The 55,452-nt window shown below is 59.2% G+C and carries 61 protein-coding genes, 4 tRNA genes and 2 rRNA genes (3 of these 67 only partly in view); 64 read left to right on the forward strand and 3 right to left on the reverse strand.

Annotated elements, in window-relative coordinates:
* The 53 genes from LJX93_RS02260 to bfr form a co-directional block, all read left to right on the forward strand.
* Positions 1-520: ribosomal RNA gene (locus tag LJX93_RS02260) — 23S ribosomal RNA — on the forward strand; it begins 2,373 nt to the left of the window's first position.
* 133 nt (positions 521-653) lie between these two features.
* Positions 654-769, forward strand: a 5S ribosomal RNA gene (rrf, locus tag LJX93_RS02265).
* Between the two features lie 155 nt (positions 770-924).
* Entirely contained in the window at positions 925-1,884 is a 960-nt protein-coding gene (gene birA, locus LJX93_RS02270; protein WP_047583918.1) for a bifunctional biotin--[acetyl-CoA-carboxylase] ligase/biotin operon repressor BirA, read from the forward strand.
* On the forward strand, positions 1,874-2,623 hold the full coding sequence (locus LJX93_RS02275) for a pantothenate kinase (protein WP_033703503.1): 750 nt from the start codon (positions 1,874-1,876) through the stop codon (positions 2,621-2,623). Before birA ends, LJX93_RS02275 begins: the two co-directional genes overlap by 11 nt.
* A 7-nt stretch (positions 2,624-2,630) precedes the next feature.
* Positions 2,631-3,056, forward strand: coding sequence for a hypothetical protein (locus tag LJX93_RS02280; RefSeq protein ID WP_047583917.1), 426 nt, complete (start codon positions 2,631-2,633; stop codon positions 3,054-3,056).
* Positions 3,057-3,208: 152 nt separating this feature from the next.
* Positions 3,209-3,292 (forward strand) — tRNA-Tyr (locus tag LJX93_RS02285).
* Positions 3,293-3,316: 24 nt separating this feature from the next.
* Positions 3,317-3,390: transfer RNA gene (locus LJX93_RS02290), tRNA-Gly, on the forward strand.
* A 29-nt stretch (positions 3,391-3,419) separates the two neighbouring features.
* A tRNA-Thr gene (locus LJX93_RS02295) sits at positions 3,420-3,495 on the forward strand.
* Positions 3,496-3,573: 78 nt separating this feature from the next.
* Entirely contained in the window at positions 3,574-4,767 is a 1,194-nt protein-coding gene (gene tuf / locus LJX93_RS02300) for an elongation factor Tu (RefSeq protein WP_028614144.1), read from the forward strand.
* 54 nt (positions 4,768-4,821) lie between these two features.
* Positions 4,822-4,897, forward strand: a tRNA-Trp gene (locus LJX93_RS02305).
* 44 nt (positions 4,898-4,941) lie between these two features.
* Positions 4,942-5,310: a preprotein translocase subunit SecE gene (gene secE, locus LJX93_RS02310; protein WP_027595465.1), complete on the forward strand. Its 369-nt coding sequence runs from the start codon at positions 4,942-4,944 to the stop codon at positions 5,308-5,310.
* Positions 5,311-5,319: 9 nt separating this feature from the next.
* Positions 5,320-5,853, forward strand: coding sequence for a transcription termination/antitermination protein NusG (gene nusG / locus LJX93_RS02315; RefSeq protein ID WP_003255501.1), 534 nt, complete (start codon positions 5,320-5,322; stop codon positions 5,851-5,853).
* 119 nt (positions 5,854-5,972) lie between these two features.
* Entirely contained in the window at positions 5,973-6,404 is a 432-nt protein-coding gene (gene rplK / locus LJX93_RS02320) for a 50S ribosomal protein L11 (protein ID WP_028633698.1), read from the forward strand.
* The gene (gene rplA, locus LJX93_RS02325; RefSeq protein WP_033703496.1) at positions 6,404-7,099 is read left to right on the forward strand and encodes a 50S ribosomal protein L1; all 696 of its coding nucleotides are present in this window, start codon (positions 6,404-6,406) and stop codon (positions 7,097-7,099) included. The genes rplK and rplA overlap by 1 nt, the downstream gene beginning before the upstream one ends.
* Before the next feature lie 197 nt (positions 7,100-7,296).
* Positions 7,297-7,797, forward strand: coding sequence for a 50S ribosomal protein L10 (gene rplJ, locus LJX93_RS02330; protein WP_027595468.1), 501 nt, complete (start codon positions 7,297-7,299; stop codon positions 7,795-7,797).
* A 78-nt stretch (positions 7,798-7,875) separates the two neighbouring features.
* The gene (rplL, locus tag LJX93_RS02335) at positions 7,876-8,241 is read left to right on the forward strand and encodes a 50S ribosomal protein L7/L12 (RefSeq protein WP_033703494.1); all 366 of its coding nucleotides are present in this window, start codon (positions 7,876-7,878) and stop codon (positions 8,239-8,241) included.
* 50 nt (positions 8,242-8,291) lie between these two features.
* On the forward strand, positions 8,292-8,462 hold the full coding sequence (locus LJX93_RS02340) for a hypothetical protein (protein ID WP_156311420.1): 171 nt from the start codon (positions 8,292-8,294) through the stop codon (positions 8,460-8,462).
* Complete coding sequence (gene rpoB / locus LJX93_RS02345) at positions 8,462-12,535, forward strand: DNA-directed RNA polymerase subunit beta (RefSeq protein WP_047583916.1); 4,074 nt, start codon at positions 8,462-8,464, stop codon at positions 12,533-12,535. The genes LJX93_RS02340 and rpoB overlap by 1 nt, the downstream gene beginning before the upstream one ends.
* Positions 12,536-12,599: 64 nt before the next feature.
* Positions 12,600-16,799 (forward strand): DNA-directed RNA polymerase subunit beta', encoded by a 4,200-nt coding sequence (gene rpoC, locus LJX93_RS02350; protein WP_033703491.1) that lies wholly within the window; start codon positions 12,600-12,602, stop codon positions 16,797-16,799.
* Positions 16,800-17,010: 211 nt separating this feature from the next.
* Entirely contained in the window at positions 17,011-17,382 is a 372-nt protein-coding gene (gene rpsL / locus LJX93_RS02355; protein WP_003255492.1) for a 30S ribosomal protein S12, read from the forward strand.
* 106 nt (positions 17,383-17,488) lie between these two features.
* Positions 17,489-17,959 (forward strand): 30S ribosomal protein S7, encoded by a 471-nt coding sequence (gene rpsG / locus LJX93_RS02360; RefSeq protein WP_008089143.1) that lies wholly within the window; start codon positions 17,489-17,491, stop codon positions 17,957-17,959.
* Between the two features lie 30 nt (positions 17,960-17,989).
* The gene (fusA, locus tag LJX93_RS02365) at positions 17,990-20,134 is read left to right on the forward strand and encodes an elongation factor G (protein WP_033703490.1); all 2,145 of its coding nucleotides are present in this window, start codon (positions 17,990-17,992) and stop codon (positions 20,132-20,134) included.
* Between the two features lie 27 nt (positions 20,135-20,161).
* Positions 20,162-21,355, forward strand: a complete 1,194-nt coding sequence (tuf, locus tag LJX93_RS02370) for an elongation factor Tu (protein WP_028614144.1) — start codon at positions 20,162-20,164, stop codon at positions 21,353-21,355.
* A gap of 141 nt (positions 21,356-21,496) precedes the next feature.
* On the forward strand, positions 21,497-21,808 hold the full coding sequence (gene rpsJ, locus LJX93_RS02375) for a 30S ribosomal protein S10 (protein WP_003186070.1): 312 nt from the start codon (positions 21,497-21,499) through the stop codon (positions 21,806-21,808).
* A gap of 80 nt (positions 21,809-21,888) precedes the next feature.
* Positions 21,889-22,524 carry a 50S ribosomal protein L3 gene (gene rplC / locus LJX93_RS02380; RefSeq protein ID WP_027594871.1) on the forward strand — a complete coding sequence of 212 codons (636 nt, stop codon included), beginning with the start codon at positions 21,889-21,891 and terminating at the stop codon, positions 22,522-22,524.
* 12 nt (positions 22,525-22,536) lie between these two features.
* Complete coding sequence (rplD, locus tag LJX93_RS02385; RefSeq protein WP_003255485.1) at positions 22,537-23,139, forward strand: 50S ribosomal protein L4; 603 nt, start codon at positions 22,537-22,539, stop codon at positions 23,137-23,139.
* Positions 23,136-23,435 (forward strand): 50S ribosomal protein L23, encoded by a 300-nt coding sequence (gene rplW / locus LJX93_RS02390; RefSeq protein ID WP_003255484.1) that lies wholly within the window; start codon positions 23,136-23,138, stop codon positions 23,433-23,435. The genes rplD and rplW overlap by 4 nt, the downstream gene beginning before the upstream one ends.
* A 14-nt stretch (positions 23,436-23,449) precedes the next feature.
* Positions 23,450-24,274 carry a 50S ribosomal protein L2 gene (rplB, locus tag LJX93_RS02395; protein ID WP_008089816.1) on the forward strand — a complete coding sequence of 275 codons (825 nt, stop codon included), beginning with the start codon at positions 23,450-23,452 and terminating at the stop codon, positions 24,272-24,274.
* A 16-nt stretch (positions 24,275-24,290) separates the two neighbouring features.
* Positions 24,291-24,566, forward strand: coding sequence for a 30S ribosomal protein S19 (gene rpsS / locus LJX93_RS02400; protein ID WP_003255482.1), 276 nt, complete (start codon positions 24,291-24,293; stop codon positions 24,564-24,566).
* Between the two features lie 11 nt (positions 24,567-24,577).
* A complete protein-coding gene (rplV, locus tag LJX93_RS02405; RefSeq protein ID WP_003103908.1) occupies positions 24,578-24,910 on the forward strand; it encodes a 50S ribosomal protein L22 in 333 nt (110 codons plus the stop codon).
* A 13-nt stretch (positions 24,911-24,923) separates the two neighbouring features.
* Positions 24,924-25,610 carry a 30S ribosomal protein S3 gene (rpsC, locus tag LJX93_RS02410; RefSeq protein WP_003255481.1) on the forward strand — a complete coding sequence of 229 codons (687 nt, stop codon included), beginning with the start codon at positions 24,924-24,926 and terminating at the stop codon, positions 25,608-25,610.
* Positions 25,611-25,622: 12 nt separating this feature from the next.
* The gene (gene rplP, locus LJX93_RS02415; RefSeq protein WP_003255479.1) at positions 25,623-26,036 is read left to right on the forward strand and encodes a 50S ribosomal protein L16; all 414 of its coding nucleotides are present in this window, start codon (positions 25,623-25,625) and stop codon (positions 26,034-26,036) included.
* Complete coding sequence (rpmC, locus tag LJX93_RS02420; protein WP_002555481.1) at positions 26,036-26,227, forward strand: 50S ribosomal protein L29; 192 nt, start codon at positions 26,036-26,038, stop codon at positions 26,225-26,227. Before rplP ends, rpmC begins: the two co-directional genes overlap by 1 nt.
* Before the next feature lie 2 nt (positions 26,228-26,229).
* Complete coding sequence (gene rpsQ, locus LJX93_RS02425; RefSeq protein ID WP_023534981.1) at positions 26,230-26,496, forward strand: 30S ribosomal protein S17; 267 nt, start codon at positions 26,230-26,232, stop codon at positions 26,494-26,496.
* A gap of 23 nt (positions 26,497-26,519) precedes the next feature.
* Positions 26,520-26,888, forward strand: a complete 369-nt coding sequence (gene rplN, locus LJX93_RS02430) for a 50S ribosomal protein L14 (protein ID WP_002555479.1) — start codon at positions 26,520-26,522, stop codon at positions 26,886-26,888.
* A gap of 11 nt (positions 26,889-26,899) precedes the next feature.
* A complete protein-coding gene (rplX, locus tag LJX93_RS02435; protein WP_003255476.1) occupies positions 26,900-27,214 on the forward strand; it encodes a 50S ribosomal protein L24 in 315 nt (104 codons plus the stop codon).
* Positions 27,215-27,234: 20 nt separating this feature from the next.
* Positions 27,235-27,774, forward strand: coding sequence for a 50S ribosomal protein L5 (gene rplE / locus LJX93_RS02440; protein WP_003255474.1), 540 nt, complete (start codon positions 27,235-27,237; stop codon positions 27,772-27,774).
* 13 nt (positions 27,775-27,787) lie between these two features.
* On the forward strand, positions 27,788-28,093 hold the full coding sequence (gene rpsN / locus LJX93_RS02445) for a 30S ribosomal protein S14 (protein ID WP_012316516.1): 306 nt from the start codon (positions 27,788-27,790) through the stop codon (positions 28,091-28,093).
* 209 nt (positions 28,094-28,302) lie between these two features.
* A complete protein-coding gene (gene rpsH, locus LJX93_RS02450; RefSeq protein WP_027594873.1) occupies positions 28,303-28,695 on the forward strand; it encodes a 30S ribosomal protein S8 in 393 nt (130 codons plus the stop codon).
* A gap of 12 nt (positions 28,696-28,707) precedes the next feature.
* The gene (rplF, locus tag LJX93_RS02455) at positions 28,708-29,241 is read left to right on the forward strand and encodes a 50S ribosomal protein L6 (protein WP_003255469.1); all 534 of its coding nucleotides are present in this window, start codon (positions 28,708-28,710) and stop codon (positions 29,239-29,241) included.
* 10 nt (positions 29,242-29,251) lie between these two features.
* The gene (gene rplR, locus LJX93_RS02460; RefSeq protein WP_008089801.1) at positions 29,252-29,602 is read left to right on the forward strand and encodes a 50S ribosomal protein L18; all 351 of its coding nucleotides are present in this window, start codon (positions 29,252-29,254) and stop codon (positions 29,600-29,602) included.
* A 3-nt stretch (positions 29,603-29,605) separates the two neighbouring features.
* Positions 29,606-30,106 carry a 30S ribosomal protein S5 gene (rpsE, locus tag LJX93_RS02465; protein ID WP_003255465.1) on the forward strand — a complete coding sequence of 167 codons (501 nt, stop codon included), beginning with the start codon at positions 29,606-29,608 and terminating at the stop codon, positions 30,104-30,106.
* 2 nt (positions 30,107-30,108) lie between these two features.
* Positions 30,109-30,285, forward strand: coding sequence for a 50S ribosomal protein L30 (gene rpmD, locus LJX93_RS02470; protein ID WP_008089798.1), 177 nt, complete (start codon positions 30,109-30,111; stop codon positions 30,283-30,285).
* 3 nt (positions 30,286-30,288) lie between these two features.
* Positions 30,289-30,723 (forward strand): 50S ribosomal protein L15, encoded by a 435-nt coding sequence (gene rplO, locus LJX93_RS02475; protein ID WP_003255461.1) that lies wholly within the window; start codon positions 30,289-30,291, stop codon positions 30,721-30,723.
* Positions 30,724-32,055 (forward strand): preprotein translocase subunit SecY, encoded by a 1,332-nt coding sequence (gene secY, locus LJX93_RS02480; protein WP_003255459.1) that lies wholly within the window; start codon positions 30,724-30,726, stop codon positions 32,053-32,055.
* Positions 32,056-32,083: 28 nt separating this feature from the next.
* Complete coding sequence (gene rpmJ / locus LJX93_RS02485) at positions 32,084-32,200, forward strand: 50S ribosomal protein L36 (protein ID WP_002555468.1); 117 nt, start codon at positions 32,084-32,086, stop codon at positions 32,198-32,200.
* A 131-nt stretch (positions 32,201-32,331) separates the two neighbouring features.
* The gene (rpsM, locus tag LJX93_RS02490) at positions 32,332-32,688 is read left to right on the forward strand and encodes a 30S ribosomal protein S13 (RefSeq protein ID WP_003255457.1); all 357 of its coding nucleotides are present in this window, start codon (positions 32,332-32,334) and stop codon (positions 32,686-32,688) included.
* 18 nt (positions 32,689-32,706) lie between these two features.
* Positions 32,707-33,096 (forward strand): 30S ribosomal protein S11, encoded by a 390-nt coding sequence (rpsK, locus tag LJX93_RS02495; protein ID WP_003255454.1) that lies wholly within the window; start codon positions 32,707-32,709, stop codon positions 33,094-33,096.
* 15 nt (positions 33,097-33,111) lie between these two features.
* Positions 33,112-33,732: a 30S ribosomal protein S4 gene (gene rpsD / locus LJX93_RS02500; protein ID WP_009681977.1), complete on the forward strand. Its 621-nt coding sequence runs from the start codon at positions 33,112-33,114 to the stop codon at positions 33,730-33,732.
* Between the two features lie 22 nt (positions 33,733-33,754).
* Entirely contained in the window at positions 33,755-34,756 is a 1,002-nt protein-coding gene (locus LJX93_RS02505; RefSeq protein ID WP_003255452.1) for a DNA-directed RNA polymerase subunit alpha, read from the forward strand.
* A gap of 42 nt (positions 34,757-34,798) precedes the next feature.
* Positions 34,799-35,185, forward strand: coding sequence for a 50S ribosomal protein L17 (rplQ, locus tag LJX93_RS02510; RefSeq protein WP_033703488.1), 387 nt, complete (start codon positions 34,799-34,801; stop codon positions 35,183-35,185).
* A 172-nt stretch (positions 35,186-35,357) separates the two neighbouring features.
* Positions 35,358-36,797 carry a catalase gene (locus tag LJX93_RS02515; RefSeq protein ID WP_227696717.1) on the forward strand — a complete coding sequence of 480 codons (1,440 nt, stop codon included), beginning with the start codon at positions 35,358-35,360 and terminating at the stop codon, positions 36,795-36,797.
* Positions 36,798-36,959: 162 nt separating this feature from the next.
* Entirely contained in the window at positions 36,960-37,424 is a 465-nt protein-coding gene (gene bfr / locus LJX93_RS02520) for a bacterioferritin (protein WP_008089766.1), read from the forward strand.
* Between the two features lie 68 nt (positions 37,425-37,492).
* Here bfr and uvrA read toward each other — a convergent pair whose 3' ends face one another.
* A complete protein-coding gene (gene uvrA, locus LJX93_RS02525) occupies positions 37,493-40,327 on the reverse strand; it encodes an excinuclease ABC subunit UvrA (protein WP_033703485.1) in 2,835 nt (944 codons plus the stop codon).
* A gap of 129 nt (positions 40,328-40,456) precedes the next feature.
* On the opposite strand from uvrA, the gene LJX93_RS02530 reads away from it, so the two are divergent.
* Together LJX93_RS02530 and LJX93_RS02535 are read left to right on the forward strand one after the other, a co-directional pair.
* A complete protein-coding gene (locus LJX93_RS02530) occupies positions 40,457-41,851 on the forward strand; it encodes an MFS transporter (protein ID WP_033703484.1) in 1,395 nt (464 codons plus the stop codon).
* Positions 41,852-41,860: 9 nt separating this feature from the next.
* Positions 41,861-42,412 (forward strand): single-stranded DNA-binding protein, encoded by a 552-nt coding sequence (locus LJX93_RS02535; protein ID WP_033703483.1) that lies wholly within the window; start codon positions 41,861-41,863, stop codon positions 42,410-42,412.
* Between the two features lie 108 nt (positions 42,413-42,520).
* Here the strand turns inward: LJX93_RS02535 and LJX93_RS02540 are convergent, their stop codons facing one another.
* Positions 42,521-43,015, reverse strand: coding sequence for a GlcG/HbpS family heme-binding protein (locus LJX93_RS02540; protein WP_077068794.1), 495 nt, complete (start codon positions 43,013-43,015; stop codon positions 42,521-42,523).
* Between the two features lie 128 nt (positions 43,016-43,143).
* Positions 43,144-44,532, reverse strand: a complete 1,389-nt coding sequence (locus LJX93_RS02545) for a PLP-dependent aminotransferase family protein (RefSeq protein WP_033703482.1) — start codon at positions 44,530-44,532, stop codon at positions 43,144-43,146.
* 443 nt (positions 44,533-44,975) lie between these two features.
* Between LJX93_RS02545 and LJX93_RS02550 the strand changes: the two genes are divergently transcribed.
* Positions 44,976-46,001 (forward strand): TauD/TfdA family dioxygenase, encoded by a 1,026-nt coding sequence (locus LJX93_RS02550; protein WP_033703480.1) that lies wholly within the window; start codon positions 44,976-44,978, stop codon positions 45,999-46,001.
* 31 nt (positions 46,002-46,032) lie between these two features.
* A complete protein-coding gene (locus LJX93_RS02555) occupies positions 46,033-46,818 on the forward strand; it encodes a sulfite exporter TauE/SafE family protein (RefSeq protein ID WP_033703479.1) in 786 nt (261 codons plus the stop codon).
* Positions 46,819-46,840: 22 nt separating this feature from the next.
* Positions 46,841-47,614, forward strand: a complete 774-nt coding sequence (locus tag LJX93_RS02560) for an SDR family NAD(P)-dependent oxidoreductase (RefSeq protein ID WP_033703478.1) — start codon at positions 46,841-46,843, stop codon at positions 47,612-47,614.
* Between the two features lie 664 nt (positions 47,615-48,278).
* The gene (gene fdnG / locus LJX93_RS02565) at positions 48,279-51,347 is read left to right on the forward strand and encodes a formate dehydrogenase-N subunit alpha (RefSeq protein ID WP_152604617.1); all 3,069 of its coding nucleotides are present in this window, start codon (positions 48,279-48,281) and stop codon (positions 51,345-51,347) included.
* The gene (fdxH, locus tag LJX93_RS02570) at positions 51,347-52,297 is read left to right on the forward strand and encodes a formate dehydrogenase subunit beta (RefSeq protein ID WP_033703475.1); all 951 of its coding nucleotides are present in this window, start codon (positions 51,347-51,349) and stop codon (positions 52,295-52,297) included. Before fdnG ends, fdxH begins: the two co-directional genes overlap by 1 nt.
* Complete coding sequence (locus LJX93_RS02575; protein ID WP_227696718.1) at positions 52,294-52,950, forward strand: formate dehydrogenase subunit gamma; 657 nt, start codon at positions 52,294-52,296, stop codon at positions 52,948-52,950. The genes fdxH and LJX93_RS02575 overlap by 4 nt, the downstream gene beginning before the upstream one ends.
* 4 nt (positions 52,951-52,954) lie before the next feature.
* Complete coding sequence (gene fdhE / locus LJX93_RS02580; RefSeq protein ID WP_227696719.1) at positions 52,955-53,881, forward strand: formate dehydrogenase accessory protein FdhE; 927 nt, start codon at positions 52,955-52,957, stop codon at positions 53,879-53,881.
* A 144-nt stretch (positions 53,882-54,025) separates the two neighbouring features.
* Positions 54,026-55,452: the 5' portion of an L-seryl-tRNA(Sec) selenium transferase gene (gene selA, locus LJX93_RS02585; protein WP_186661156.1), read on the forward strand. Its footprint extends 1 nt past the window's final position; 1,427 of the gene's 1,428 nt are visible here — the first part of the coding sequence; its start codon is at positions 54,026-54,028; the stop codon is cut by the window's right edge — 2 of its three bases fall inside, at positions 55,451-55,452.
* Positions 55,450-55,452, forward strand: partial view of a selenocysteine-specific translation elongation factor gene (gene selB / locus LJX93_RS02590; protein ID WP_227696720.1) — the 5' end (the start) only. 1,920 nt of this gene lie beyond the right edge of the window; only the first 3 of its 1,923 coding nucleotides appear in the window; the start codon lies at positions 55,450-55,452; its stop codon lies beyond the right edge, outside the window. The genes selA and selB overlap by 4 nt, the downstream gene beginning before the upstream one ends.

A 55,452-nucleotide genomic window follows, 5' to 3' on the forward strand; every position in this document is an offset into this window, starting at 1 on the left:
CTTAGTGATCCGGTGGTTCTGTATGGAAGGGCCATCGCTCAACGGATAAAAGGTACTCCGGGGATAACAGGCTGATACCGCCCAAGAGTTCATATCGACGGCGGTGTTTGGCACCTCGATGTCGGCTCATCACATCCTGGGGCTGAAGCCGGTCCCAAGGGTATGGCTGTTCGCCATTTAAAGTGGTACGCGAGCTGGGTTTAGAACGTCGTGAGACAGTTCGGTCCCTATCTGCCGTGGACGTTTGAGATTTGAGAGGGGCTGCTCCTAGTACGAGAGGACCGGAGTGGACGAACCTCTGGTGTTCCGGTTGTCACGCCAGTGGCATTGCCGGGTAGCTATGTTCGGAAGAGATAACCGCTGAAAGCATCTAAGCGGGAAACTTGCCTCAAGATGAGATCTCACTGGGATCTAGAATCCCCTAAAGGGCCGTCGAAGACTACGACGTGGATAGGTTGGGTGTGTAAGCGCTGTGAGGCGTTGAGCTAACCAATACTAATTGCCCGTGAGGCTTGACCATATAACACCCAAGCAATTTGCTCATGCAGATTGCGGTGGTGAAGACGCACGAACCGAAAGTTCGAATGTACATCACAACATCACATATCCGAATTCGCTAGGCTGTCCATCTGGACGTTCTGGCAACAGAATTTCTTGACGACCATAGAGCATTGGAACCACCTGATCCCATCCCGAACTCAGTAGTGAAACGATGCATCGCCGATGGTAGTGTGGGGTCTCCCCATGTGAGAGTAGGTCATCGTCAAGATTCATTTCGCAAAACCCCTATCTGCGCAAGCAGGTAGGGGTTTTGTCTTTGCGGCTGGAAAACTCCCTGTTGGTAGCGTCTGCGGGCGGCCCTTTTCCTATGCAAGGCCACTACCCATAGCTATCATGCCAGCCTTATTCCAAGTCGAGACTGGCATGCTGAAGTTGTTGAATCTCCTCAAGGATGGCCGGTTCCATTCCGGAGAAGCCTTGGGGGCAGCCCTCGGGGTGAGTCGCAGCGCCGTTTGGAAGCAGCTGCAGCACCTGGAGACTGAGTTGAACCTCACCATTCACAAGGTTCGTGGCCGCGGCTACCAGTTAGCGGCGCCTCTGGCCCTGCTCGAAGCGAAGGCGATCGCCGAGTTTGCCGAGGGCGAGCAGTGGCCAGTTTTCATCCACGAAACCATTGATTCGACCAACGCCGAAGGGCTGCGGCTTGCGGGTGAGGGGCAGGCTGCTCCTTTTCTGGTGCTGGCCGAGCGCCAGAATGCCGGGCGTGGCCGCCGCGGTCGTCAATGGGTAAGCCCCTTTGCAGAAAACCTCTATTACAGCCTCGTCTTGCGGGTCGAAGGCGGCATGCGCCAGCTCGAAGGGCTGAGCCTGGTGGTGGGGTTGGCGGTAATGCGTACGCTGCAAGGTTTCGGTGTAAAGGATGTGGGGCTCAAATGGCCCAATGATGTGCTTGTGCGTGGGCAGAAGATCACGGGCATCTTGCTTGAGCTGGTCGGCGACCCGGCAGACGTCTGTCACGTGGTGCTTGGTATTGGCATTAATGTGAACATGCAGACCAATGACCAGGTCGACCAGGCGTGGACCTCGATGCGACGTGAGGTTGGCGCCGCAATTGATCGCAATCACTTGGTGGCGATGCTCAGCCAGCAACTGCAACATGAATTGGCGCGTCACCGCCGCTATGGTTTTGCCGCATTCCAGGAGGAATGGGAGCAAGCGCATCTATGGCAGGGGCGTAACGTATCGCTGGTTGCCGGCAGCACCCGGATCGATGGGGTGGTGCTTGGTGTGGACGGGCAGGGCGGCTTGCGCCTTGAGGTCGACGGTGTGGAAAAGAGCTTCAGCGGTGGTGAGCTCAGTTTGAGGTTGCGTGATGATTCTTGAGCTCGATTGCGGTAACAGCTTTATCAAGTGGCGGGTCATTCATGCTGGCGACGCTACGATCGTGGGCGGCGGTATTGTCGATTCGGACCAGTCGCTGGTGGCCGAGGTCAGTACCTTGGCGTCGCTGCGTTTGTCGGGTTGCCGTATTGTCAGTGTGCGCAGCGAGGAAGAAACTGCTGCACTTTGTGCGCTGATCGGCCAGGCATTCCGTGTGGTGGCGCAAGTCGCAGAGCCTGCGCAGCAAGCAGCGGGGGTGCGTAACGGCTATGAAGACTATCAACGCCTGGGCATGGATCGCTGGCTCGCAGCGTTGGGTGCGTTTCACCTGGCCAAGGGTGCTTGCCTGGTGATCGACCTGGGGACCGCCGCCAAGGCTGACTTCATCGCCGCCGATGGCGAGCACCTGGGTGGTTATATCTGTCCGGGGATGCCGCTGATGCGTAGTCAGTTGCGTACACATACCCGGCGTATCCGCTATGACGATGCTTCGGCAGCGCGTGCATTGACCAGCCTTGCCCCGGGGCGCTCAACCGTCGAGGCTGTGGAGCGTGGTTGCGTATTAATGCTGCAAGGCTTTGCTCGGACTCAGCTCGAACAGGCGCGTGCGCTGTGGGGGGAGGATTTTACCGTGTTCCTTACCGGCGGGGATGCGCCGTTGGTGCGTGAAGCTGCGCCGCAGGCGCGGGTGGTCCCTGACCTGGTATTCGTTGGCCTGGCAATGGCCTGCCCATTGGACTGAGGTGCTTATGCGTTGGTTGTTTCTGCTGTTGCTGGTGCTCAACGTCTTCTATTACGTCTGGCATCAACAGGAAGCCCCGCTCAAGGTCAAGGATGTCGCCCCGCTATCGTTGTACAAAGGTAACCAACAAGAGATCCGCCTGCTGCGTGAAACAGGCGTGTCCACACCGGCCCGACGTCGCGATGAGTGCCTGGTTGTCGGTGGCCTGGCGGGTAAAGAGCAGCTTGATGCACTGCGTCAGCGCTTGCTGAGCCTGGATATCAATGCATTGCCGGTGTTGGGTCAGCTGCCGGGGGCCGATGGTCTCTGGCTTAAGGTTTCCCCGGAAAGCGAGCGGTTGCTGGACCAAACCGTACTCGCCGCACTTTCCAGTGATTTCAAAGACTTAAAACATAAAATTATTTTCTGCCAGGGTATTGCAACTGGCGAATAGCTTGATAGAATGGCGCCCGCTTCACAGGGAACACCACTCAGGTGGCGGAACTGGAAGCGGTGTCAACGCAGCTAAGTTTCAGATTTGATTGAAAAAATTTGAAAAATAGCTTGACACTAGGGCGGCAGCCAAATAGAATGCCGGCCACATCTGGAGGGATTCCCGAGCGGTCAAAGGGGACGGACTGTAAATCCGTTGCGAGAGCTTCGAAGGTTCGAATCCTTCTCCCTCCACCAGTTTTAGCGAGAGCCGCAAGCTCCGCGGGTATAGTTTAGTGGTAGAACCTCAGCCTTCCAAGCTGATGATGCGGGTTCGATTCCCGCTACCCGCTCCAAGTTTGCTGGGTTTTGCGCAAAGTGTTTCGCTCTTGTAGCTCAGTTGGTAGAGCACACCCTTGGTAAGGGTGAGGTCAGCGGTTCAAGTCCGCTCAAGAGCTCCATATAAACAAGGCAGATATGAAAATATCTGCCTTTGTTTTATCAGCGTAAGACTATTTCTTCTGCGGAGGATTGTATCGATGGCTAAGGAAAAGTTTGATCGTTCCCTACCACACGTGAACGTTGGCACTATCGGCCACGTTGACCATGGTAAAACCACTCTGACTGCAGCTCTGACTCGCGTCTGCTCCGAGGTTTTCGGTTCGGCAGTCGTTGAGTTCGATAAGATCGACTCGGCTCCAGAAGAAAAAGCGCGCGGTATCACCATCAACACCGCTCATGTCGAGTACAACTCGAACATTCGTCACTATGCTCACGTCGACTGCCCAGGTCACGCTGACTACGTGAAGAACATGATCACCGGTGCCGCCCAGATGGATGGCGCGATCCTGGTTTGCTCGGCCGCCGATGGCCCGATGCCGCAAACCCGTGAGCACATCCTGCTGTCCCGTCAGGTTGGCGTTCCCTACATCGTGGTCTTCCTGAACAAGGCTGACCTGGTAGACGACGCTGAGCTGCTGGAACTGGTCGAGATGGAAGTTCGCGACCTGCTGTCCACCTATGACTTCCCAGGCGACGACACCCCGATCATCATCGGTTCGGCTCGTATGGCGCTGGAAGGCAAAGACGACAACGAGATGGGCACCACTGCCGTCAAGAAGCTGGTTGAAACTCTGGACAGCTACATCCCAGAGCCAGAGCGTGCTATCGACAAGCCGTTCCTGATGCCAATCGAAGACGTATTCTCGATCTCGGGTCGTGGTACCGTTGTTACCGGTCGTATCGAGCGTGGTATCGTCCGCGTTCAGGATCCGCTGGAAATCGTTGGTCTGCGTGACACCACCACCACCACCTGCACTGGTGTTGAGATGTTCCGCAAGCTGCTGGACGAAGGTCGTGCTGGCGAGAACTGCGGCGTTCTGCTGCGTGGTACCAAGCGTGACGACGTTGAGCGTGGCCAGGTTCTGGTCAAGCCAGGTTCGGTCAAGCCGCACACCAAGTTCACCGCAGAAGTCTACGTCCTGTCGAAGGAAGAAGGCGGCCGTCACACTCCGTTCTTCAAAGGCTACCGTCCTCAGTTCTACTTCCGTACCACTGACGTGACCGGTAACTGCGAACTGCCGGAAGGCGTTGAAATGGTAATGCCAGGTGACAACATTCAGATGACTGTCACGCTGATCAAGACCATCGCAATGGAAGACGGTCTGCGCTTCGCTATCCGTGAAGGCGGTCGTACCGTCGGCGCAGGCGTCGTAGCAAAAATTATCGAATAAGTAGTTGATTTACTTGATCAGGCCGGTATAATGGCCGGCCTGATACAGCGTTACAGGTCAGTAGCTCAATTGGCAGAGCGACGGTCTCCAAAACCGTAGGTTGGGGGTTCGATTCCCTCCTGACCTGCCATTCACTTCGGTGTGATTGGCTTTCTTCTCACAGGATCCTCCCCGATGACTCCCAAAACTGAAGCCCAAGAATCGCGTTTTGATCTGTTCAAGTGGCTGGCTGTAGTTGCTTTGGTGGTTGTTGGCGTCGTGGGTAATCAATATTACTCCGCCTCCCCAATCCTGTATCGCGTCCTTGCATTGCTCGCCCTGGCTGCGGCTGCTGGCTTTGTTGCCCTGCAGACTGCGAAGGGTAAGTCGTTCTTTGCGTTGGCGAAGGAAGCTCGTACCGAGATCCGTAAAGTCGTGTGGCCGACCCGCCAAGAAACCACTCAGACCACGCTGATTGTCGTGGCTGTAGTTCTGGTTATGGCGCTGCTGTTGTGGGGTCTTGATTCCCTGCTCGGCTGGGCGGTCTCCTTGATTGTTGGCTAAGGGTGTCCCGTGGCTAAGCGTTGGTACGTAGTGCATGCTTACTCGGGTTACGAGAAGCATGTGATGCGCTCGCTGATCGAGCGCGTCAAGCTGGCTGGCATGGAAGACGGTTTCGGCGAAATTCTGGTTCCGACCGAAGAAGTCGTTGAAATGCGTAACGGCCAGAAGCGCAAGAGTGAGCGCAAATTCTTCCCTGGCTATGTACTGGTCCAGATGGAGATGAACGAAGGGACTTGGCACTTGGTCAAGGATACCCCTCGTGTGATGGGCTTCATCGGTGGTACCGCAGACAAACCTGCGCCAATCACTGATAAAGAAGCTGAGGCTATCCTGCGTCGCGTTGCCGATGGTAGCGACAAGCCGAAGCCGAAGACGCTGTTCGAGCCAGGTGAAGTGGTTCGAGTCATTGACGGTCCGTTCGCAGACTTCAATGGCAGTGTCGAAGAGGTTAACTACGAAAAGAGTCGCCTCCAGGTGGCGGTGCTCATTTTCGGCCGCTCTACCCCGGTAGAGCTCGAGTTCAGCCAGGTCGAAAAGGTCTAGGCGGACGAAGCATCCCATACCCCGCAGCCCTGTGTGCTGCGGGGTTTTGTCGTCACTGGGATAAAACGCAAGTCATCCGGGGAGCCTTCTGGCGTTCGTACCCGATTTTGGAGTAGCTCATGGCTAAGAAGATTCAGGCTTACATCAAGCTGCAAGTTAAGGCCGGCCAGGCCAACCCAAGCCCACCCGTTGGTCCAGCACTGGGCCAACACGGTGTGAACATCATGGAATTCTGCAAGGCCTTCAACGCCCGTACTCAGGGTCAAGAAGCCGGCCTGCCGACTCCTGTGATCATCACTGTCTACAGCGACCGTAGCTTCACTTTCGAGACCAAGAGCACCCCTGCCTCGGTTCTGCTGAAGAAAGCTGCTGGCCTGACCAGTGGTTCGGCTCGTCCGAACACCGTCAAAGTCGGTACCGTGACCCGTGCTCAGCTCGAAGAGATCGCCAAGACTAAACAGGCTGATCTGACCTCTGCTGACCTGGACGCTGCTGTGCGCACCATCGCTGGCTCTGCCCGCAGCATGGGCCTGAACGTGGAGGGTGTGTAATGGCTAAGCTGACCAAGCGCCAAAAGGCTATTGCTTCGAAAATCGAAGCTGGCAAAGTCTACAACTTCGAAGAAGCAGCCGTGCTGCTGGCCGAACTGTCCACCGTGAAGTTCAGCGAATCCTTCGACGTTGCTGTCAACCTCGGCGTTGACCCGCGTAAATCCGACCAGGTCGTTCGTAGCGCTACTGTGCTGCCACACGGCACTGGCAAGACCGTACGCGTTGCCGTCTTCACCCAGGGTCCAGCTGCTGAGGCCGCTCTGGCTGCCGGCGCTGACCGTGTAGGTATGGACGATCTGGCTGCTGAAATGAAAGCCGGCGACCTGAACTATGACGTTGTTATCGCATCGCCAGATGCTATGCGCGTTGTAGGTCAACTGGGTCAGGTTCTGGGTCCTCGCGGCCTGATGCCTAACCCGAAAGTTGGTACCGTGACTCCAGACGTAGCCGGCGCTGTCAAAAACGCCAAGGCTGGTCAGGTTCGCTACCGTACCGACAAGAACGGTATCATTCACACCTCCGTTGGCAAAGTCGGCTTCGAAGCCGTCAAGCTGAAGGAAAACGTTGAAGCCCTGATCGCTGATCTGAAGCGTATCAAGCCAGCTTCTTCGAAAGGTATTTACGTCAAGCGCGTTACCCTGAGCACCACCATGGGCCCAGGCCTGGTCATCGACCAAGGTTCGCTGAACGCGTAAGACCATGGCGGCACGACGTGTCGTGCTGCCAGCAAAAATTGGGGTCCCTGCCTGGCGGGGGCTATCCAAGACCGTAGGCGACGCAAGTCTTAAACCACCAGCCTACGCAGATGGTGCTCCCGATTCGTTATCGAATCAGACACCAAAACGACATCCGGCTTCGGCCAGATGAAACGGTAGAAACCAGGAGTAAACCCGTGGCAATTAAACTCGAAGACAAGAAGGCCATCGTCGCTGAAGTCAACGAGGCTGCCAAAGTCGCTCTGTCCGCTGTCGTGGCTGATGCCCGTGGTGTGACTGTAGGCGCAATGACCGGACTCCGTAAAGAGGCTCGTGAAGCTGGCGTTTACGTACGTGTCGTACGTAACACCCTGCTCAAGCGCGCTGTTGCTGATACTGAATTCAGTGTCCTCAACGACGCCTTCACTGGCCCGACCCTGATCGCTTTCTCCAACGAACACCCGGGCGCTGCTGCTCGTCTGTTCAAAGAGTTCGCCAAGGGTCAGGACAAGTTCGAGATCAAGGCAGCTGCGTTTGACGGCAAGTTCATTGCCGCCAACCAGATCGATGTACTGGCTACCTTGCCGACCCGTGACGAAGCTATCGCACGTCTGATGAGCGTGATTCAAGGCGCTACCAGCAAGCTGGCTCGTACTCTGGCGGCCGTTCGCGACCAGAAAGAAGCTGCTGCTGCCTAAGGCGGCGTAACCTCTTTCAAAATCATTTGTTTAATTTGATGGCTGCGAAGGCTGTCACCCCAATACAGGATTTAAGTCATGTCCCTGACTAACGAGCAAATCATCGAAGCAATCGGCCAGAAAACCGTTCTGGAAGTTGTTGAGCTGATCAAAGCTATGGAAGAAACCTTCGGCGTTACCGCTGCTGTTGCCGCTGCTGGCCCAGCTGCTGCTGCTGCCGTTGTTGAAGAGCAAACCGAATTCAACGTTGTTCTGCTTGAAGCCGGTGAGAAGAAAGTAAACGTGATCAAGGCCGTTCGTGAACTGACCGGTCTGGGCCTGAAAGAAGCCAAAGAGAAAGTCGACGGCGCTCCTCAGGTCGTAGCTGAAGGCGTTTCGAAAGAAGCCGCTGAAGACGCTAAGAAGAAGCTGGAAGAAGCAGGCGCTAAAGTCGAGCTGAAGTAATTTCGACTTTGCGATGCCAGCCTGAGCGTTGAGCACAAGGCTGATGGCTGGTGGCTTATGCCACCGGCCTTTTTCCGTTATTGGTGGCCGATCAGATCGGCCCCGATAGCGAGCTGCAAGACACCCATGTGGGTGGCGCAAACCAAGGGGTTTGCACGATTTTCTGGCTGCTCCCGCCGGGAGAAGCCAAACAAGCAGGTGACCAAGCTGGGGAACGCTGATGGCTTACTCATACACTGAGAAAAAACGTATCCGCAAGGACTTTAGCAAGTTGCCGGACGTCATGGATGTGCCTTACCTCCTGGCCATCCAGCTGGATTCGTATCGCGAATTCCTGCAAGCGGGAGCATCCAAGGATCAGTTCCGCGACGTCGGCCTGCACGCGGCCTTCAAATCGGTATTTCCGATCATCAGCTACTCCGGCAATGCTGCCCTGGAGTACGTAGGCTATCGCCTGGGCGAACCCGCCTTCGATGTGAAGGAATGTGTCCTGCGTGGCGTGACCTTCGCGGTCCCACTGCGGGTCAAGGTGCGCCTGATCATCTTCGACAAGGAATCGTCGAACAAAGCGATCAAGGACATCAAAGAGCAAGAAGTCTACATGGGTGAAATCCCCCTGATGACTGAGAACGGTACCTTCGTAATCAACGGTACCGAGCGTGTGATCGTTTCCCAGCTGCACCGTTCGCCAGGTGTGTTCTTTGACCACGACCGTGGCAAGACGCACAGCTCCGGCAAGCTGCTGTACTCCGCTCGCATCATTCCTTACCGTGGTTCCTGGCTGGACTTCGAGTTCGACCCGAAGGACTGCGTGTTCGTGCGTATCGACCGTCGCCGCAAACTGCCGGCATCGGTACTGCTGCGCGCGCTGGGTTACAGCACCGAAGAGGTTCTGAACACCTTCTACACCACCAACGTGTTCCACGTTTCCGGCGAAAAACTGAGCCTGGAACTGGTACCGCAGCGTCTGCGTGGTGAAGTCGCGGTCATGGACATCCATGACGAAACCGGCAAGGTCATTGTCGAGCAGGGTCGCCGTATCACTGCGCGCCACATCAACCAGCTCGAGAAAGCCGGCGTCAAGCAGCTCGACGTTCCTATGGAATACGTCCTGGGCCGCACCACTGCCAAGGCTATCGTGCATCCGGCTACCGGCGAGATCCTCGCCGAGTGCAACACCGAGATGACCACCGAGCTGCTGATCAAGGTCGCCAAGGCGCAGGTTGTCCGTATCGAGACCCTGTACACCAACGACATCGATTGCGGTCCGTTCATCTCCGACACCCTGAAGATCGACACCACCAGCAACCAGCTGGAAGCCTTGGTCGAAATCTATCGCATGATGCGTCCAGGCGAGCCGCCAACCAAGGATGCTGCCGAGACCCTGTTCAACAACCTGTTCTTCAGCGCCGAGCGTTACGACCTGTCCGCCGTAGGCCGCATGAAGTTCAACCGTCGTATCGGTCGTACCGAGATCGAAGGTTCGGGCGTGCTGAGCAAGGAAGACATCGTCGAGGTCCTCAAGACCCTGGTCGACATCCGTAACGGCAAAGGTATCGTCGACGACATCGACCACCTGGGTAACCGTCGCGTTCGTTGCGTTGGCGAGATGGCCGAGAACCAGTTCCGTGTTGGCCTGGTGCGCGTCGAGCGTGCGGTCAAGGAACGTCTGTCGATGGCTGAAAGCGAAGGCCTGATGCCGCAAGACCTGATCAACGCCAAGCCGGTAGCGGCGGCGGTGAAAGAGTTCTTCGGTTCCAGCCAGCTGTCGCAGTTCATGGACCAGAACAACCCGCTCTCCGAGATCACCCACAAGCGCCGTGTTTCTGCACTCGGCCCTGGCGGTCTGACCCGTGAGCGTGCTGGCTTCGAAGTCCGTGACGTACACCCGACCCACTACGGCCGCGTGTGCCCGATCGAGACCCCTGAAGGTCCGAACATCGGTCTGATCAACTCCCTGGCGGCCTATGCCCGCACCAACCAGTACGGCTTCCTGGAAAGCCCGTACCGCGTGGTGAAGGAAGGCGTGGTCAGCGACGACATCGTGTTCCTGTCGGCCATTGAAGAAGCGGATCACGTCATCGCCCAGGCTTCGGCCGCGATGAACGAGAAGAAGCAACTGATCGATGAGCTGGTAGCGGTTCGTCACCTGAACGAATTCACCGTCAAGGCGCCGGAAGACGTCACCTTGATGGACGTTTCGCCGAAGCAGGTTGTCTCGGTCGCAGCGTCGCTGATTCCGTTCCTCGAACACGACGACGCCAACCGTGCACTGATGGGTTCGAACATGCAGCGTCAGGCTGTACCGACCCTGCGCGCTGACAAGCCGCTGGTAGGTACCGGCATGGAGCGCAACGTTGCCCGTGACTCCGGCGTCTGCGTCGTAGCCCGTCGTGGCGGCGTGATCGACTCGGTCGATGCCAGCCGTATCGTCGTGCGTGTTGCCGATGACGAAGTCGAGACCGGTGAAGCAGGTGTAGATATCTACAACCTGACCAAGTACACCCGCTCGAACCAGAACACCTGCATCAACCAGCGTCCGCTGGTCAGCAAAGGTGATGTGGTCAAGCGTCACGACATCATGGCCGACGGTCCATCCACCGATATGGGTGAACTGGCACTGGGTCAGAACATGCGCATCGCGTTCATGGCGTGGAACGGCTTCAACTTCGAAGACTCCATCTGCCTGTCCGAGCGTGTGGTTCAGGAAGACCGCTTCACCACGATCCACATCCAGGAACTGACCTGTGTGGCGCGTGACACCAAGCTTGGCCCAGAGGAAATCACCGCAGACATCCCGAACGTGGGTGAAGCTGCGCTGAACAAGCTGGACGAAGCCGGTATCGTCTACGTGGGTGCCGAAGTCGGCGCTGGCGACATCCTGGTTGGCAAGGTCACTCCGAAAGGCGAGACCCAGCTGACTCCGGAAGAGAAGCTGCTGCGCGCAATCTTCGGTGAGAAGGCAAGCGACGTCAAAGACACCTCCCTGCGTGTGCCAACCGGCACCAAAGGTACTGTCATCGACGTTCAGGTCTTCACCCGTGACGGCGTTGAGCGCGACAGCCGCGCCCTGGCCATCGAGAAGATGCAGCTGGACGAGATCCGCAAGGACCTCAACGAAGAGTTCCGCATCGTCGAAGGTGCAACCTTCGAGCGTCTGCGTTCCGCCCTGAACGGCCAAGTGGTCGACGGTGGTGCGGGCCTGAAGAAAGGCACCGTGATCGCTGACGAAGTACTGGACGGTCTGGAGCACGGCCAGTGGTTCAAACTGCGCATGGCCGAAGATGCTCTGAACGAGCAGCTGGAAAAAGCCCAGGCTTACATCGTCGATCGCCGTCGTCTGCTGGATGACAAGTTCGAAGACAAGAAGCGCAAGCTGCAGCAAGGCGATGACCTGGCACCGGGCGTACTGAAGATCGTCAAGGTCTACCTGGCTATCCGCCGCCGCATCCAGCCGGGCGACAAGATGGCTGGTCGTCACGGTAACAAAGGTGTGGTCTCGGTGATCATGCCGGTCGAAGACATGCCGCACGACGCCAACGGTACTCCGGTCGACGTCGTACTGAACCCGCTGGGCGTACCTTCGCGTATGAACGTCGGTCAGATCCTTGAAACCCACCTGGGCCTCGCGGCCAAAGGCCTGGGCGAGAAGATCGACCGGATGATCGAAGAGCAACGCAAAGCTGCTGAGCTGCGCGTGTTCCTTACCGAGATCTACAACGAGATCGGCGGTCGTCAGGAAAGCCTGGAAGAGTTCACCGACGAAGAGATCCTCGCCCTGGCGCACAACTTGAAGAAGGGCGTGCCTATGGCTACCCCGGTATTCGACGGTGCCAAGGAAAGCGAGATCAAGGCCATGCTGAAACTGGCAGACATGCCAGAAAGCGGCCAGATGGTGCTGTTCGACGGCCGTACCGGCAACAAATTCGAGCGTCCTGTGACCGTTGGTTACATGTACATGCTCAAGCTGAACCACTTGGTGGACGACAAGATGCACGCGCGTTCCACTGGTTCCTATAGCCTGGTTACTCAGCAGCCGCTGGGTGGTAAGGCGCAGTTCGGTGGTCAGCGTTTCGGGGAGATGGAAGTGTGGGCGCTGGAAGCATACGGCGCGGCATACACCCTGCAAGAAATGCTCACAGTGAAGTCGGACGACGTGAACGGCCGTACCAAGATGTACAAGAACATCGTGGATGGCGATCACCGTATGGAGCCGGGCATGCCCGAGTCCTTCAACGTGTTGATCAAAGAGATCCGTTCGCTCGGTATCGATATCGATCTGGAAACCGAATAACACGTGACGCGAAGGGGAGCGGGGCTGGCACAGCCCGCTTCCTGCTCCGCCAGGAGGAAAGGCCTTGAAAGACCTACTGAATTTGCTGAAAAACCAGGGTCAAGTCGAAGAGTTCGACGCCATCCGCATCGGTCTGGCGTCGCCTGAAATGATCCGTTCGTGGTCGTTCGGTGAAGTTAAGAAGCCGGAAACCATCAACTACCGTACGTTCAAACCTGAGCGTGACGGCCTGTTCTGCGCCAAGATCTTTGGCCCAGTCAAGGACTACGAGTGCCTGTGCGGCAAGTACAAGCGCCTCAAGCACCGCGGTGTGATCTGCGAGAAGTGCGGCGTTGAAGTTGCCCTGGCCAAGGTTCGTCGTGAGCGCATGGCGCACATCGAACTGGCCTCGCCGGTTGCCCACATCTGGTTCCTGAAGTCGCTGCCGTCCCGTATCGGCTTGCTGATGGACATGACCCTGCGTGATATCGAGCGCGTTCTCTACTTCGAGAGCTACGTCGTTATCGACCCAGGCATGACCACCCTTGAAAAGGGTCAGCTGCTGAACGACGAGCAGTACTTCGAAGCGCTGGAAGAGTTCGGTGACGACTTCGACGCCCGCATGGGTGCCGAGGCTGTCCGCGAGCTGCTGCACGCTATCGACCTGGAGCACGAGATTGGCCGCCTGCGCGAAGAGATTCCGCAAACCAACTCGGAAACCAAGATCAAGAAGCTGTCCAAGCGCCTGAAGCTGATGGAAGCTTTCCAGGGCTCGGGCAACCTGCCTGAGTGGATGGTCCTGACCGTCCTGCCAGTACTGCCGCCGGACCTGCGTCCGCTGGTTCCGCTGGATGGTGGCCGCTTTGCGACCTCCGACCTGAACGACCTGTATCGTCGGGTGATCAACCGTAACAACCGTCTGAAGCGCCTGCTCGATCTGTCGGCGCCGGACATCATCGTGCGCAACGAAAAGCGCATGCTGCAGGAAGCGGTCGACGCCCTGCTGGACAACGGCCGTCGCGGTCGCGCCATCACTGGCTCGAACAAGCGTCCGCTGAAGTCCCTGGCTGACATGATCAAAGGTAAGCAAGGTCGTTTCCGTCAGAACTTGCTCGGTAAGCGTGTGGACTACTCCGGCCGTTCGGTAATTACCGTAGGCCCGACCCTGCGTCTGCACCAGTGCGGTCTGCCGAAGAAGATGGCCCTCGAGCTGTTCAAGCCGTTCATTTTCGGCAAGCTGGAAATGCGTGGTCTGGCGACCACCATCAAGGCTGCCAAGAAGATGGTCGAGCGCGAGCTGCCAGAGGTATGGGACGTGCTCGCCGAGGTCATCCGCGAACACCCCGTGCTGCTCAACCGTGCACCGACCCTTCACCGTCTGGGTATCCAGGCGTTCGAGCCTGTGCTCATCGAAGGTAAGGCGATCCAGCTGCACCCGTTGGTCTGTGCGGCGTACAACGCCGACTTCGACGGTGACCAGATGGCCGTTCACGTGCCGCTGACGCTGGAAGCCCAGCTCGAAGCGCGCGCGCTGATGATGTCGACCAACAACATTCTGTCGCCAGCCAACGGTGAGCCAATCATCGTTCCGTCGCAGGACGTTGTACTGGGTCTGTACTACATGACCCGTGAAGCCATCAACGCCAAGGGCGAAGGTCGCGTATTCGCCGACCTGCAGGAAGTCGACCGCGTATTCCGCGCCGGCGAAGCCGCCCTGCACGCGAAAATCAAGGTCCGTATCAACGAGACCGTGAACGACCGCGATGGTAGCGTCACCAAGAACACCCGCATCGTCGACACCACTGTCGGCCGTGCGCTGCTGTTCCAGGTTGTGCCGGCAGGTCTGCCGTACGACGTGGTCAACCAGCCGATGAAGAAGAAGGCGATCTCCAAGCTGATCAACCAGTGCTACCGCGTGGTTGGTCTGAAAGAGACCGTTATCTTCGCTGACCAGCTGATGTACACCGGTTTTGCCTACTCGACCATTTCCGGCGTTTCGATCGGTGTTAACGACTTCGTTATCCCGGACGAAAAAGCCCGCATCATCGGTACCGCTACCGACGAAGTGAAGGAAATCGAGAGTCAGTACGCCTCCGGCCTGGTTACCCAGGGCGAGAAGTACAACAAGGTCATCGACTTGTGGTCCAAGGCGAACGACGAAGTGTCCAAGGCGATGATGGCCAACCTCTCGAAAGAGAAAGTCATCGACCGCGAAGGCAACGAAGTCGAGCAAGAGTCCTTCAACTCGATGTACATGATGGCTGACTCCGGTGCGCGGGGTTCCGCTGCACAGATCCGTCAGCTGGCAGGTATGCGTGGTCTGATGGCCAAGCCGGACGGCTCGATCATCGAGACGCCGATCACCGCGAACTTCCGTGAAGGTCTGAGCGTACTGCAGTACTTCATCTCGACTCACGGTGCTCGTAAGGGTCTGGCGGATACCGCACTGAAGACTGCGAACTCCGGTTACCTGACTCGTCGTCTGGTAGACGTTGCGCAGGATCTGGTCGTGACCGAGATCGACTGTGGCACCGACCACGGCTTGCTGATGACGCCGCACATCGAAGGCGGTGACGTTGTCGAGCCGCTGGGTGAGCGCGTATTGGGCCGTGTCATTGCCCGTGACGTGTTCAAGCCAGGCACCGAGGACGTCATCGTTCCGGCCGGTACCTTGGTCGACGAGCAGTGGGTCGAGTTCATCGAGCTGAACAGCATCGACGAAGTTATCGTGCGTTCGCCGATCAACTGCGAAACTCGCTACGGCATCTGCGCCAAGTGCTACGGTCGTGACCTGGCTCGCGGTCACCAGGTCAACATCGGTGAAGCTGTCGGCGTTATCGCTGCACAGTCGATCGGTGAGCCGGGTACCCAGCTGACCATGCGTACGTTCCACATCGGTGGTGCTGCAAGCCGGACCTCGGCTGCCGACAGCGTCCAGGTGAAGAACGGCGGTATGGTGCGTCTGCACAACCTGAAGCATGTCGTGCGCGCCGATGGCAACCTGGTTGCCGTATCGCGTTCCGGCGAGCTGGCCATTGCCGACGAATTCGGTCGTGAGCGCGAGCGTTACAAGCTGCCTTACGGTGCGGTGATTTCGGTCAAGGAAGGTGACAAGGTCGAAGCTGGCGCCATCGTCGCCAAGTGGGACCCGCACACCCACCCGATCGTTACCGAGCTGAAAGGTACCGTGACCTTCGTGGGCATGGAAGAAAACATCACCATCAAGCGTCAGACCGACGAATTGACGGGTTTGACCAACATCGAAGTTCTGGACGTCAAGGATCGCCCTGCCGCAGGCAAGGAAATCCGTCCGGCAATCAAGATGGTCGATGCCAACGGCAAGGACCTGTACCTGCCAGGTACCGACGTACCGGCTCAGTACTTCCTGCCGGCCAACGCCCTCGTCGGCGTGGCTGACGGTGCTCAGATCGGTGTGGGTGACGTTATCGCGCGTATCCCGCAAGAAACGTCGAAAACCCGTGACATCACCGGTGGTCTGCCGCGCGTTGCCGACTTGTTTGAAGCGCGCCGTCCGAAAGAAGCCTCGATTCTGGCTGAAGTCAGCGGCACCATCGCGTTCGGTAAAGAGACCAAGGGCAAGCGTCGTCTGGTCATTACTCCGACCGACGGTAGCGATCCGTACGAAGAGCTGATTCCGAAGTGGCGCCACCTGAACGTCTTCGAAGGCGAACAGGTAAACCGCGGCGAAGTTATCTCCGACGGCCCGAGCGATCCGCACGACATCCTGCGTCTGCTGGGTGTGAGCGCGCTGGCGAAGTACATCGTCAACGAGATTCAGGACGTTTACCGTCTGCAAGGCGTTAAGATCAACGACAAGCACATCGAGACCATCCTGCGTCAGATGCTGCGTAAGGTCGAGATTGCCGAGTCGGGTGATTCCAGCTTCATCAAGGGCGACCAGATGGAACTGACTCACGTACTGGTCGAGAACGAGCGTCTGGCCAGCGAAGACAAGTTCATCTCGAAGTTCTCGCGCGTGCTGCTGGGTATCACCAAGGCGTCGCTGTCGACCGAATCGTTCATCTCCGCGGCTTCCTTCCAGGAAACCACCCGCGTACTGACCGAAGCGGCCGTCACCGGCAAGCGCGATTACCTGCGCGGCCTGAAAGAGAACGTGGTCGTGGGTCGTCTGATCCCGGCCGGTACCGGTCTGGCCTACCACAGCGAGCGCAAGCGTCGCCGTGAAGCCGACAAACCGCTGCGTGTGAGCGCCAGTGAGGTTGAAGCCGCACTGACCGAAGCGCTGAATTCCAGCGGTAACTAAGTACAGGGCAGGGCCCCGGCAAGCCCCGAACGGCCGTCGGCGACATAAATTGTTGCCGATGACCGGGCGGGGATGGCCGGGGCCTCGTCTTGACTGGGTGCAAGATCCTCCGTAGACTTTTGTACCCTTAAATTTGGTGAGGCTCCGTCTCGCCAATTTTTGGCTTTCTTGCAAGACAATAGAGTCGCAAGACAATCAGTGGAGCTAGTAGATGGCAACTATCAACCAGCTGGTACGTCAGCCGCGTAAGCGTTCGGTCGAGAAGTCCGACGTTCCTGCGCTGCAGAACTGCCCGCAACGTCGTGGCGTGTGCACCCGCGTGTACACCACCACGCCGAAAAAACCTAACTCGGCACTGCGTAAGGTTTGCCGTGTTCGCCTGACCAACGGTTTCGAGGTTTCCTCGTACATCGGCGGTGAAGGCCACAACCTGCAAGAGCACAGCGTCGTCCTGATCCGTGGCGGCCGTGTAAAAGACTTGCCAGGTGTTCGTTACCACACCGTTCGCGGCTCTCTGGATACTTCGGGCGTTAAAGGCCGTAACCAGGGTCGTTCGAAGTACGGTACCAAGCGTCCGAAGTAATCGGCCGTTTGCACACATCCATTTTTTTGAGTCGATAAGAGTAAGGTCGGGCAGGGGTCGCAGACCCACGTCCCGGGCTAACCTGAAGACCGTTTGAGGGCTTATCATGCCAAGACGTCGTGTAGCAGCAAAACGTGAGATTCTGGACGATCCTAAATACGGATCCCAAATCCTCGCCAAGTTCATGAACCACGTGATGGAAAGCGGCAAAAAGGCCGTGGCCGAGCGCATCGTTTACGGTGCACTGGACAAGGTCAAAGAGCGCAAGAACAGCGACCCCCTGGAAATCTTCGAGAAAGCTCTCGACGCCATCGCTCCGCTGGTCGAAGTAAAGTCCCGTCGTGTCGGCGGTGCCACTTACCAGGTCCCGGTTGAAGTTCGTCCATCCCGTCGTAATGCTCTGGCAATGCGCTGGCTCGTAGACTACGCCCGCAAGCGCGGCGAGAAGTCGATGGCTCTGCGCCTGGCTGGCGAGCTGCTGGATGCTGCTGAAGGCAAAGGTGCTGCAGTCAAGAAGCGTGAAGACGTTCACCGTATGGCCGAAGCCAACAAAGCGTTCTCGCACTACCGCTTCTAATTCAAGCATCAATCATTTTGCGAGGGCTTTATGGCTCGTACTACAGCAATTAACCGCTACCGTAACATTGGTATCTGTGCCCACGTTGACGCGGGCAAGACCACCACTACCGAGCGGATCCTGTTCTATACAGGCCTGAGCCACAAGATGGGCGAGGTGCACGACGGCGCCGCGACCACCGACTGGATGGTGCAGGAGCAGGAGCGGGGTATCACCATTACCTCCGCTGCCGTTACCACCTTCTGGAAAGGTTCTGTTGGTCAGTATGACAACTACCGCGTAAACGTCATCGATACCCCTGGCCACGTCGACTTCACCATCGAAGTAGAGCGTTCGCTGCGTGTACTCGACGGCGCGGTCGTTGTGTTCTGCGGTACCTCCGGCGTTGAGCCTCAGTCCGAAACCGTATGGCGTCAGGCCAACAAGTACGGCGTTCCACGTGTTGTTTACGTGAACAAGATGGACCGTGCCGGTGCAAACTTCCTGCGCGTCGTAGGTCAGATCAAGAACCGTCTGGGTCACACCCCGGTTCCTGTTCAGCTGGCCATCGGTTCGGAAGATAACTTCCAGGGTCAGGTCGACCTGATCAAGATGAAGGCTATCTACTGGAACGACGACGACAAAGGCACCACCTATCGCGAGGAAGAAATTCCTGCCGATATGCTGGAGCTGGCTGAAGAGTGGCGCTCCAACATGGTTGAGGCGGCTGCCGAGGCCAGCGAAGAGCTGATGAACAAGTACCTGGAAGGCGAAGAGCTGACCGTCGACGAAATCAAAGCCGGTCTGCGCGCGCGCACCCTGGCCAGCGAAATCGTACCGGCCGTCTGTGGTTCGTCGTTCAAGAACAAGGGCGTTCCCCTGGTTCTCGACGCCGTCATCGACTACCTGCCTGCTCCGACCGAGATTCCTGCAATCCAGGGTATCAACCCGGACGACAAGGATCTGGACAAAGACGATCCGGCTGTTCGTAAAGACGAGCGTCACGCTGACGACGACGAGCCGTTCTCGGCTCTGGCGTTCAAGATCGCGACTGACCCGTTCGTGGGTACTCTGACCTTCGTTCGCGTCTACTCGGGTGTTCTGACCTCCGGTGACTCCGTCATCAACTCGGTCAAGGGCAAGAAAGAGCGCGTTGGTCGTATGGTGCAGATGCACGCCAACCAGCGTGAAGAGATCAAGGAAGTACGCGCTGGCGACATCGCGGCCCTGATCGGCATGAAGGACGTGACCACTGGCGAAACCCTGTGCAACGCCGACAAGCCAATCATCCTTGAGCGTATGGACTTCCCTGAGCCGGTTATTTCGCTCTCCGTAGAGCCGAAAACCAAGGCTGACCAGGAGAAGATGGGCATCGCTCTGGGCAAGCTGGCCCAGGAAGACCCGTCGTTCCGCGTCAAGACCGACGAAGAGACTGGTCAGACCATCATCTCGGGCATGGGTGAGTTGCACCTGGATATCCTCGTTGACCGCATGAAGCGCGAGTTCAACGTCGAAGCCAACATCGGTAAGCCTCAGGTTTCGTACCGCGAGAAGATCACCAAGTCCAACGTCGAGATCGAAGGCAAGTTCGTTCGTCAGTCGGGCGGTCGTGGTCAGTTCGGTCACTGCTGGATCCGTTTCTCGGAGCCGGACGTCGACGAGAAGGGCAACATCACCGAAGGTCTGGTGTTCACCAACGAAGTCGTTGGTGGTGTGATTCCTAAGGAATTCATCGCCCCGATCCAGAAGGGTATCGAAGAGCAGATGAAAAACGGCGTTGTTGCCGGCTATCCGCTGCTCGGCCTGAAGGCTACGGTATTCGACGGTTCGTACCACGACGTCGACTCCAACGAAATGGCGTTCAAGATCGCCGCTTCGATGGCGACCAAGCAACTGGCCCAGAAGGGTGGTGGCGTGGTGCTTGAGCCGATCATGAAGGTCGAAGTTGTAACTCCGGAAGACTACCTGGGTGACGTGATGGGTGACCTGAGCCGTCGTCGCGGGATGATCCAGGGTAATGAAGACTCGGTGTCCGGCAAGGTAATCACTGCTGAGGTACCGCTCGGAGAGATGTTCGGTTATGCGACCGACGTTCGTTCCATGTCTCAGGGTCGCGCAAGCTACTCCATGGAATTCTCCAAATACGCCGAAGCTCCGTCGAACATCGTCGAAGCACTCGTTAAAAAACAAGGCTAATCCCCTTTAGGCAAGAGGTTCACTGTCGTGGCTAAAGAAAAATTTGATCGTTCCCTTCCCCACGTTAACGTCGGCACTATCGGCCACGTTGACCACGGTAAGACCACTCTGACCGCAGCTCTGACTCGCGTCTGCTCCGAAGTTTTCGGTTCGGCAGTCGTTGAGTTCGACAAGATCGACTCGGCTCCGGAAGAAAAAGCGCGCGGTATCACCATCAACACCGCTCACGTCGAGTACAACTCGAACATTCGTCACTACGCTCACGTCGACTGCCCAGGTCACGCTGACTACGTGAAGAACATGATCACCGGTGCTGCCCAGATGGACGGCGCGATCCTGGTTTGCTCGGCCGCTGATGGCCCGATGCCACAAACCCGTGAGCACATCCTGCTGTCCCGTCAGGTTGGCGTTCCGTACATCGTGGTCTTCCTGAACAAGGCTGACCTGGTAGACGACGCTGAGCTGCTGGAACTGGTCGAGATGGAAGTTCGCGACCTGCTGTCCACCTATGACTTCCCAGGCGACGACACTCCGATCATCATCGGTTCGGCTCGTATGGCGCTGGAAGGCAAAGACGACAACGAGATGGGCACCACTGCCGTCAAGAAGCTGGTTGAAACCCTGGACAGCTACATCCCAGAGCCAGAGCGTGCTATCGACAAGCCGTTCCTGATGCCAATCGAAGACGTATTCTCGATCTCGGGTCGTGGTACCGTTGTTACCGGTCGTATCGAGCGTGGTATCGTCCGCGTTCAGGATCCGCTGGAAATCGTTGGTCTGCGTGACACCACCACCACCACCTGCACCGGTGTTGAGATGTTCCGCAAGCTGCTGGACGAAGGTCGTGCTGGCGAGAACTGCGGCGTTCTGCTGCGTGGTACCAAGCGTGACGACGTTGAGCGTGGCCAGGTTCTGGTCAAGCCAGGTTCGGTCAAGCCGCACACCAAGTTCACCGCAGAAGTCTACGTCCTGTCGAAGGAAGAAGGCGGCCGTCACACTCCGTTCTTCAAAGGCTACCGTCCTCAGTTCTACTTCCGTACCACTGACGTGACCGGTAACTGCGAACTGCCGGAAGGCGTTGAAATGGTAATGCCAGGTGACAACATTCAGATGACTGTCACGCTGATCAAGACCATCGCAATGGAAGACGGTCTGCGCTTCGCTATCCGTGAAGGCGGTCGTACCGTCGGCGCCGGCGTCGTAGCCAAAATCATCGAGTAATCACTCGATCGATTGAAAAAACCCCCGCTCAGCGGGGGTTTTTTTTATTGGGTTGACACTAAATTGAGCCGTCTATAGAATCACGCCTCCTTTTAGCGGGCGTAGTGCGTCCGTTGGGAACAGCCTGGAGTCTGAAATCCAATGCAAAATCAGCAAATCCGTATCAGGTTGAAGGCTTTCGACCATCGCCTGATCGACCAATCCACCCAGGAAATCGTGGAAACCGCGAAACGTACTGGTGCACAAGTGCGTGGTCCAATTCCACTGCCTACCCGCAAAGAGCGTTTCACCGTTCTGGTCTCCCCGCACGTCAACAAAGACGCGCGTGACCAGTACGAGATTCGCACTCATAAGCGCGTTCTGGACATCGTCCAGCCAACGGATAAAACCGTTGATGCGCTGATGAAGCTTGATCTCGCGGCAGGTGTGGAAGTGCAGATCAGCCTCGGCTAAGACTTCGGTCTTGTCCGTGTAACGCTCTGAAATGGGCGGCCATAGCGGGTGAAAGCCCCGTACACTCATGAGGTTACAACATGACTATTGGTGTAGTCGGTCGTAAATGCGGTATGACCCGCGTTTTCACCGAAGAAGGTGTCTCCATTCCGGTCACGGTCATTGAGATCGAGCCGAATCGCGTCACCCAGTTCAAGACTGAAGAAACCGATGGCTACCGTGCAGTGCAAGTCACTGTCGGCGAGCGTCGTGCTTCGCGTGTGACTGCTGCTCAAGCAGGTCACTTCGCTAAAGCGAACGTTGCCGCTGGTCGCGGTGTCTGGGAGTTCCGCCTTGAAGAAGGCGAGTTCCAGGCTGGCGACTCGATCAAAGCTGAACTCTTCACTGCAGGCCAGCTGGTAGACGTTACTGGTCAGTCCAAAGGTAAAGGCTTCGCCGGTACCATCAAGCGCTGGAACTTCCGTGGTCAGGACAACACCCACGGTAACTCCGTGTCGCACCGTGTCCCAGGCTCCATCGGCCAGTGCCAGACTCCTGGTCGTGTGTTCAAGGGCAAGAAAATGTCCGGCCACATGGGCGCCGAGCGCGTGACTGTTCAGTCCCTGGAAGTAGTACGCGTAGACGCTGAACGCAACCTGCTGCTGATCAAGGGTGCCGTTCCTGGCGCTACTGGCGGCGACGTGGTTGTACGTCCGGCTGTCAAGGCTCGCGGTTAAGGGGAAACTGACATGCAACTTAATGTAAATGACGCTCAGGCGATCGAAGTTTCCGAACTGACTTTCGGTGGCGAATTCAACGAGACGCTGGTTCACCAAGCAGTCGTGGCCTACATGGCCGGCGGCCGTCAGGGCACCAAGCAGCAAAAGACCCGTTCCGACGTGGCTGGTGGCGGTAAGCGCCCATGGCGTCAGAAGGGTACTGGCCGTGCTCGTGCTGGTACCACTCGTGGTCCGATCTGGCGTGGCGGTGGTGTTACCTTCGCAGCTCGCCCTCAAGATCACTCGCAAAAGCTCAACAAGAAGATGTATCGCGCAGCACTGCGCTCCATCCTCGCTGAGCTGGTGCGTAGCGACCGTCTGGTCGTGGTTCAGGACTTCGCTGTTGAAGCACCGAAAACCAAAGATCTGCTGAACAAGCTGAACGGCATGGGTCTGAGCGACGTTCTGATCGTTTCGGACGCTGTTGATCAGAACCTGTACCTGGCTGCTCGCAACCTGCCGCACGTCGATGTACGTGACGTTCAAGGTTCCGACCCGGTCAGTCTGATCGCATACGAGAAAGTGTTGATCACTGTCTCGGCCGTGAAGAAATTCGAGGAGCTGCTGGGATGAACCAGGAACGCGTATTCAAAGTCCTCCTTGGCCCGCACGTTTCCGAGAAGGCTACCGTTCTGGCTGAGAAGAAAGGCCAGTTCGTATTCAAGGTTGCTACCGACGCAACCAAGCTGGAAATCAAGAAAGCTGTCGAAGGCCTGTTCAACGTAAAAGTTGAAAACGTGTCGACCGTTAACGTTCTGGGTAAAACCAAGCGTACCGCACGTGGTCTGGGCAAGCGTAATGACTGGAAGAAGGCAATTGTCTCCCTTCAGCCAGGCCAAGATCTCGATTTCAGCAGCAGTGCTGAGTAAGGAAGGGGTGCATCATGGCAATCGTTAAATGCAAACCGACTTCCCCTGGCCGCCGTTTCGTGGTCAAGGTGGTCAACAAGGAGCTCCATAAAGGCGCTCCTCACGCACCGCTGCTCGAGAAGAAGTCGAAGTCTGGTGGTCGTAACAACAATGGCCGCATTACCACTCGTCACGTTGGTGGTGGTCACAAGCAGCATTACCGTCTGGTCGACTTCCGTCGCAACGACAAAGATGGCATCCCAGCCACTGTCGAGCGTATCGAATACGATCCAAACCGTACTGCTCACATCGCCCTGCTGTGCTACGCAGACGGTGAGCGTCGCTACATCATCGCCCCTAAAGGCGTGAGCGCTGGCGACCAGCTGATCGCAGGTGCCCTGGCCCCAATCAAGGCCGGTAACTCCCTGCAGCTGCGCAACATCCCAGTAGGTAGCACCATTCACGGCGTCGAACTGAAGCCGGGTAAAGGTGCTCAGATCGCTCGTTCCGCTGGTGCTTCGGCTCAGCTGATCGCTCGTGACGGCGTCTACGTGACTCTGCGTCTGCGCTCCGGTGAGATGCGTAAAGTACTGGCTGAGTGCCGTGCGACCCTGGGCGAAGTCTCGAACTCCGAGCACAGCCTGCGTTCGCTGGGTAAAGCAGGTGCCAAACGCTGGCGCGGCGTTCGCCCAACCGTTCGTGGTGTTGCCATGAACCCGGTTGACCACCCACATGGTGGTGGTGAAGGTCGTACCTCTGGTGGTCGTCATCCGGTATCGCCATGGGGCTTCCCAACCAAGGGTGCTAAAACCCGTGGTAATAAGCGTACCGACAACATGATCGTCCGTCGTCGCAAGTAACTAGAGGGATACGACAGTGCCACGTTCTCTGAAAAAAGGTCCTTTTATCGATCTTCACCTGTTGAAGAAGGTCGAAGTGGCGGTGGAGAAGAACGATCGCAAGCCAGTTAAAACCTGGTCGCGTCGCTCGATGATCCTGCCACAAATGGTCGGTCTGACCATCGCGGTTCATAACGGTCGCCAGCATGTCCCAGTTCTCGTGAACGAAGACATGGTCGGCCACAAACTGGGCGAGTTCGCCGGTACCCGCACCTATCGCGGGCACGTGGCTGACAAGAAAGCCAAGCGTTAAGGGGTAAGGAAATGGAAGTAGCCGCTAAGTTGTCGGGCGCTCGCATCTCCGCCCAGAAAGCCCGCTTGGTCGCCGACCAGATCCGCGGGAAGAAGGTGGGCGAAGCGCTCAACCTGTTGGCCTTCAGCAGCAAAAAAGCCGCTGAAATCATGAAGAAAGTCCTCGAGTCGGCCGTTGCCAACGCCGAACACAACGAAGGCGCAGACGTTGATGACCTGAAGGTCTCCACCGTCTTCGTCAACGAAGGGCGTTCGCTGAAGCGCATCATGCCACGTGCCAAAGGCCGTGCTGATCGCATCGTCAAGCGGTCTTGCCATATCACTGTCAAGGTTGCGGACAAGTAACGGAGTCGATCAGATGGGTCAGAAAGTACATCCCACTGGCATTCGCCTGGGAATCGTCAAGGAGCACACCTCCGTCTGGTACGCAGACGGTGCTACTTACGCAGATTACCTGTTGAAGGATCTGAAAACACGTGAGTACCTCCAAGACAAACTAAAAAGCGCGTCCGTAAGCCGTATCGATATTCATCGTCCGGCTCAAACTGCACGCATCACCATCCACACTGCTCGTCCCGGTATCGTTATCGGTAAGAAAGGTGAGGATGTCGAGAAGCTGCGTCAGGACCTGACCAAGCAGATGGGTGTGCCTGTGCACATCAACATCGAAGAGATCCGCAAGCCGGAGCTCGACGCTATGCTGGTTGCGCAGAGCGTAGCTCAGCAGCTGGAACGCCGCGTAATGTTCCGTCGCGCCATGAAGCGCGCCGTACAGAACGCCATGCGTATTGGTGCCAAGGGCATCAAGATCCAGGTGAGCGGTCGTCTCGGCGGCGCCGAGATTGCTCGTACCGAGTGGTATCGCGAAGGTCGTGTGCCTCTGCACACCCTGCGTGCCGATATCGACTACAACACCTACGAAGCTCACACCACTTATGGTGTGATCGGTGTGAAGGTTTGGATCTTCAAAGGCGAAGTTATTGGTGGTCGCCAAGAAGAACTGAAACCACAAGCACCAGCGCCTCGTAAAAAAGCTGCTAAGTAAGGGGTACGCCAAATGTTGCAACCAAAGCGTACAAAATTCCGCAAGCAGATGACTGGCCACAACCGTGGTCTGGCACTGCGCGGTAGCAAAGTCAGCTTCGGCGAATTCGCCCTGAAAGCTGTTGCTCGCGGTCGCCTCACCGCCCGCCAGATCGAGTCGGCACGTCGTGCTCTGACCCGTCACGTTAAACGTGGCGGCAAGATCTGGATCCGTGTGTTCCCGGACAAGCCGATCTCCAAGAAGCCTCTCGAGGTTCGTATGGGTAAAGGTAAGGGCTCCGTGGAATACTGGGTTGCCCAGATCCAGCCAGGCAAAGTCCTGTACGAGATCGAGGGTGTTTCTGAAGAGCTGGCGCGCGAAGCTTTCGCCCTGGCTGCTGCAAAGCTGCCTCTCGCCACCTCCTTTGTTAAGCGGACGGTGATGTGATGAAAGCGAATGAACTTCGTGAAAAATCGGCACAGCAGCTGAACGAGCAACTGCTCGGCTTGCTGCGCGACCAGTTCAATCTGCGCATGCAGAAAGCAACTGGCCAGTTGGGGCAGTCGCACCTGCTCTCGCAAGTTAAGCGTGACATCGCTCGCGTGAAAACTGTGCTCAACCAGCAGGCAGGTAAGTGATCATGGCTGAAGCTGAAAAAACCGTCCGTACGCTGACTGGCCGTGTCGTCAGCGACAAAATGGACAAGACCATCACCGTTCTGATCGAGCGTCGCGTAAAGCACCCGATCTACGGTAAATACGTTAAGCGTTCGACTAAGCTGCACGCGCACGACGAAACCAACCAGTGCAAGATCGGCGACAAAGTTTCGATTACCGAAACCCGTCCGCTGGCCAAGACCAAGTCCTGGGCACTGGTTGAAGTCCTCGAACGCGCTGTTGAAGTCTAAGGGCTAGGGGTCGGAGAAATTTTATGATTCAGACTCAATCCATGCTCGATGTGGCCGATAACAGCGGCGCTCGTCGCGTCATGTGCATCAAGGTACTCGGCGGTTCGCACCGTCGTTACGCTGGCATCGGTGACATCATCAAAGTAACCGTCAAGGAAGCAATTCCGCGCGGTAAGGTCAAAAAAGGCCAGGTGATGACCGCTGTTGTCGTCCGTACCCGTCACGGTGTACGTCGCGCTGACGGTTCCATCATTCGTTTCGACGGCAACGCTGCTGTTCTGCTGAACAACAAGCAAGAGCCGATCGGCACTCGCATCTTCGGGCCAGTGACCCGTGAACTTCGTACTGAGAAGTTCATGAAGATCGTCTCGCTCGCCCCTGAAGTGCTGTAAGGAGATCCGACATGCAAAAGATTCGTCGTGACGACGAGATCATCGTGATCGCCGGCAAAGACAAAGGTAAGCGCGGTAAGGTGCTGAAGGTTCTTGCTGATGACCGTCTGGTTATCGGTGGTGTGAACCTGGTCAAGCGTCATACCAAGCCTAACCCGATGGCGGGCGTTCAGGGCGGTATCGTCGAGAAAGAAGCGCCTCTGCACGCTTCCAACGTTGCCATCTTCAACGGCGAAACCAACAAGGCTGACCGCGTTGGTTTCAAAGTAGAAGACGGTAAGAAAATTCGTGTCTTCAAGTCGACCCAAAAAGCGGTTGATGCTTGAACACTGCTAGGTAGAAGACCATGGCACGACTGAAAGAGATTTACCGGAACGAAATCGCTCCCAAGCTTAAGGAAGAACTTAAGCTGTCGAACGTGATGGAAGTTCCGCGCGTTACCAAAATCACCCTGAACATGGGTCTGGGCGAAGCGATCGGCGACAAAAAAGTCATCGAGCACGCTGTTGCCGACCTGGAAAAGATCACCGGTCAAAAGCCGGTCGTGACTTTCGCTCGTAAATCCATCGCGGGCTTCAAAGTCCGTGAAGGATGGCCGATCGGCGTCAAGGTGACCCTGCGTAGCGACAAGATGTACGAATTCCTGGACCGCCTGCTGGCGATCTCCCTGCCTCGGGTTCGCGACTTCCGCGGCCTGAATGCCAAGTCCTTCGATGGCCGTGGCAACTACAGCATGGGCGTGAAAGAGCAGATCATCTTCCCGGAAATCGATTACGACAAGATCGATGCTCTGCGCGGTTTGGACATCACCCTGACCACCACTGCTCGTTCGGATGACGAAGGCCGCGCTCTGCTGCGTGCTTTCAAATTCCCGTTCCGCAACTGATTGGAGTAGGAAAATGGCCAAGAAGAGCATGAAAAACCGCGAGCTGAAGCGTCAGCTCACGGTAGCCAAGTTCGCCAAAAAGCGTGCTGAGCTGAAAGCGACCATCGTCAACCTGAACGCCTCTCCTGAAGAGCGTTTCGCTGCCGTTGTCGCTCTGCAGAAGCAGCCACGTGATGCCAGCGCTGCGCGTCTGCGCAACCGTTGCCGCCTGACCGGTCGTCCTCACGGTGTATACCGTAAGTTCGGCCTGGGCCGTAACATGCTGCGTCAAGCGGCAATGCGTGGTGACGTACCAGGTCTGGTCAAGGCCTCCTGGTAATCGCTGCAGGTGTGATCCCGGCGGAAGGGGAGCAATCTTCCGACCGCCGGTGACCTCGCCAACAAACAAGCCCCTATATGGGGCTTGTTTCGTTTCTGCCTTGTGTCTAGAATGACCGGCTCACCTGAGCCTGGGTTTTTTACCCAACCCGCTCGGGTGGTTGTGATAGCCGCAAGGCTAATAATTCTTGTATCAGGAGCATCTAGCCCATGAGTATGCAGGACCCGTTAGCGGACATGCTAACTCGCATCCGTAATGCCCAGATGGCTGAAAAGTCCGTCGTGAGCATGCCTTCCTCTACGCTGAAGGTTGCGGTTGCCAAAGTTCTGAAGGATGAAGGTTACATCGCTGGCTACCAAGTCAGTGGCGAAGCCAAGCCCTCCCTGTCGATCGAACTGAAGTACTTCGAAGGCCGTCCGGTCATCGAGGAACTGAAGCGCTCCAGCCGTCCAGGCCTGCGCCAGTACAAGGCCGTCACCGATCTGCCGAAAGTACGTGGCGGTCTGGGCGTGTCTATTGTCTCCACCAACAAAGGTGTGATGACTGATCGCGCTGCGCGCGCTGCCGGCGTCGGCGGCGAAGTTCTCTGCACAGTGTTCTAAGGGGGGATAGACATGTCTCGCGTCGCTAAGAACCCCGTTAAGCTGCCATCTGGTGTCGAAGTCAAATTCGCCGGCCAGCAGCTTTCGGTGAAGGGTGCCAAAGGCACTCTCGAACTGAACGTTCACTCGTCTGTTGAAGTTACCGAAGAGTCTGGTGAGCTGCGTTTCGTCGCTCGCAATGGTGACCAGCAAGCTCGCGCCATGGCCGGTACTACCCGCGCTCTGGTCAACAACATGGTCCAAGGCGTAAGCCAAGGCTTCGAGCGTAAGCTCCAGCTGGTCGGTGTTGGTTACAAGGCTCAGGCCAAGGGCACCGTCCTGAACCTGGCCCTGGGCTTCTCGCACCCAGTGGACTACGAACTGCCAGCCGGTATCACCGCTGAAACACCTAGCCAGACCGACATCCTGATCAAGGGTATCGACAAGCAGCTGGTAGGTCAGGTGGCCGCTGAAATCCGCGACTTCCGTCCGCCAGAGCCTTACAAAGGTAAAGGTGTGCGTTACGCGGACGAAGTAGTCCGTCGTAAAGAAGCCAAGAAGAAGTAGGGCCTAGCAAATGACCGACAAAAAAGTTACTCGACTGCGTCGCGCTCGCAAAGCACGCCTCAAGATGCACGAACTCGAAGTCGTGCGCCTGTGCGTGTTCCGCTCCTCGCAGCACATCTATGCCCAGGTCATTTCGGCCGACGGCAGCAAGGTTCTGGCAAGCGCCTCGACCTTGGACAAAGACCTGCGTGATGGCGCCACTGGCAACATCGACGCGGCCACTAAGGTTGGCAAGCTGGTAGCTGAGCGTGCGAAAGCCGCCGGTGTATCTCAAGTTGCCTTTGACCGTTCCGGCTTCAAGTACCATGGCCGCGTCAAAGCGCTGGCTGATGCTGCTCGTGAAGGCGGGCTGGAGTTCTAAGTTATGGCAAATAACGATCAAAAGCGCGACGAAGGCTACATCGAGAAGCTGGTTCAAGTTAACCGCGTTGCCAAGACCGTAAAAGGCGGCCGTATCTTCACCTTCACCGCGTTGACCGTGGTAGGTGATGGTAAAGGTCGTGTTGGCTTCGGCCGTGGCAAGTCGCGCGAAGTACCAGCCGCGATCCAGAAAGCCATGGAAGCTGCTCGTCGCAATATGATCCAGGTTGACCTGAAGGGCACTACCCTGCAGTACGCCACCAAGGCTGCCCACGGCGCCTCGAAGGTTTACATGCAGCCTGCTTCGGAAGGTACCGGTATCATCGCCGGCGGCGCAATGCGTGCTGTCCTGGAAGTTGCTGGTGTTCAGAACGTTCTGGCCAAGTGCTACGGTTCGACCAACCCAGTGAACGTGGTTTACGCCACCTTCAAGGGTCTGAAAGCCATGCAATCTCCTGAATCCATTGCTGCCAAGCGCGGCAAGAGCGTCGAGGAGATCTTCTGATCATGGCAACCGTTAAAGTAACGCTGATCAAGAGCGTCTCGGGCCGTATTCCTAACCACAAACTGTGCGTTAAGGGTCTGGGTCTGCGTCGCATCGGTCACACTGTAGAAGTCCAGGATACTCCCGAGAATCGCGGGATGATCAACAAGGCTTACTACATGCTGCGCGTCGAGGGTTAATCGATGAAACTCAATGATCTGAGTCCAGCGCCGGGTTCCCGTCGCGAAAAACATCGTCCGGGTCGTGGTATCGGTAGCGGTCTGGGTAAGACCGGCGGCCGTGGCCACAAAGGTCAGACCTCCCGTTCGGGTGGTTCGATCGCTCCGGGCTTCGAAGGCGGTCAACAGCCGCTGCACCGTCGTCTGCCGAAATTCGGCTTCGTTTCGCTGAAAGCCATGGACCGCGCAGAAGTGCGTCTGTCCGAGCTGGCCAAAGTGGAAGGCGACGTGATCTCCGTGCAATCCCTGAAGGATGCCAACGTGATCAACCAGCACATTCAGCGTGTGAAAATCATGCTGTCTGGCGAAGTTACTCGCGCAGTCACCATCAAGGGCATCGCAGCCACCAAGGGTGCGCGTGCGGCTATCGAAGCAGCTGGCGGCAAATTCGAGGAATAAATGGCTAAGCAAGGTGCTCTCTCTTCGCTCGGTAAGGGCGGGATGTCGGAACTCTGGGCTCGTCTGCGCTTTCTGTTCATGGCGATCATCGTCTATCGGATAGGTGCGCATATCCCGGTTCCAGGCATCAATCCGGACCGTTTGGCGGATCTGTTTCGGCAGAATGAGGGGACCATTCTTAGCTTGTTCAACATGTTTTCCGGTGGTGCGCTTGAGCGCATGAGCATCTTTGCACTGGGGATCATGCCGTACATTTCGGCATCGATCATCATGCAGCTGATGACGGCGGTCAGCCCGCAACTGGAGCAGTTGAAGAAGGAAGGTGAAGCTGGCCGTCGCAAGATCAGCCAGTACACCCGCTACGGCACCGTTATTCTGGCGCTGGTCCAAGCCATTGGCATGTCCATTGGCCTGGCCAACCAGGGCGTGGCGTTTTCTGCCGGTCTAGGCTTCCATGTCGTCGCGGTTTCCACGTTTGTGGCAGGCGCGATGTTCATGATGTGGCTGGGCGAGCAGATCACCGAGCGCGGTGTGGGCAACGGTATCTCGATGTTGATCTTCGCGGGTATCGTTGCCGGTCTTCCGAGAGCAATCGGGCAGTCTTTCGAGTCTGCGCGCACAGGCGATATCAACATTTTCGCCCTGGTCGCTATCGGTTTGCTGGCAGTAGCGATTATCGGTTTCGTGGTGTTCATTGAGCGTGGTCAGCGTCGTATCGCCGTTCACTACGCCAAGCGTCAGCAGGGCCGCAAGGTCTTCGCTGCGCAGACCAGCCACTTGCCGTTGAAGGTGAACATGGCAGGGGTTATCCCGGCCATTTTCGCCAGCAGCATTTTGCTGTTCCCGGCTTCGCTGGGTGCCTGGTTCGGTCAGTCCGAAGGTATGGGCTGGCTGCAGGACATCTCGCAGTCGATCGCTCCTGGTCAGCCGTTGAACATTTTGCTGTTTAGTGCAGGGATCATTTTCTTCTGCTTCTTCTACACAGCGTTGATGTTCAATCCGAAAGACGTAGCGGAAAACCTGAAGAAGTCCGGTGCCTTTATTCCGGGTATCCGTCCTGGTGAGCAGTCGGCGCGCTACATTGATGGCGTTCTGACCCGTTTGACCATGTTCGGTGCTCTATACATGATGGCCGTCTGCCTTCTGCCCCAGTTCCTGGTGGTGGCAGCAAATGTGCCGTTCTACCTTGGCGGGACCTCGTTGCTGATTGTGGTAGTGGTTGTGATGGACTTCATGTCCCAAGTACAATCGCACCTCGTTTCGCACCAGTACGAATCCCTGATGAAGAAAGCCAACCTGAAAGGCTACGGTGGCAGCGGTTTGCTGCGCTGATACGCCCCTAAGGTTCGAGGAGTCGGTAATGAAAGTTCGTGCATCGGTGAAAAAGCTGTGCCGTAACTGCAAGATCATCCGTCGCGAAGGCGTCGTACGAGTGATCTGCAGCGCGGAACCGCGTCACAAACAGCGCCAAGGCTGATTGTGATCGTCGCTTCAAACCCAGCAGCTAGTGTGCTGCTGGGTTGATTATTCGTTTCTACAGCGATATTATCTCGCGCCCTATTTCTTGGCTTCCGGGGCGTAGGTAGCTGTCAATTGGAGTCCCACTGAATGGCCCGTATTGCAGGCGTCAACATTCCAGATAACAAGCATACTGTTATCTCGCTGACCTACATCTATGGTGTCGGTCGCACAACTGCGCAGAAGATCTGTGCAGACGCTGGTGTAAACCCAGCCGCTAAGATCAAGGATCTGAGCGACGAGCAAATCGAAACCCTGCGTGGCGAAGTCGCGAAGTTCACCACCGAAGGTGACCTGCGTCGTGACATCAACATGAAGATCAAGCGCTTGATGGACCTGGGTTGCTACCGCGGCCTGCGTCATCGTAAAGGTCTGCCGGTTCGCGGTCAGCGCACCAAGACCAACGCACGCACCCGTAAGGGCCCGCGTAAGCCGATCCGCAAGTAACCGCCCAGGAATATAGACATGGCAAAACCTGCTGCTCGTCCTCGTAAGAAAGTCAAAAAGACAGTGGTTGATGGCATCGCCCACATCCACGCTTCTTTTAACAACACCATCGTGACCATCACCGACCGTCAGGGCAATGCTTTGTCCTGGGCGACCTCCGGTGGTTCGGGTTTCCGTGGTTCGCGCAAATCCACCCCGTTCGCAGCTCAGATTGCTGCTGAGCGTGCTGGTCAAGCTGCGCTGGAATACGGTCTGAAGAACCTCGACGTTAACGTCAAGGGTCCAGGTCCAGGTCGTGAGTCCGCCGTTCGTGCATTGAACAGCTGCGGCTACAAGATCGCCAGCATCACCGACGTGACGCCAATCCCGCATAACGGGTGCCGTCCGCCGAAGAAGCGTCGCGTGTAATCAGGAGACAGAAGAATGGCACGTTACATTGGTCCAAAATGCAAACTGTCTCGTCGTGAAGGCACCGATCTGTTCCTGAAGAGCGGCGTTCGCGCTCTGGAATCGAAGTGCAACATCGAAGCAGCCCCAGGTATCCACGGCCAGCGCCGTGGCCGTCAGTCCGACTACGGTACCCAGCTGCGCGAGAAACAAAAAGTCCGTCGTATCTACGGTGTTCTGGAGCGTCAGTTCCGCGGTTACTACCAAGCTGCTGCCTCGAAAAAAGGCGCAACCGGTGAGAACCTGCTGCAACTGCTCGAGTGCCGTCTGGATAACGTCGTTTACCGTATGGGCTTCGGCTCGACTCGTTCCGAGTCCCGTCAGCTGGTTTCGCACAAAGCGATCAGCGTCAACGGTAAGACTGTAAACATTCCATCCTACCAAGTTCGTCCGGGTGACGTGGTCGCGGTTCGCGAGAAGTCGCTGAGCCAGCTGCGCATTGTTCAAGCCCTTGAACTGTGCGCCCAGCGTGGCCGCGTTGAGTGGGTTGATGTGGATGCTGCTAAAAAGTCGGGCGTTTTCAAGAACGTTCCTGCTCGCAGCGACCTGTCCGCCGACATCAACGAGAACCTGATTGTCGAGCTCTACTCCAAGTAAGGGCTAGAAAATAGGTGCATCCATGCAGATTTCGGTAAATGAGTTCCTGACTCCCCGCCACATTGATGTGCAGGTAGTCAGTCCGACCCGCGCCAAGATCACGCTCGAGCCTCTCGAGCGTGGCTTCGGCCATACCCTGGGCAACGCGCTGCGCCGCATCCTGTTGTCCTCCATGCCTGGCTGTGCAGTAGTCGAGGCCGAGATCGATGGCGTACTCCATGAGTACTCCGCGATCGAAGGTGTTCAGGAAGACGTCATTGAAATCCTGTTGAACCTGAAAGGCCTGGCTATCAAACTGCACGGTCGTGACGAAGTTACGCTGACCTTGTCGAAAAAGGGTTCGGGGGTGGTTACCGCTGCCGATATTCAGCTGGATCACGATGTCGAGATCGTCAACCCCGATCACGTAATCGCGAACCTGGCGTCGAATGGCGCCCTGAACATGAAGCTCACCGTAGCTCGTGGTCGTGGTTACGAGCCGGCCGACTCCCGTCAGACCGACGAAGACGAAAGCCGTAGCATTGGCCGTCTGCAGTTGGACGCTTCGTTCAGCCCGGTGCGTCGTATCGCCTATGTGGTCGAAAACGCCCGTGTTGAACAGCGTACCAACTTGGACAAGCTGGTCATTGATCTGGAAACCAACGGCACCCTGGATCCTGAAGAGGCTATCCGCCGCGCTGCGACCATCCTGCAACAGCAGCTGGCCGCGTTCGTCGACCTTAAAGGTGACAGTGAGCCGGTTGTTGTCGAGCAGGAAGACGAGATCGATCCGATCCTGCTGCGTCCGGTTGACGACCTGGAACTGACTGTACGTTCGGCCAACTGCCTCAAGGCGGAGAACATCTACTACATCGGCGACCTGATTCAGCGTACCGAAGTAGAGCTGTTGAAGACTCCTAACCTGGGCAAGAAGTCCCTGACTGAAATCAAGGACGTCCTGGCCTCTCGTGGTCTGTCTCTCGGCATGCGCCTCGACAACTGGCCGCCTGCAAGTCTTAAGAAAGACGACAAGGCGACCGCCTGATCGTCGTAATCACCGAACGTAGTGTTTGGTAAGGAATGAATCATGCGTCATCGTAAAAGTGGACGTCACCTGAGTCGTACCAGCTCTCACCGCAAAGCTATGTTCCAGAACATGGCAGTGTCGCTGATCGAGCACGAGCTGATCAAAACCACCCTGCCGAAAGCCAAGGAACTGCGCCGCGTTGCCGAGCCGCTGATCACCCTGGCCAAGGAAGACAGCGTTGCTAACCGTCGTCTGGCCTTCGACCGTACCCGTTCGAAGTCCGCTGTTGGCAAACTGTTCAACGATCTGGGCAAGCGTTACGCCTCCCGTCAGGGCGGCTACCTGCGCATCCTGAAGTGCGGTTTCCGCGCTGGCGACAACGCGCCTATGGCGTACGTCGAGCTGGTTGATCGTCCAGTCGGTGGTGCTGTAGAAGCTGCCGAGTAAGACGTTCTGTCTGCTACAAAAAACCGGGCCTAGTGCCCGGTTTTTTGTTTCTGTACGTATTATTAATTTCTATTGATACAAGTCATGTAATGAATTTGTCCTGAAACAACCGCTCGTCAATACTCCTATCCAAGCCGATTAGCCGGCACTTCAAGACCGATAAGGAGAGCCCATGAGCAAGATTCTCACCACCGCCAGCGGTGCACCTGTAGCTGACAACCAGAATTCCCGCTCTGCCGGCCCCCGCGGCCCGCTGCTGCTCGACGATTTCCACCTGATCGAGAAGCTCGCCCACTTCAACCGCGAGAACATCCCCGAGCGTCGTGTTCACGCCAAGGGTTCGGGCGCCTATGGCACGTTTACCGTCACCCGCGACATCACCGCATACACCAGCGCCAAGTTGTTCGAGCAGGTCGGCAAACAGACTGAAACCTTCCTGCGTTTCTCCACCGTCGGTGGCGAACGGGGTTCGGCCGACACCGAGCGTGACCCGCGAGGTTTTGCGCTGAAGTTCTATACCGAGGAAGGCAACTGGGACATCGTTGGCAATAACACCCCGGTGTTCTTCATCCGTGACCCGCTCAAGTTCCCGGACTTTATCCACACCCAGAAGCGCCACCCGCAATCCAACCTGAAGAACGCCCAGATGATGTGGGACTTCTGGTCGCACTCACCCGAGGCACTGCACCAGGTCACCATCCTGTTCTCCGACCGCGGCATTCCGGACGGCTATCGTCACATGCACGGTTTCGGCAGCCACACCTACAGCCTGATCAGTGCGGCAGGCGAGCGCACCTGGGTCAAATGGCACTTCAAGACCCAGCAAGGCATCAAGAACCTCGCCCCAGCCGACGCTGCACGCCTGGCCGGCACAGACCCGGACTACGCCCAGCGCGACCTGTTCGAGGCCATCGAGCGTGGCGACTACCCGCGCTGGACAGTGTGCATTCAGGTGATGAGTGAAGCCGAGGCGGCCAGCCGCGACGAGAACCCGTTCGACGTGACCAAGACCTGGTCGCAAAAGGACTACCCATTGATCGAAGTGGGTGTGCTGGAGCTTAACCGCAACCCGCTCAACTACTTCGCCGAAGTCGAGCAGGCCGCTTTTGGCCCTAGCAACATGGTCCCTGGTGTAGGGCTGTCGCCAGACCGCATGCTGCAAGGCCGCGTGTTTGCCTACGCTGATGCGCACCGCTACCGAGTGGGTACCAACCATCAGCATCTGCCAGTCAATGCACCGCGCTGCCCAGTCAACAGCTACCAGCGTGACGGTTCTATGGCCACCGGCAGCTACGGCAGCGCGCCGAACTACGAGCCCAACAGCTACGGCGATGCGCCCAAGCAGTCCCCACGCCATGCCGAGCCTGCACTGGCCCTCAATGGTTCGGCTGATCGCTACGATCACCGCGAGGACAACGACTACTACAGCCACGCCGGTGCGTTGTTCCGCCTGATGAACGAACAGCAGAAGGCCTTGCTGATCAGTAACATCGCCGGTGCCATGGCAGGGGTGAGCGAGGATGTGATCCAGCGTCAGCTCCAGTACTTCTACAAGGCTGACGCCGCCTACGGCGAAGGCATTGCCAAGGCGTTGGGCGTGAACCTCGCTTAACTCGAAGTGATAAGAAGAACCGCCCTCATTTGGGCGGTTTTTCAATGAATATCACTACTGTTTAGCCGATTTTTTGCCTGTTATTGCGCGTTTATCCGTGACCGCGAGCAAAACCTGGTTCACACTATGTCCATTGATGTTTTCACATGGAGAAGCAGGGCGATGCAAGGTCACCCGGACGTAATCAACTACCTCGTCACGTTGCTGAAGGGCGAACTGGCAGCACGCGACCAGTACTTCATTCACTCGCGTATGTATGAAGACTGGGGCCTGTCCAAGCTCTACGAGCGCATCAACCACGAGATGGAAGAAGAGACGCAGCACGCCGATGCGCTGATGCGCCGCATCCTCATGCTCGAAGGCACGCCCGACATGCGTGCCGATGACCTCGAAGTGGGCAGCACAGTGCCGGAAATGATCGAGGCTGACCTCAAGCTCGAATACAAGGTGCGTGCCGCGCTGTGCAAAGGCATCGAGCTGTGCGAGCTGCACAAGGACTACATCAGCCGCGACATCCTGCGCGCACAGCTGGCTGACACCGAAGAAGATCACACCTACTGGCTGGAGAAGCAGCAGGGCCTGATCAAGGTGATCGGCCTGGAGAACTACCTGCAGTCGCAGATGTAAGTTATCCACAGCCCGTGAAAAAGCCCCTGGCACCTACGGTACCAGGGGCTTTTTTATGCACAGGCGGATCAGGCCCGGTCACGCTCCAACAGCGGCTTGAGGTAATGCCCGGTGTAGGACTGCTTCATCTTGGCCAGCTCTTCCGGCGTACCGCTGGCAATGATCTGCCCACCCTTGGAGCCACCCTCCGGCCCCAGGTCCACCAGCCAGTCGGCCGTCTTGATCACGTCCAGGTTGTGCTCGATCACCACCACGGTGTTGCCGTGGTCGCGCAGGCGGTGCAGCACATCGAGCAACTGCTGGATATCGGCAAAGTGCAGGCCGGTGGTCGGCTCGTCGAGGATGTACAGGGTCTTGCCGGTGTCACGCTTGGACAGCTCGCGCGACAGCTTCACCCGCTGCGCCTCACCGCCGGACAAGGTCGTCGCCGACTGCCCCAGCTTGATGTATGACAGGCCCACGTCCATCAGCGTTTGCAGCTTGCGCGCCAGCGCCGGCACCGCATCGAAGAACTCGCGGGCATCCTCGATGGTCATTTCCAGCACCTCGTGGATGTTCTTGCCCTTGTACTTGATCTCCAGGGTTTCGCGGTTGTAGCGCTTGCTCTTGCACACATCGCACGGCACGTAGATGTCCGGCAGGAAGTGCATCTCGACCTTGATCAGGCCGTCGCCCTGGCAGGCTTCGCACCGGCCCCCTTTGACGTTGAACGAGAAGCGACCGGGGCCATAGCCGCGCGAGCGCGACTCGGGCACGCCCGAGAACAGTTCGCGGATAGGCGTGAAGATACCGGTGTAGGTTGCCGGGTTGGAGCGCGGTGTGCGGCCAATCGGGCTCTGGTCGATATCGACTACCTTGTCCAGGTGCTGCATGCCGTCCATGCTGCTGTGCGGCGCGGCTTCCAGGCTGCTGGCACCGTTCAGCGCGGTCGCTGCGAGCGGGTACAAGGTGTTGTTGATCAGCGTCGACTTGCCCGAACCCGATACCCCTGTCACGCAGGTCAGCAGGCCGATCGGGATTTCCAGGTCGACGTTCTGCAGGTTGTTGCCGCGGGCACCCTTGAGTTTCAGCGAGAGCTTCTTGTCGCGCGGTGTGCGTTTGGCTGGCACGGCGATCTTCTTGCGCCCGGACAGGTATTTGCCGGTCAGCGAGTCAGGGTGCGCCATGACCTCTTCAGGCGTGCCCTCGGCGACGATCTGGCCGCCATGCACCCCGGCCCCCGGGCCGATGTCCACCACGTAGTCAGCCAGGCGGATAGCGTCCTCGTCGTGCTCCACCACGATCACCGTGTTGCCAAGGTCGCGCAGGTGGTTGAGGGTGGCCAGCAGGCGGTCGTTGTCGCGTTGATGAAGACCGATGGACGGTTCGTCGAGGATGTACATCACCCCGACCAGGCCCGCGCCGATCTGGCTGGCAAGGCGGATACGCTGGGCTTCACCGCCCGACAGGGTGTCGGCGCTGCGGTCCAGTGTCAGGTAGTCCAGGCCGACGTTGACCAGAAATTGCAGGCGCTCGCAGATTTCCTTGAGGATCTTCGAAGCAATTTCGCCTCGGCGCCCGGTCAGGGTCAGCTCGCCGAAGTAGTTGCTGGCTTCACCGATGGGCAGGTTGGTAACTGCCGGCAGGGTTTTCTCGCCAACCCACACGTGGCGGGCCTCGCGCCGCAGGCGGGTACCGCGGCAGTCGGGGCAGGGCTGGGTGCCGAGCAGCTTGGCCAGCTCTTCACGCACCGTGGCCGACTCGGTTTCGCGGTAGCGCCGCTCCAGGTTCGGCACGATGCCTTCGAACGGGTGCGAGCGCTTGACGATGTCGCCCCGGTCGTTGAGGTACTTGAAGTCCACGCTCTGCTTGCCGCTGCCTTGCAGGATCACCTTCTGGTGCTCGGCCGACAGCTCGCCGAACGGCGCCTCCAGGCTGAACCCGTAATGCGCGGACAGCGAGCCGAGCATCTGGAAGTAATAGACGTTGCGCCGGTCCCAGCCACGTATCGCGCCCTCGGCCAAGGTCAGCTCGGTATTGACCAGGCGCTTGGTGTCGAAGAACTGCTTGACCCCCAGGCCGTCACAGGTCGGGCAGGCACCGGCCGGGTTGTTGAACGAGAACAGCTTGGGTTCCAGCTCGCTGATCGCATGGCCGCAGACCGGGCAGGCGAAGCGGGCGGAGAAGATCATCTCTTCGCCTTCCTCATCGTCCATCGGCGCCACCAGCGCGATGCCGTCGGCCAGCTTGAGCGCAGTCTCGAACGACTCGGCCAGGCGCTGCTGCAGGTCGGCGCGGACCTTGAAGCGGTCTACCACCACATCGATGCTGTGCTTCTTCTGCTTGTCCAGCTTGGGCAGTTCATCGAGCTCGTAGAGCTTGCCGTTGACCCGTGCGCGGACGAAGCCTTGGGCGCGCAGCTCGTCGAACACCGCCAGGTGCTCGCCCTTGCGCTCGCGGATTACCGGGGCCAGCAGCATCAGCTTGCTGCCTTCTGGGCGCTCCAGTACCAGGTCGACCATCTGGCTGATGGTCTGCGCTTCCAGCGGGATGTCGTGGTCCGGGCAGCGCGGGGTGCCGACGCGGGCATAAAGCAGGCGCAGGTAGTCGTAGATCTCGGTGATCGTGCCCACGGTAGAGCGCGGGTTGTGCGACGTCGACTTCTGCTCGATGGAGATGGCCGGGGAGAGCCCTTCAATGGTGTCGACGTCGGGCTTTTCCATCATCGACAGGAACTGCCGGGCATAGGCCGACAGGGATTCGACATAGCGGCGCTGGCCTTCGGCGTACAGCGTGTCGAACGCCAGTGAGGACTTGCCGGATCCGGACAGGCCGGTGATCACGATCAGCTTGTCCCGCGGCAGGGTCAGGTCGATGTTCTTCAGGTTGTGGGTACGTGCCCCACGAATCAGGATCTTGTCCACTGCGGCCTCGCTCGGCGGGCATAAACAAGGAAGTATACGGCGCGCTGCCATTACGCGGCAAAGCGTCGCGTATATGCCGTCTAGCTGTCGGACTGATAGAATCGCCGCCGGTTCACACGAGGTTAATCCATGCACGACACCCACAACGAGCGCATGAGTGGCAGCGAAACCCGCGCCGCAAGCGGCCTGGCCCTGGTCTTTGCCTTTCGTATGCTGGGCATGTTCATGGTCTTGCCGGTGCTGGCCACCTACGGCATGGACCTGGCTGGCGCCACGCCCGCGCTGATCGGCCTGGCCATTGGCGCCTATGGCCTGACCCAGGCGGTACTGCAGATCCCGTTCGGCATGGTGTCCGACCGCATCGGGCGGCGTCCGGTGATCTACCTGGGGCTGGTGATCTTCGCCCTGGGCAGCATTTTGGCGGCCCAGGCCGACTCTATCTGGGGCGTGATCGCCGGGCGCATTCTGCAGGGCGCGGGGGCGATTTCTGCGGCGGTCATGGCGCTGCTGTCCGACCTTACCCGCGAGCAACACCGCACCAAGGCCATGGCCATGATCGGCATGAGCATCGGCCTGTCATTCGCCGTCGCCATGGTCGTCGGGCCACTGTTGACCAGTGCCTTCGGCTTGTCAGGATTGTTCCTTGCCACGGCGGGGCTTGCCTTGGTCGGTATCCTGCTGATTGCCTTCGTCGTGCCCAATTCCCACAGCACCCTGCAGCACCGCGAGTCGGGTGTCGCGCGCCAGGCACTCGGCCCGACCCTGCGCCATGCGGACCTTCTGCGCCTGGACGTCGGTATCTTCATCCTGCATGCCATCCTCATGGCCAGCTTCGTCGCCCTGCCTCTTGCCTTCGTCGAACGGGGCGGCCTGCCGAAGGAAGAACACTGGTGGGTGTACCTGACCGCGCTGTTCATCTCATTTTTTGCAATGGTGCCGTTCATCATCTACGGCGAGAAGAAGCGCAAGATGAAACGCGTGCTGGCCGGAGCGGTCAGTGTGTTGCTGCTGGTGGAGGTGTTCTTCTGGCAGTGGGCTGACAACTTGCGCGGACTGGTGATTGGCACCGTGGTATTCTTTACTGCATTCAACCTGCTGGAAGCCTCGCTGCCTTCGCTGGTGAGCAAGGTGTCGCCTGCGGGTGGCAAGGGAACGGCGATGGGGGTGTATTCCACCAGTCAGTTCCTGGGTGCCGCCCTAGGCGGAATCCTCGGTGGCTGGTTGTTCCAGCACGGTGGGCTGAACATGGTGTTTCTGGGTTGTGCGGCGCTGTGTGCCGTGTGGCTGGTCGTTGCCTTGCGCATGAACGAGCCGCCGTATGTGACCAGCCTGCGCATGCCGTTGACGCCCGAGGCAGTCCGGGAAGCCGGGTTGACCGAACGCCTGATGGCCGTGCCGGGTGTAACCGACGCCGTTGTGGTGGAAGAAGAAGCCGCCATCTATATCAAACTGGATACGAAAATTTTGGACCGTACGACCCTCGAGCGTCTGGTGAACCCAGCCTCTTCGGCGTGCGAAGCCTAGGAGAACGTTATGGCCCGTGGGGTTAACAAAGTCATTCTGGTCGGCACCTGTGGCCAGGATCCCGAAGTCCGCTACCTGCCCAACGGTAACGCCGTGACCAACCTGAGCCTGGCTACCAGCGAGCAGTGGACCGACAAGCAGTCGGGCCAGAAGGTCGAGCGTACCGAGTGGCACCGTGTGTCGATGTTCGGCAAGGTTGCCGAAATCGCCGGCGAATACCTGCGCAAGGGTTCGCAGGTGTACATCGAAGGCAAGCTGCAGACCCGTGAGTGGGAAAAAGACGGCATCAAGCGCTACACCACCGAAATCATCGTCGACATGCAGGGCACCATGCAGCTGCTGGGCGGCCGTCCGCAGAACCAGCAAGGTGGCGGCGACCAGTACAACCAGGGTGGTGGTAACAACTACAACCAGGGCGGCCAGCAGCAACAGTACAACCAGGCGCCGCCACGTCAGCAGGCCCAACGCCCGCAGCAGGCGCCACAGCGTCCTGCACCGCAGCAGCCAGCGCCGCAGCCGGCCGCTGACTTTGACAGCTTTGATGACGATATTCCGTTCTGATCAGAGCGGTTAGGCGTCGCGCTACATCGAAAGCCCAGGGCATTTGCCCTGGGTTTTTTTATGTGCGAGGAAACTTCACGGGCGCAAATGAAAGGTAAGCCTCGAGAGTCAGGCATCGCCATCCAGCGCTGCCTGGGCAAACTGCACATCCAGCTCCGGCGTAGCCCCGCTGATACCGATGCCGCCGATATGCTGGCCATTCGCATCCATGATTGGCAGGCCACCCCCCAGTAGTGTGAAGCCAGGCAGTGACGCATAGGGATTCGCTGGCAGGGCAGCACTGCGCTCTGCAAGTGTTCTGGAGGCAAGCGGGAAACGGGCGGAAGTCGCGGCCTTGAGCTTTGCGACCTGGATGCTGCCGCTGCTGGTGCCGTCCATGCGGTGGAAGTGCTTGAGGTTGCCATGGTTGTCGACAATGCTGATGACGATGGCAAAGCCCTCGGCCTGGGCAGCGCGTTCGGCGGCTGAGGCCATTGCCCGGGCGGCTTCGGCAGTGATCGAGGCGGAGGGAGGCGGGGCGGCTGTCAGGGGATCAGCCAGCGAGGGTGCCGCCAGCAACAGCGAGCACATGAGGAGACTGGCACGGCCGTAATAGGTTTTCATGCAAGCATTACCCTTAGGATTTTTCGGGCAACCTAGCAGGCGACTGGCGTTTGTTGATGTAGTCCGTTTCTGAAACTGATGTCGGCCTGTCCCAAAAGGACGGCAGCGAGCCGTCCAGGGTCATTCGCCTAGTAGAAAAGCCGCGGCTCCGGCGAATCCAGCAGGCTGACCAGCTTGGTCAGGGCAAAGCCCAGTTCCGAACGGCTCGGCGTCATCAGGGCGATACGCACGCCACAGGTGGCAGCGCTGCGTTCAGGCAGGAACTGGCTGCCGCTGACCACGGTGACGCCATTGTTGCGCGCCAGGTTGGCAAATTCGTCGCTGGTCCAGGGCTCGGGCAGTTCCAGCCAGATATGAAAACTGTAGGGCTGGCTGCGGATCTTGTACTTGCCGAGGATTTCACGGGCCATCTGCTGGCGCGTGGCCGCTTCGTCCTGCTGCACCTGCACCAGTTGCTCGGCCATGCCGCTGTTGATCAGGTTGCTGGCCAGTTGTGCCATCAACGGCGATGGCATCCACACGCTGCTGCGCACCATCGACGACAGCCGCGACAGGGTTTGCGGCGGGGCATACAGGTAGCCGATACGCAGCGCTGGCAGCACGCTCTTGGACAAGCTGGTCAGGTATACCGAGCGTTCGGGTGCATAGGCGGCCAAGGGCTTGTAGCCAGGTGCTGGCTCCAGGAAGCCGTAGATATCGTCATCGACGATGAACAGGTCGAACTCGCGGGCAATGGCGGCGATGGCTTCGCGGCGCGCGTGGGGCATGATCGAGTTGGTCGGGTTCTGGTGGGTGGTGACGCACACCAGCAGGGAAGGGCGGTGCTCCATGCACGCTGTGCGCAAGGCCTCGGGAATCAGGCCGTGTTCGTCCATGGCCACACCGCGCAGGCGGCGCCCCATGCTATGGGCCAGCGAAATGATGCCTGGGTAGCAGAACGACTCGCACAGTATGACGTCGTCGCCTTTGGACAGGCTGCTGATGGCCACCAGCAGGCCATGCTGGGCACCCGAGGTCAGCACTACCTGCTGCCAGTTGGCTTCAGGCATCCAGCGCTGGATCCAGGCCGCACCGGCCTGCTTGTGCGTCGCATGGCCACCCTCGGTGACGTAATCGAGCACCTGGGCCAGGTCGGGTGACGCGGCCAGTTCGTTTATTGCCCCGCGCAGCCAGTCGGTCATGTGCGCGTCATTGGGCTTGATGATCGAAAGGTCGATCTGCCCGCTCTCGCGTTCGGCTGGCGGCATCAAGGGGCGTGCTGCCGGGGCCTGCGCCTGGCGTTGCTGCAGCACGAAGGTGCCGCGCCCCACCTCGCCCACCACCAGGCCACGTTTGGCCGCTTCGTCATAGGCTCGGCCGATGGTGCCAGGCGTCACGTTCAGTGATTCGGCCAGGTCCTTGAGTGTCGGCAAGCGTTCGCCAGCGGTCAGCCGGCCGCTACCGATGTCCTGTTCAAGGGCGTCGGCGATCATCAGATAGACCGGCTGTGCCAGGTCGCTGTAGTGAGGAACCCACATGGAAATGGCACCAGAAGCTGCAAGAACGCGAAAGCCTAGCACGAAAGGTCTGATAGGAGTAATTGTGTTTTTGTCTAGGTAAATTGCACCGATTGAGGTGGTTTCGCTAAACAAAAACGGAGGAAGGGGCGAATCGCGTTCCGGCTGTACTCGGCACCAGGCACGCGTGTCTACGGCGGTTTTTCCAGAAATCTTTTGAAATCAATGAGTTGATTGAATCGATTCAATCGGTGTTCTTTGTTGATGATGAAATAAATTGAGTCGATTCTATTTTTGTAATTACAATGATTGAGTCGATGCAATTGACGGGTGCCCTTTCTGCCTCCGCCACCCCCATCGCACAGCTGTGAACGGCTTCAAAAAAAAGACAATGTCTGCCGCCTCTGCCCGGCTTAGCACGACACCGAATGGCCACAAGCTAGCTCAATGGACTAACACTCGAAATGGAAAGCGCACACCTGCAACAAGCAGCCGAGCCTCAGACTTCACTGGAGATTCGCCTGCCTTGGGTGACTTCAAGTGCCTGGCAAACCGTACTGAACAATACCCCCCTCGATTTCGAAACCAGCAAAGAGCTCTATCCGCAGCTCAAGGACCAGGCACAGGAGGTGCTGGGCAAAGCACTCTGCCAACAGATTCGTGGCTTCGTCGAAGACCCGCAGCTGACCTGCATGATCGTGCGCAACTGCCCACGCGACCGCGACGTCCCCCCTACGCCGTACTCCGGGGTACTCAGCCCGCGCAGCACGCCGATAGCCTGCCTGGTCAGCCTGACCATGCAGAGCCTGATGGGGATCAACCCGATCGTTTATGAAGGGGAGAACGACGGGCGCCTGTTCCGCCATGTCATCCCGGCGCGTACCTCGTCCAGCCACAAAAGCTCCCACGGCTCGCGGCTGCGCTTTTCCTACCACGTCGACAACCCCGACTTGCCGTTGTCGTCCGAGCCACTGGGCAGCGCTTCGTGCTGCCCGGAGTACCTGTCGTTCTTCGGCATGCGCTGTGACCCGCGTATCAGCACAACCCTGGTCAACCTCGATGCCGTAGTGGCGGCGCTGCCCGCGGCCAGCGTGCGCGAGCTTTGCCAGCCACAGTTCGAAATTCGCCGCCCCGACTCGTTCACCGCCAATCGGCGCTGCACCGCGGAGCTGCCCGTGCTGGCACGTGGCAACGCGGGGGAGTGGTTGTGCCGTTTCGACAGCGAAAACACCCACGGGCTGAACCTGCGTGCCGAGCAAGCCCTGGCCAGCCTGCGCGGCGTGCTGGAAACCCGCCGCTTCGATGAGCCGCACCTGCTGCTGCCGGGTGACTTCATGGTGTTCAAGAACCAGCGCGTATTGCATGCCCGTGATGGCTTCGAGCCGCAAAACGACGGTGCCGACCGCTGGCTGATGCGCCTGTTCGCAGTCAACGACCTGAACCGTGTGCATTTCACCCGCGCCGATCACCTCTACGAAGTGCGCTCCTGATCTCACTCAACCACTCGATGGAAGTAATGCTATGGAACTGTTAGGCGCTTTCTGGGCGGAACACTGGCTGCTGGCGATCCTGATGCTGGGGGCGATCGCGTTCATTGCCGGCTTCGTCGACAGCATTGCCGGCGGTGGCGGGCTGTTTCTGGTCCCTGGGTTTTTGCTGGTGGGCATGCCGCCGCAAGTGGCCCTGGGGCAAGAAAAACTGGTCAGCACCCTGGGCACGCTGGCGGCCATTCGCAACTTTCTGGCCAACAGCAAGATGGTCTGGAAGGTGGCGCTGGTCGGCGTGCCGTTCTCGTTGCTCGGGGCCTACCTGGGGGCGCACCTGATTGTGTCGATCTCCCAGGAGACCGTGGGCAAGATCATCCTGGCGCTGATCCCGGTCGGCATCCTGATTTTCCTCACCCCTAAGGACCGCCCGGTCGAGGAACGCGAGCTGTCACCGCGGGTGCTGTACACCGTGGTGCCATTGACCTGCCTGACCATCGGCTTTTATGACGGTTTCTTCGGCCCCGGCACCGGCAGCATGTTCATCATCGCCTTCCACTACCTGCTGCGCATGGACCTGGTGTCCAGCTCGGCCAACTCCAAGACCTTCAACTTCGCGTCCAACATCGGCGCGCTGGTGGCGTTCATCATGGCCGGCAAGGTTGTGTACCTGCTGGCCCTGCCACTGGTGGCTTGCAACATCCTCGGCAACCACATGGGCAGTGCCCTGGCCTTGCGCAAAGGCAATGACGTGGTGCGCAAGGTGTTGGTGTTCTCGATGCTGTGCCTGTTCACCAGCCTGGGCGTGAAGTACCTGGTCTGACTTACCCAACCGGAGATAACTGATGAAAACCGCATTCGTAACCGGCGCCTCCTCGGGGTTTGGCCGTGCCATCTGTCGTACCTTGGTTGCCAAGGGCTACCGCGTGATCGGTGGCGCCCGGCGCATGGATAAACTGCAGGCATTGGAGGGTGAATTGGGGGTCAATTTCATCCCGCTGGCCCTGGATGTCACCGACCCGGTGTCGCTTGAAGCGGCAGTCGAACAGATCCGTGATGCGTCGCTGCAGATCGACCTGCTGGTGAACAACGCCGGGCTGGCGCTGGGCGTCGATCGCGCCCAGGCCAGCAGCGCCGAAAACTGGCAGCGGATGATCGACACCAATGTCACCGGGCTGGCCATGGTCACCCACAAGATCCTGCCGCAGATGGTGGCGGCGGACAGCGGGATGATTATCAACATCGGCTCCATTGCCGGCACTTACCCCTACCCAGGCGGCAACGTGTATGGCGCCAGCAAGGCATTCGTTCGCCAGTTCAGCCTCAATCTGCGTGCCGACCTGGCCGGTACGTGTGTTCGGGTGAGCAACATTGAACCGGGCCTGTGCTCGGGTACCGATTTTTCGCTGGTGCGCCTGAAGGGCGATGTGGAGGCCGTGCAGGCTCTGTACCGTGATGTGGAGGCGATTCTGCCGGAGGATATCGCGGCCACGGTGGCCTGGATTGCGGACCAGCCCGCGCATGTGAATATCAATACCATCGAGATCATGCCGGTGGCGCAGAGCAGTGCGGCGCTTAATGTGGTGCGCGATCTGCCTAGGCCGTTGGGCGCTGCTTGATTGCCCCGTTATCGTTTGGGCCAACTGGCGCCCTGACGGCTGATGGCCTCTTTGCGGGATCTTGTGGGGTTTACCGCGAAGAGGCCAGTGAGATCAATGCAACCTCCTAAGTGGCTGGAACCTGTAGCATTTGGTTTCAGGTTCAGAAATGTCTTACGGCGGATGGGTTTGTTGGCTGTGAGGTGCATGTCGGGAGAAAAGGGTGGGCACGGGGTGTTCGCCACAACAGCTTCAGCGCCTATGAGATCGAGCGCCGCCCGCGCGGCGCTTCGCGGGGCAAGCCCGCTCCCACATCTGTTTCGGGCCAGTTATGCCTGATGCATTGGCGCGCGGCCCTTTGGTGCCCGCCACAATATCGCGTCGGACAAACAAGGCGGTCGCGCGCAAATGGCACAGGCCTCACTGGCCCGAAACAGATGTGGGAGCGGGCTTGCCCCGCGAAGCGCCGCGCGGGCGGCGCTCGATCTCACAGGCGCTGAAGCTGTTGTGGCGAGCACCTGTCAGCCCCCACACCGATCCCCAACACCTCCCCTGACCCACGTCATCGCACCTTCCCGATTCTTGACTAGTCTTACCCCTTGGCGGCCATCAAAAATCCGTCACCGTGACTACCAAAAGGCGCCGGCCATGTTCCGTGCGCCCACCACCTGATCAGGAGTGCACGATGGACCTCAACCGTCGGCAATTCTTCAAGGTCGCCGCCGTCGGCCTTGGAGGCTCTAGCCTGGCGGCGTTGGGCATGGCCCCGACGCCGGCCTTCGCCGAGCAGGTACGCCACTTCAAGCTGGCGCACACCATCGAAACCCGCAACACCTGCCCCTACTGCTCGGTCGGCTGCGGCCTGATCATGTACAGCCAGGGCGATGCGGGCAAAAACGTCAAACAGAACATCATCCACATCGAAGGCGACGCCGACCACCCGGTCAACCGCGGCACGCTGTGCCCCAAAGGCGCAGGCCTTCTGGACTTTATCCACAGCCCGAGCCGCCTGCAGTACCCCGAAGTGCGCAAGGCGGGCAGCAAGGAATGGGTGCGGGTGGAGTGGGACGAGGCGCTCGACCGCATCGCCCACTTGATGAAGCAGGACCGCGACGCCAACTTCATCGAGAAAAACGCCCAGGGGCAAACCGTCAACCGCTGGCTCACCACCGGTTTTCTCGCTGCCTCCGCCGCCTCCAGCGAGGCTGGCTACCTGACCCACAAGGTCGTCCGCGCAACAGGCATGCTGGGGTTCGATAACCAAGCACGTGTCTGACATGGCCCGACGGTGGCAAGTCTTGCCCCGACGTACGGCCGTGGCGCCATGACCAACCACTGGTCCGATATCGCCAACGCGAATCTGGTCCTGGTGATGGGTGGCAACGCAGCAGAAGCGCACCCGTGCGGCTTCAAGTGGGTGACCGAGGCCAAAGCGCACAACAAGGCGCGGCTGATCGTGGTCGACCCGCGGTTTACTCGTACCGCCTCGGTGGCGGACTACTACGCACCGATTCGCACCGGCAGCGACATCGCCTTCATGGGCGGGCTGATCAACTACCTGCTGAGCACCGACAAGATCCAGCACGAATACGTGCGCAACTACACCGACGTGTCGTTCATCGTCAAAGAAAGCTATGGCTTCGAGGACGGGCTGTTCAGCGGCTACGACCCCGCCAAGCGCGTGTATGCCGACAAGTCCGGCTGGGGCTACGAGCTGGGTGAGGACGGCTTTGCCAAAGTCGACCCAACCCTGCAACACCCGCGTTGCGTGTTCCAGTTGATGAAGCAGCACTACAGCCGCTACACCCCGGAACTGGCCAGCATGACCTGTGGCATGCCGCAGGACGCCATGATGAAGATCTGGGAAGAGATCGCCACCTGCTCGGCACCGGGCAAGACCATGACGATTCTCTATGCGCTGGGCTGGACGCAGCATTCGATCGGCGCGCAGATCATCCGCAGTGCGGCCATGGTCCAGTTGCTGCTGGGTAACGTCGGCATGCCGGGCGGCGGGGTCAACGCCCTGCGCGGGCACTCCAACATCCAGGGCCTGACCGACCTCGGCCTGCTGTCCAACTCGCTGCCGGGCTACCTGACCCTGGCCGGCGATGCCGAACAGGACTACGCCGCCTTCATCGACAAGCGCGCCTCCAAGCCGCTGCGCCCGGGGCAGCTGTCGTACTGGCAGAACTACGGCAAGTTCCACGTCAGCCTGATGAAGGCCTGGTATGGCGCCAATGCCACGGCAGAAAACAACTGGGGCTACGACTGGCTGCCCAAGCTCGACGTGCCGGCCTACGACGTGCTGCGCATGTTCGAGATGATGAGCCAGGGCAAGGTCAACGGTTACATCTGCCAGGGCTTCAACCCGATCGCCGCGCTGCCGGACAAGAACCGCGTCACCGCAGCGCTGGCCAAGCTCAAATGGCTGGTGATCATGGACCCGCTGGCCACCGAAACCTCCGAGTTCTGGCGCAACGCCGGGCCGTTCAACGACGTCGACACGGCCAACATCCAGACCGAAGTGATCCGCCTGCCCACCACCTGTTTTGCCGAAGAGGACGGCTCGCTGGTCAACAGCAGCCGCTGGCTGCAGTGGCACTGGAAGGGCGCCGACGGCCCAGGCCAGACCCGCACCGACGTGCACATCATGAGTGAACTGTTCCTGCGCCTGCGCCAACGCTACCAGGCCGAGGGCGGCGCCTACCCCGATGCCCTGATGAACATCAGCTGGCCGTACAAGATCCCTGAAGAGCCGTCCCCGGAGGAGCTGGCCAAGGAAATGAACGGCTGGGCCGTGACCGACGTCACCGACCCGACCGGCGCCGTGCTCAAGGGCGGGCAACAGTTGTCGGGCTTCGGCCAGCTCAAGGACGACGGCAGCACGGCGTCGGGCTGCTGGATTTTCGCCGGCTGCTGGACCGAGCAAGGCAACCAGATGGCCCGCCGTGACAACAGCGACCCGTATGGCATGCACCAGGTTCAGAACTGGGCCTGGGCCTGGCCGGCCAACCGCCGCATCCTCTACAACCGTGCCTCCAGCGACCCGCAAGGCAAGCCATGGGACCCAGAGAAGAAGCGCCTGGTGTGGTGGAACGGCAAGGCCTGGACCGGTACCGACGTGCCCGACTTCAAGGTCGACTCGCCACCGGAAGCCGGGATGAACCCGTTCATCATGAACCCCGAGGGCGTGGCGCGCTTCTTCGCCATCGACAAGATGGCCGAAGGCCCGTTCCCCGAGCACTATGAGCCGTTTGAAACACCGATCGGCATCAACCCGCTGCACCCGCAGAACAAGAAGGCCACCAGCAACCCGGCCGGGCGGATCTTCGATTCGGTGTGGGACACCCTCGGCACCCATGATGAATTCCCCTACGCGGCGACCACGTACCGGCTGACCGAGCACTTCCACTTCTGGAGCAAGCATTGCCGGCTCAACGCCATCGCCCAGCCCGAGCAGTTCGTCGAGATTGGCGAGGTGCTGGCGAACGAGAAAGGCATCAAGGCGGGTGACCGGGTGCGGGTGTCGAGCAAGCGCGGCCATATCGATGCGGTGGCGGTGGTGACCAAGCGGATTCGCCCGCTGCAGGTCAACAACCAGACCGTGCACCAGATCGGCATCCCGTTGCACTGGGGCTTCACCGGGGCGACCCGGCACGGCTACCTGACCAACACCCTGGTGCCGTTCCTGGGTGATGGCAATACCCAGACGCCGGAGTCCAAGTCGTTCCTCGTCAAAGTGGAGAAACTCTGATGGCCAGCCAAGACATCATCGCCCGCTCGGCCACCACCACCGTACCGCCGTCGGTACGCCAGCAGCAGGAAGTCGCCAAGCTGATCGACACCACCAAGTGCATCGGCTGCAAGGCCTGCCAGGTGGCGTGCTCGGAGTGGAACGAACTGCGTGACGAGGTCGGCCACAACCACGGCACCTACGACAACCCCCAGGACCTCACCGCCGAGACCTGGACCCTGATGCGCTTTACCGAGCACGAGCGCGACGACGGCAACCTGGAGTGGCTGATCCGCAAGGACGGCTGCATGCATTGCGCCGAACCAGGCTGCCTGAAGGCGTGCCCGAGCCCGGGGGCAATCATCAAGCACGCCAACGGCATCGTCGACTTCAACCAGGACCACTGCATCGGCTGCGGTTACTGCATCACCGGCTGCCCGTTCAATATCCCGCGCATCTCGCAGAAGGACCACAAGGCGTACAAATGCACCCTGTGTTCCGACCGCGTGACCGTGGGCCTGGAGCCGGCCTGCGTGAAAACCTGCCCGACCGGGGCGATCGTGTTCGGCACCAAGGACGAGATGAAGGTGCATGCCGCCGAGCGTATCGTCGACCTCAAGTCGCGCGGCTACGACAACGCCGGGCTGTATGACCCGGACGGCGTCGGCGGCACCCACGTGATGTACGTGCTGCACCATGCCGACACGCCCAAGTTGTACGCCGGCCTGCCGGACCAACCGGTGATCAGCCCGCTGGTGGGCTTGTGGAAGGGCTTCACCAAACCGCTGGCGCTACTGGCCATGGGCGCGGCGGTGCTGGCCGGGTTCTTCCACTATGTGCGGGTCGGCCCGCAGCGGGTCGAAGAGGACGAACACCCCACACCGCCCGATGACAGCGTGCACCAGGTGGACCCGGCAGTGCATGTCTACGATCCGAAGCAGCCCGGTGGGCAAGGGGAGCAGCGGCCATGAACGACAACAAACCCATCCTGCGCTACAACGCCAACGAACGGACCAACCACTGGATCGTCGCCATCCTGTTCTTCCTGGCCGGGCTTTCCGGGTTGGCGCTGTTCCACCCGGCGCTGTTCTGGCTCAGCCACCTGTTCGGCGGCGGGCCCTGGACACGCATCCTGCACCCGTTCATGGGCGTGGCGATGTTCGTGTTCTTCTTTGGCCTGGTGGTGCGCTTCTGGCGCGCCAATTTCATCACCGCCAACGACCGCCTGTGGCTGCGCCGCATTGACCGGGTGATGGTCAACCGGGAAGACGGCGTGCCGCCTATTGGCAAGTACAACGCAGGGCAGAAGCTGCTGTTCTGGACGCTGCTGGTGTGCATGCTGGTGCTGTTGATCAGCGGTGTGGTGATCTGGCGCGCGTATTTCAGCCATTACTTCGATATTGGCGCGATACGCGTAGCGTCGCTTGCCCATGCACTGGCAGGCTTCGTGCTGATCCTCAGCATCATCGTGCACATCTACGCCGGTATCTGGATCAAAGGCTCGATCGGCGCCATGCTGCATGGCTGGGTCAGCCGCGCCTGGGCGCGCAAACACCATCAGTTGTGGTACCGCGAAGTGACTGGCGACAAGACGCCGGGCGATCACGGACGTAAAGAAGGATGAGCGTGTGAGCACGATACTCGAACCCGGGCAGATCGAAGCGTCGGCGGTGGCGCCGCCGTTCATTCATCTGCCGCCCAAGGACTTGTTCGCCCAGCGTGCCGAGCGGCTGGAGCAGTTGGCAGTGGGTAATGCCCTTGGCGATTACCTGCGCCTGATCGCCTGGCTGTGCCGCTTCCAGCAGCAGCTTGTGGATAACCCGCCCGGTGGTTTACCGGTGGCCGAAGCGCGTCAGCGCCTGTGCATAAGCCATGGGCTGCCGCCCCTTGCAGCCGACAGCCTGGTGCGCGAAGGGCCGTGGCTGGCGTGGATGCAGGCGTTGATCGAGCACTTTGACGAAGAGGCCAGCGGCCCGTTGGCTGTGGCGTTGCAGGCACTGCGCGACAGTGACGACAGCCAGCGCAAGGGGTGGGGCATCGCCTTGCTGGCTGGGCAGTTCGACGCCGTGCCGGCAGCGTTGGTGCCGTTTCTCGGCGCCGCGCTACAAGCCGCGTGGTTCAGCTGGCTGCTGGCGCTGCCGGCCGCCGAGCTCAAGCCCTCTGGCAGCCAGGCCCAGTGCCCGGCCTGCGGCTCGCCGGCGATGGCCGGGGTGGTGCGCAACCGTGGCAAGCACAACGGCCTGCGTTACCTGGCGTGTTCGTTGTGTGCCTGCGAGTGGCATGTGGTGCGGGTCAAGTGCGTGTACTGCGAGTCGAGCAAGGGCCTGCGCTATACCAGCCTGGAGGATGATCGCCACGCGCCGGGCAAGGCGCCACTACGGGCCGAGTGCTGCCCGGGGTGCAACAGCTACCTGAAGCAGAGTTACCTGGAAAACGATGCGGCGGCCGAGCCGTTGGCCGATGACTTGGCCAGCCTGGCACTGGATATGCGCTTGGATGAGGAAGGCTTTCATCGCCTGGCACCGAACCTGATGCTGGCGCCGGGTGGTGGCTGAGTGTCTACACTGCAAGTTCGAGTCGCCCTTTCCGCGGGGCAAGCCCGCTCCCACAGGTACTGCGCTTTTTCCGAAAACTGTGGAAGCGGGCTTGCCCCGCGAAAGGGCCAGAACAGACAACGGACCAGCTCAAGGTAGTACCTGATGTCTTCAAGCCTCGCCGATAACGCCCCACGCCTGCCTTCCATCGACACCCTCCTGCGCCACCCGGCCTGCCTCCCGCTGATCGACCGGCATGGCCGCGACGCCGTGTTGAATACGCTGCGCCAACTGCTCGACGACCTGCGCGAACCCACCCGCCAAGGCCAACTCAGCACCGCCGAACTGGCCGCAGACGTGCTGTTGGGCCGCACCGGCGAGCGCCTGGCCACCCAGCAACGTAGCCAGGTCCGCCGCGTGTTCAACCTCACTGGCACCGTGCTGCACACCAACCTCGGCCGCGCCTTGTTGCCGGAAGAGGCCATTGAAGCCATGCAGACCGCCGCCCGCTACCCGCTCAACCTGGAGTTCGACCTGGCCACCGGCAAGCGCGGTGACCGCGACGACCTGATCGAAGGGCTGATCCGCGAGCTGACCGGCGCCGAAGCCGTCACCGTGGTCAACAACAACGCCGCCGCCGTGCTGCTGGCGCTGAACAGCCTGGGCGCGCGCAAGGAGGGCATCATCTCCCGGGGCGAGCTGATCGAGATCGGCGGTGCCTTCCGCATCCCCGACATCATGGCCCGCGCCGGCGTGCGCCTGCACGAAGTCGGCACCACCAACCGCACCCATGCCCGCGACTACGAAGGCGCGATCAACCCGCGTACCGGCCTGCTGATGCGCGTGCACTGCAGCAACTACAGCATCCAGGGCTTCACCACTCAGGTGCCCACCGCCGAACTCGCGCACATTGCCCACCAACATGACCTGCCCCTGCTCGAAGACCTGGGCAGTGGCAGCCTGCTCGATATGACTCGCTGGGGCCTGCCCGCCGAACCGACCGTGCGCCAGGCCCTGGCCGACGGCGCCGATATCGTCACCTTCAGCGGCGACAAGCTGCTGGGCGGCCCGCAGGCCGGGATCATCGTCGGGCGCAAGGCGCTGATCGCCAAGATCAAGAAAAACCCCCTCAAACGCGCGCTGCGCGTCGACAAGATCACCCTCGCCGCGCTTGAGGCGGTGCTGGCGCTGTACCGCAACCCCGACCGGCTGGCCGAGCGCCTGCCCAGCCTGCGCCTGCTGACCCGCAGCCAGGCCGAAATCCAGGCCCAGGCCGAGCGCCTGGCACCGGAACTCAAGGCCCGCCTCGACGCACAGTGGGCCGTCAGCGTGGAGCCAGCATTGGGCATGATCGGCAGTGGCAGCCAGCCGGTTGCACGCCTGCCCAGCGCCGCGCTGTGCCTGCGCCCGCGGGTGTCGAAGAAGCTGCGCGGGCGTAGCCTGCATGTGTTGGAGCGGGCCTTGCGCAACCTTCCGGTACCGGTGCTCGGGCGCATCGACGACGATGCACTGTGGCTCGACCTGCGCCAGTTGGACGACGAAGCCCAGTGGTTGGCGCAACTGCCGGCCCTGCAGTTGGGGCCGGTGCAGTG

The organism is Pseudomonas sp. HN2-3, assembly GCF_020691745.1.
Lineage (GTDB): Bacteria > Pseudomonadota > Gammaproteobacteria > Pseudomonadales > Pseudomonadaceae > Aquipseudomonas > Aquipseudomonas capeferrum.

Excerpts from the sequence above, each read along its gene's own strand:
- rplF (WP_003255469.1), top strand. The coding sequence starts at position 28,708 with ATGTCTCGCGTCGCTAAGAACCCCGTTAAGCTGCCATCTGGTGTCGAA.
- LJX93_RS02535 (WP_033703483.1), top strand. The coding sequence starts at position 41,861 with ATGGCCCGTGGGGTTAACAAAGTCATTCTGGTCGGCACCTGTGGCCAG.
- rplC (WP_027594871.1), top strand. The coding sequence starts at position 21,889 with ATGACTATTGGTGTAGTCGGTCGTAAATGCGGTATGACCCGCGTTTTC.
- rpsH (WP_027594873.1), top strand. The coding sequence starts at position 28,303 with ATGAGTATGCAGGACCCGTTAGCGGACATGCTAACTCGCATCCGTAAT.
- rplN (WP_002555479.1), top strand. The coding sequence starts at position 26,520 with ATGATTCAGACTCAATCCATGCTCGATGTGGCCGATAACAGCGGCGCT.
- rplX (WP_003255476.1), top strand. The coding sequence starts at position 26,900 with ATGCAAAAGATTCGTCGTGACGACGAGATCATCGTGATCGCCGGCAAA.
- LJX93_RS02530 (WP_033703484.1), top strand. The coding sequence starts at position 40,457 with ATGCACGACACCCACAACGAGCGCATGAGTGGCAGCGAAACCCGCGCC.
- rplQ (WP_033703488.1), top strand. The coding sequence starts at position 34,799 with ATGCGTCATCGTAAAAGTGGACGTCACCTGAGTCGTACCAGCTCTCAC.
- rpsN (WP_012316516.1), top strand. The coding sequence starts at position 27,788 with ATGGCCAAGAAGAGCATGAAAAACCGCGAGCTGAAGCGTCAGCTCACG.
- rpsQ (WP_023534981.1), top strand. The coding sequence starts at position 26,230 with ATGGCTGAAGCTGAAAAAACCGTCCGTACGCTGACTGGCCGTGTCGTC.
- fusA (WP_033703490.1), top strand. The coding sequence starts at position 17,990 with ATGGCTCGTACTACAGCAATTAACCGCTACCGTAACATTGGTATCTGT.
- LJX93_RS02555 (WP_033703479.1), top strand. The coding sequence starts at position 46,033 with ATGGAACTGTTAGGCGCTTTCTGGGCGGAACACTGGCTGCTGGCGATC.
- rpoB (WP_047583916.1), top strand. The coding sequence starts at position 8,462 with ATGGCTTACTCATACACTGAGAAAAAACGTATCCGCAAGGACTTTAGC.
- LJX93_RS02550 (WP_033703480.1), top strand. The coding sequence starts at position 44,976 with ATGGAAAGCGCACACCTGCAACAAGCAGCCGAGCCTCAGACTTCACTG.
- birA (WP_047583918.1), top strand. The coding sequence starts at position 925 with ATGCTGAAGTTGTTGAATCTCCTCAAGGATGGCCGGTTCCATTCCGGA.
- LJX93_RS02275 (WP_033703503.1), top strand. The coding sequence starts at position 1,874 with ATGATTCTTGAGCTCGATTGCGGTAACAGCTTTATCAAGTGGCGGGTC.
- LJX93_RS02505 (WP_003255452.1), top strand. The coding sequence starts at position 33,755 with ATGCAGATTTCGGTAAATGAGTTCCTGACTCCCCGCCACATTGATGTG.
- LJX93_RS02515 (WP_227696717.1), top strand. The coding sequence starts at position 35,358 with ATGAGCAAGATTCTCACCACCGCCAGCGGTGCACCTGTAGCTGACAAC.
- LJX93_RS02575 (WP_227696718.1), top strand. The coding sequence starts at position 52,294 with ATGAACGACAACAAACCCATCCTGCGCTACAACGCCAACGAACGGACC.
- rpsJ (WP_003186070.1), top strand. The coding sequence starts at position 21,497 with ATGCAAAATCAGCAAATCCGTATCAGGTTGAAGGCTTTCGACCATCGC.
- rpsE (WP_003255465.1), top strand. The coding sequence starts at position 29,606 with ATGGCAAATAACGATCAAAAGCGCGACGAAGGCTACATCGAGAAGCTG.
- rpsM (WP_003255457.1), top strand. The coding sequence starts at position 32,332 with ATGGCCCGTATTGCAGGCGTCAACATTCCAGATAACAAGCATACTGTT.
- secY (WP_003255459.1), top strand. The coding sequence starts at position 30,724 with ATGGCTAAGCAAGGTGCTCTCTCTTCGCTCGGTAAGGGCGGGATGTCG.
- rplB (WP_008089816.1), top strand. The coding sequence starts at position 23,450 with ATGGCAATCGTTAAATGCAAACCGACTTCCCCTGGCCGCCGTTTCGTG.
- rpsL (WP_003255492.1), top strand. The coding sequence starts at position 17,011 with ATGGCAACTATCAACCAGCTGGTACGTCAGCCGCGTAAGCGTTCGGTC.
- LJX93_RS02280 (WP_047583917.1), top strand. The coding sequence starts at position 2,631 with ATGCGTTGGTTGTTTCTGCTGTTGCTGGTGCTCAACGTCTTCTATTAC.
- rplK (WP_028633698.1), top strand. The coding sequence starts at position 5,973 with ATGGCTAAGAAGATTCAGGCTTACATCAAGCTGCAAGTTAAGGCCGGC.
- rplL (WP_033703494.1), top strand. The coding sequence starts at position 7,876 with ATGTCCCTGACTAACGAGCAAATCATCGAAGCAATCGGCCAGAAAACC.
- bfr (WP_008089766.1), top strand. The coding sequence starts at position 36,960 with ATGCAAGGTCACCCGGACGTAATCAACTACCTCGTCACGTTGCTGAAG.
- LJX93_RS02540 (WP_077068794.1), bottom strand. The coding sequence starts at position 43,015 with ATGAAAACCTATTACGGCCGTGCCAGTCTCCTCATGTGCTCGCTGTTG.
- rpsK (WP_003255454.1), top strand. The coding sequence starts at position 32,707 with ATGGCAAAACCTGCTGCTCGTCCTCGTAAGAAAGTCAAAAAGACAGTG.
- LJX93_RS02560 (WP_033703478.1), top strand. The coding sequence starts at position 46,841 with ATGAAAACCGCATTCGTAACCGGCGCCTCCTCGGGGTTTGGCCGTGCC.
- rpsC (WP_003255481.1), top strand. The coding sequence starts at position 24,924 with ATGGGTCAGAAAGTACATCCCACTGGCATTCGCCTGGGAATCGTCAAG.
- LJX93_RS02545 (WP_033703482.1), bottom strand. The coding sequence starts at position 44,532 with ATGTGGGTTCCTCACTACAGCGACCTGGCACAGCCGGTCTATCTGATG.
- rplP (WP_003255479.1), top strand. The coding sequence starts at position 25,623 with ATGTTGCAACCAAAGCGTACAAAATTCCGCAAGCAGATGACTGGCCAC.
- rplV (WP_003103908.1), top strand. The coding sequence starts at position 24,578 with ATGGAAGTAGCCGCTAAGTTGTCGGGCGCTCGCATCTCCGCCCAGAAA.
- rplD (WP_003255485.1), top strand. The coding sequence starts at position 22,537 with ATGCAACTTAATGTAAATGACGCTCAGGCGATCGAAGTTTCCGAACTG.
- rpmD (WP_008089798.1), top strand. The coding sequence starts at position 30,109 with ATGGCAACCGTTAAAGTAACGCTGATCAAGAGCGTCTCGGGCCGTATT.
- rpsG (WP_008089143.1), top strand. The coding sequence starts at position 17,489 with ATGCCAAGACGTCGTGTAGCAGCAAAACGTGAGATTCTGGACGATCCT.
- rplE (WP_003255474.1), top strand. The coding sequence starts at position 27,235 with ATGGCACGACTGAAAGAGATTTACCGGAACGAAATCGCTCCCAAGCTT.
- secE (WP_027595465.1), top strand. The coding sequence starts at position 4,942 with ATGACTCCCAAAACTGAAGCCCAAGAATCGCGTTTTGATCTGTTCAAG.
- fdxH (WP_033703475.1), top strand. The coding sequence starts at position 51,347 with ATGGCCAGCCAAGACATCATCGCCCGCTCGGCCACCACCACCGTACCG.
- tuf (WP_028614144.1), top strand. The coding sequence starts at position 3,574 with ATGGCTAAGGAAAAGTTTGATCGTTCCCTACCACACGTGAACGTTGGC.
- rpmC (WP_002555481.1), top strand. The coding sequence starts at position 26,036 with ATGAAAGCGAATGAACTTCGTGAAAAATCGGCACAGCAGCTGAACGAG.
- rplA (WP_033703496.1), top strand. The coding sequence starts at position 6,404 with ATGGCTAAGCTGACCAAGCGCCAAAAGGCTATTGCTTCGAAAATCGAA.
- rpsD (WP_009681977.1), top strand. The coding sequence starts at position 33,112 with ATGGCACGTTACATTGGTCCAAAATGCAAACTGTCTCGTCGTGAAGGC.
- rplO (WP_003255461.1), top strand. The coding sequence starts at position 30,289 with ATGAAACTCAATGATCTGAGTCCAGCGCCGGGTTCCCGTCGCGAAAAA.
- rpmJ (WP_002555468.1), top strand. The coding sequence starts at position 32,084 with ATGAAAGTTCGTGCATCGGTGAAAAAGCTGTGCCGTAACTGCAAGATC.
- rplW (WP_003255484.1), top strand. The coding sequence starts at position 23,136 with ATGAACCAGGAACGCGTATTCAAAGTCCTCCTTGGCCCGCACGTTTCC.
- rplR (WP_008089801.1), top strand. The coding sequence starts at position 29,252 with ATGACCGACAAAAAAGTTACTCGACTGCGTCGCGCTCGCAAAGCACGC.